Origin of the sequence: Bradyrhizobium sp. BWA-3-5, from assembly GCF_032917985.1 — a bacterium.
Taxonomy (GTDB): Bacteria; Pseudomonadota; Alphaproteobacteria; order Rhizobiales; family Xanthobacteraceae; genus Bradyrhizobium.
Genome location: NZ_CP136626.1, coordinates 4,618,223 through 4,675,714, shown reverse-complemented (window position 1 = coordinate 4,675,714; position 57,492 = coordinate 4,618,223). Strand labels below are relative to the sequence as shown.

The following is a 57,492-nucleotide window of genomic DNA, read 5'->3' as shown; positions in this document are numbered from 1 at the left end:
GCCTTCGGCGTCGGGCACGAATAGCAGATTGCCCGCGGTGGCGAGCACGCTGGCAAGCGGCGGCTGCTTGAAGTTCACCTCCCACTTCTTGTCGCCGGTCACCGGATCGCGGCCGCTGATATGGCCGCGGGCCGGGCCATCCGGCGGCGGGATGAACTTGAATGTGGCGCCGATGTTGAGCTGGGCCATCGGCTCCAGCACCGGCGTCGTCTTCTCGACCGTCAGCTCCATGCACCACTCCTGCCCGATCCGGTAGAACAGGCCGGTCTTGGGGCTATAGGCGCCGGAGTTCCAGCTGATGCCGCCGGCGATGGCGGGACACAATGGCGGGTCGACCTTGCCTTCGGAGAGGTCGCGGCGACCGATCAGTTCGCCGGTCTTCGGATCGATGCTCTTGACGAAGTTGATGTTCTTCACCAGCGGCCAGACATTCTCGATCTTCGCGTTGGAACGATCATAGACGAAGATGTGTCCGCCCTTGTTGGCATGCACGACGAGCTTCTTGCCGCCGCGGTCGATCATCACGAATTCGCCGACGGCCGAGTCGAAGTCCCAGGCATCGTGCGGCAGTTCCTGATGGTAGAATTTGAGCTTGCCGGTATCGGGATCGAGCGCGATGACCGATGTCGTGTAGAGATTTTCACCGGGCCGCGGTCCGCTCTTCTTCCAGTCCGCGCCGGCCCAGTCGTAGAGCGGGGCAGGGTTGGCAGTGCCCCACCATACCGAGTTAGTCTCCGGATCATAGGCTCCAGGCATCCAGCCGCCGCCGCCGCCGGTCCGCCAGGAGTCGCCGCCCCAGGTCTTCATGGCCTCTTCGGTGCCGGCGACCGTGAAGAACTCCCATTTCTTGGCTCCGGACTTGCCGTCCACGCCGAAGATCGGCCCGCGATGCGGCCATTCGCCGCCTTGGGCGCCGATAATCACCTTGTCCTTCACCACCAGCGGTGCGCCGGTGAAGCCGACCGTCATCTTCTTGGAATCCAGGAGCTTGGTGTCCCACACCGGCTTGCCGGTCTTCAGATCGAGCGCGATCAGCCGCCCATCGACCGTGCCGACGTAGAGATTGCGGTGTCCGAGGGCGATGCCGCGATTGTACGGCGAGTGAGTCTGCTTGCTGACCAGCTCCTCGTCGAGCTCCGGCGCGTAGGACCAGATTGTCCTGCCGGTGGCTCCGTCCAGCGCCCAGACTCGGCTGTAAGACCCCGAATAATACAGCACGCCGTCGAGCGCGAGCGGCGTTGACTGAATGCCGCGGGTGGCGCGCTCCGGGAAATGCATCCAGGCAACTTCGAGATTCTTGACGTTGCCGGCGTTGATCTGGTCAAGGCCGCTGTAGTGATAAGACTTGTAGGTGCCGTGATGGGTCGGCCAGTCGTTCTGGGCCGCCTCGGCATTCAGGGCTGCCTCCGTTGGCTGCGTTGGGACCTGAGCGCGCGTCGGTGAGACAGCCAGGGCTGCCACCGCCAGCGCGGCGCAGCCGACGAGATATCGTTCCTTGAACGTCATCTGTAGTCCTCCCCTTGTTTGTTGGTTGGGCCGAATTCTTGTCGCGACCCTTGTAAGGATGCTGTGGTGTCAAAGCCTCATAGGGTCAGGAGTTTGGAATGGATGGCACGGGCCGGCGGAGCCGCTCGGTGAGCGGCAGCCGTACGTCTTGTCATCGGAGTGAGAAATTGGTTTTCGGGAAGGCGCCATTCAATGTGCGGCGGGCATAGGCCGCCATTACCTGGGCTTATCTGCCCCGAGTTGCGCCCGGCGATGTCGGTGCGGTGCACCATGACACGTCCCTCACTGCACGCCCATTAGTTGACTGGATTGTTGTTTTTTTGTGGAGAGCCGCTCGGCAGGGCGATCTTGAGCTGCATTCGGTCCACATTCGCGATGCCGCGTGAGCGCCGGCCATCGTGCAGGTCATTGTCCCAGTCAACGGCTCTGCTATCCGCCGATCGCGGCATTGGCCTTCTCGGCGGCGCTGGTCATCGCAATCTTTGCCGGCCTCGCTCCAGACACCACTTCATTCACGCCGATCATGAACGCGTCCAGGATCGGTCTAGATTGCGGATGGAACAGGATTGCCTTGGCGCGTTCCACATCGGCATTCTGCAGGTTGGTGAGCGCGGCCTCCGCGGCTTGGACGCCAAATGCCTTCTTGAACCCCTCGCTCGACCAAGCCGACACGCGTGTCGTCGCCAGCCCGGCTGCGGCTGCCTTCAGCGAGGTCGGCTTGCTGGTGGCCCATAGCAAAAACAAGAACGCCGAGCGCTTGTTGCGCGATTTGGCATTGATGCACGCCTGCCAGTGCGACATGAACGGCACCGATGTGCGACCGTCGACATGAGGGAAGGCGGCAAACACAGCCTTGCTCGCAACCTGGCTTCTGGCCGGATTGGAGATATCGGTCGCAAAATTGCTGCTGTCGATCGCGATCGCGGTCCGGCGCTGAAGGAAGTCATCCAGCACGTGGTACCACTCGTAGCCGCTGACGCCGGCAGGCCCGCCTTGTCGGAGCAATCGACCGTACATCTCGATGGCTGCAATGGCCTCGGGGCTCGCGAATACTGCCCTGTTGTGCTTGACCATGTCGCCGCCATAGGAGAACAGGAAGCTCATCGCCGGCACGGACGAATTGCCGCTGGCCTGGGCCCGCATGGCGATCCCGGACATATCGTCGGTCTTGAGCGCATTCGCCGTGACCAGCAGCTCTTCGAATGTCTTGGGAACCGGAAGATTCTTGGCTGCCAGCGCGTCGCCGTTGATGAACAAGGTCACCGCCTCGGACGTGATCGGCATGGCGTAACGTTCGCCGCCGCGCCACAGCGGAAAAGCACGGGCGGTTTTGAGAAGGTCACTCTCGTCATACCATCCGATATCGGTCAGCGATTTGTCGGAATAGTAAGCGTTCAGCGGTTCGAGCCATCGGCCTGCGATGCCCTGGCCATAGGCCGTGAACATGAAGACATCAGGTGTGCTGTCGCCGCGGTTGAGCTGGATGGCCAGTGCGCCAAGATACGTCGTCTCCAACCGGAAGTCGGGCGCGACGTTGATACCAGTAAGCTCGGTGAAATCAGGCAAAAGGGGAGTGATCGCATTGGTCCAGGGGTGGATCGCGCCCGCGAGCGTGATCGTCTGCCCTGCAAATTGCTTCCAATCGATCGCGGCACTGGCATACGACGTGGTGACATCCTGTGCGAGAGCGCATCGCGGCAACATGGCGAGGGCGGGCAACACAACGCCCGCCGCGCCCAATCCTTTGACGAAGCTGCGTCGGCTGCTCGGCGACTTTGTTCCTGGAGCCATATGGTTGCTCCTGCCCGAACCGGCCATCACAACATGCGCAGATGCTCCGGCCGTAACGTTCTGGCCTTGCGAGAGGGCTGACGGGCTTTTAAGCCTGTATAATCTGCGCGGTCTGGTGTGCCGGTTCCGTCTCACCCGTGCGGACCCTAGCTGTATTTCGATTATACTAGCAATACCCGGCGTCGGCATCAGAAATCAGCCGCCCACGCTGACTCCAAGACTTGAGGGCAATGCCAGTGCCTCAGAGCCAGTCCTTTCGGTGGTTTGCTCGTCCCCTGGCGCTGGTGGTCGCCGCGCTTCTAATTACGGTTGCTGTGAGCGGGTTCTTCGGCTTGCAATATTGGCAGGAGCAACGCGCGGCGAATCTTGCGCAAGAGCGTAACAGCGAGGTGCTCGAGACACTGGAGCGGCTCAAAACGGTCATCGCCGACGTGGAAGCGCAACGGCGCGGGTATCTGCTAACGCTCGATCCGCACTATCTCAAGGCCTATGGCGTCTCCGACGAGAGCGTTCGACGCGACGCGCAGGCGCTCCAGACGCTGGTAGCGGGCGATCCATTGCAGAGCCATCGTGCCGGACACCTGGCGGAAACGGTTGCAGCAAAGCTGCGCGAGATTGACGAAATCGTCAAAACGGTGCGCACCTACTCCGGGCCGGCCGCCATGGCGATGATCCGCAGCCTGGACGAAATCAGATCTCAAATCGATCAGATGGTGGACCATGAGCGCTATCTACGCGTCGACCTTGAAAAGCGCTCCAAGGGGTTCGAACGACGCAAAGCCTGGCTGATCACGATCGCCGTCACCATCGTCGCGGTGCTGGCTGGAGTGGCGCTGGCGCTTGCACGGCGCGAAGCGGTTCGGCGGCGCAAAGCGATCGCGGAGAACATCGCGCTGCAGGGCGATATTCTGGCGCGGGACAAGAAGATCCGCCGTCTCGTCGATGCCAACATTGTCGGCGTCATCATTTGGGAGGTCGACGGTCGCATTCTCGAGGCCAATGATGCGTTTCTCAAGATGTTGGGTTACGATCGCGAGGATCTGGTCTCTGGGCGGTTGAACCGGACGGACCTGACGCCGCCGGAATGGCGCCTCCGCGACTTGCGGACGGTGGCGGAGTTGAGGCGGATGGGGACCGTTCAGCCATTCGAGAAAGAGTATTTTCGCAAAGACGGGAGCAGGGTGCCCGTGCTGGTCGGCGGGACCATGCTCGAACGGAATCAAAACCAGGGTGTCGGTTTTGTGCTCGATCTCACCGAACGCAAGCAGGCAGAAGAGGCGCTGCGGCAGAGCGAGGAACGGTTTCGCACCCTCGTGCAGTTTTCCTTCGATGTATATTGGGAGACCGATGCGCAGCATCGTTTTACTCTCCAGGAATTTGCGGAGAGCCTTGCCGACGCACCGGCGCCGGGTTCCGAGATCGGCAAGACACGCTGGGAAGTGCCTTACCTGGAGCCGGATGAAGAAGCCTGGCGCAAGCACCGCGAGACGCTCGACGCCCATTTGCCATTTCGCGATTTTGAGCTGGCGCGACCGGGTCCTGATGGGAGCAAGCGTTACGTGTCGGTCTCGGGGTTACCGGTCTTTGACAAGGCAGGGCACTTCGTTGGCTACCGCGGCGTCGGGCGGCACATCACCGAGCGCAGACGGGCCGAAGAGGCCTTGCGCGCCATGCAGGCAGAACTCGCGCACGCCAACCGCGTCACCGCGATGGGGCAGCTGTCGGCCTCGATCGCCCATGAGGTCAACCAGCCCATTGCTGCGACGGTAACCAATGCCCAGGCCGCGCTGCGCTGGCTGCGCGCTCAACCGCCAGATCTCAAGGAGGTCCGCGACTCTCTCGACCGCATCGTCGAGGATGGCAAGCGCGCCGGCAACGTCATCGGCGGCATCCGCGCACTCATCCACAAGGTGCCGCCGCGGAAGGACTGGTTCGACATCAAGGAAGCGATCCTCGAAATGGTCGGGCTGACCCGAAGCGAAGCGGTCAAGCACGGCATCTCGATGCAGACTCGGCTCGCCGCGGCGTTGCCCCTTTTGCAAGGCGATCGCACTCAACTGCAGCAGGTGATCCTGAACCTGATCCTGAATGCCATCGAAGCCATGGGCGAGCTCGATGACGGCAACCGCGAGCTATGGATCAGCACCGAGATGGCCGCGGAGGCCGGTGTACTCGTGACTGTTCGCGATTCTGGTCCAGGCCTGGCCCCGGCGGATATGGAGAACGTTTTCGAGGCCTTTTACACGACCAAACCCATGGGCATGGGCATGGGGCTCGCTATCTGCCGCTCGATGGTCGAGGCGCACGGCGGACGGATGTGGGCGAGCGCGAATGAGCCTCGGGGCGCCGTCTTTCAATTTATCTTGCCGCTGCAACGAGACGAGAGCGTTCCAGCCCCACAACTCGAGCCGAATTCGGCCGCATGAGCTGCGCCGAACGGCGGAAACTGCCGACGCACTGCGCCGCGTAAGAAGATTGCCGCTGTTACCTTTAGGCAGCGACAGGATCGGTCAGTAACACGACGTCTGCAGGTTCAACTCCCATTAATCCCGGTGCCCCGCTTCCCAATCTTTTGCAGCCTCCACCACCTGTTCGAAAGCTGCGCCGCTTTCGAGCAGCGCGCGCTTGAGCTCGGGTTCAAGTGGCTGTTCATTGCCCGCATCGTCGAGCGGCATTTTGTCCCCACGCACCGCCTTTAACAGCCGGGCAATCTCGCCGGCAGCGTGGGCCGGTGTGTGCAGGAGCAGCAACCGGCGCATCGGCATCGGGTTGTTCGGCACGTGGCAATTGTCGCATTGCGCATCGCGCATCCGCAGCGCCAGTGTCCTGTAACTGGAGTCGAGCTCGGTCAGATAAGGATTGTCTTTCCGGAACAAGCCGTCGAACAGCGTCACGCGCGGCTGGATGCGTCCCTCCTTGTCCATCCACATCCATTTGCCATCGAATTTGGGCCATATCGATTGTGTTGCGACAATAGGATCGTCGCCGCCCCGCTCGGTGAATTGTCCGATGATGATCTTCGCGGTCTTTGGATTGACCCAGAGTAGAACCGAATTAGCGGCCTGATATACGCCCCATTTGGCTTCCTCGTGCCAGAATGGGTAGGGATACTGTCCCGGTGGCAACAGGTTGCGGAATCCGGCCCGCAGACGGATCAGGTATAGTCGCTCGCGTTCGACATACTCGATGCTGTACTCGCCGCTGTACATGAACAGGGGGAAGTAAAGGCCGGTAATTACATCGGGCGCAAACTGCGTGAAGTTGGTGTCGTCGAGCGCTGCCTTGGCATCCTGATTCCGGCGGCCCCACAGCAGTCTCGGCGCGAGGTTGCGCCGGAGCGCAGAGTCGCCGAACAGGCTGTGCCGGCACCTGTCGAAGGCCGCCTGGTCCGAGGGTGAAGCAGGCGGACAGACCTGCTGCAACTCGAGTGCGACCTCCGATGTCATCCGTGCGATCTGCTCGTTGAGGTCAGGCAGATCATCGTCGATACCGGCCGCATCAGCAGCCAGGAAGGCGGCGAGCAGCAGCACGCCGCCACTTCCCATGCGTCTTAAAGCGGCGCCGAACATGGGCCTACCGCGCCGGCTTCATGTAATTGGCCACCAGATGTTCGGCGACTTGGCGACCCATCGCGTCGCCGACCTCCAGCGAATTGCGGAAATGAATGCCGCCCCAGATGCGCACTTCCTCGTGCTCTTGGGCCATCTCGGCAAAGCTGGTGAATTTGCGCGAAAGGCGCGCATCGGAAGTATCGGTCGCGACAATATCTTCCGTCCCGTTGCCGAAAACAGCTTCCAGAACGGTTCGTGCGGCACCTGCGTTGATACCGGCCTGCGACGGGTATTCCGGATGCATCGGCGTGGTGTTCAGCGGCTGCCAGCTTGCTACGCGTTCAGTCGCGTCGTTGCCGTCCTGGTCGCCGTTGCGGATCGCGGTGATCGGCCGCCAGAAATTGTATTGGAATTTGGCGTCCCAATCGATGATGAAGCAGTTGGCGAGAGCCATGGACATTAGTGCAAAGACTCGCGCGCTTTCTGCCAATTGCAGGTCATGGCGTGCGGAAGCCTGCCTGGCAGCCTGGAACCATGAGGGGCCGAGGTTGGCTTGGGTCCAGAAGCGCACGGCGTCGGACTGCGCGTCCGTCCGCTTGGTGCTTTTGATGCCGCCCGTTTCCTTGGTTTCGTTGTAGTCGCGCGCATAAAGGGCGCTGTCGAGAGCCGGGGGCGGGCCCGGACGAAATTGACTGGCACTCTCCAAGCCCCACGGCTTGGCCGTTGCATATTGAGGGAACAGCGGCGGCGTGGTCGGTACCCAGACGCCGGGCGTCGTGAGCGGGCGGTATGTGTCGGGCGTGCTGGTCGCATCGCTCTGCCGCTCTGTGAAAACAGCGTCGGCAACTTTTGCACCCAGATCGATGCCTGCGGCCCGCGCGGGGCCGTCCGGAATGGATTTCAGCGTTTCAGCGAAGGCAGCCTCGATCCGCTCCTTCTGGCCGGGATACTGCCGCATGAGAATTTCGCGGGCAGCGGCGGCCGCCGCGGCTTCGGCGGAGGCCTTTGGATCAACTGGAAGCTCCGGGATGTAACGTGAATACCGGTTTTGCACCGAATTGATCGCGTCCGACATCGACACATTCACCAGTGCCATGCTGCGCGTCCATGGATTACCGGCAACGTTGACCGCCTTCATGACGTCCATTGCCGTGTTGTTCCAGTCGGCAATGACATCAGCGCGGGCTAATGTGCTGGCTGAAACGAGGGCCAGACTGACGATTGCAGATTTCAGCACGTTCATCTTTGCCTCCTTCCAGAAGTTGGACTTCAGACGACTGCCAAGGTGGTTCTAATGTACCTCCGTATTCACCTTGTCGTGCACGGAGCCGCATTCGCACTCCATCACGCGAAAGCGGCCTTCAATGGATCGGGCGCGGATATTTTAGTCCTCGCTATTCCATGTTGGTGTGAACCATCTCACCTGAGGTGCGAAAAGAACGAAGAGTTGGGTCGCCGTGTGTGTTCTGGAGGGCATATGTCGGCGCATCGCACTGGCGCTCGTCAGTTGTTCGCTGGCCTCGTGGAATACACCTATCGCCCGGACGAGTCGGCCGTCGAGGCTGACATCGCGGACCAGCGGTCGTCAAAACTCGCAGCCGGGATATTCGCGTCGACCGCGGGGTCTTTCAACATGGTCGTGCCGGTGGGGGCAGCGGTGACGTCGCTCCAGTGCAGATGCGACCTCATGGTGGCGGCCGTTGCGGCGACGGCGATCAGGGCGACGGCCACGAATCCGGTAATCGTTCGATGTCTGGTCATCAGAGCCTCCGAAATACTCGACGCTCCCCTAGGTGTGCGTCACGGGAACTTCGCGGAGGTTCAACGGCTGCGTTCAAGTATGATTGATCGGCGGCGCTTCATCAGGCCTGGCGGCCGCGACTTCATGGGAAGCCTTACGCATATCGCGTCACGCAGTTCGGCCTGGCGGCAGAACGACGACGATCGTGCCCAGCTTCACGCGATTCACGAGATCGATGACGTCCTCGTTGGTCATGCGGATACAGCCGGACGAGATCGCCTGACCGATATATTCCGGCTGGTTGGTGCCGTGGATGCGGTACAGCGTGTCCTTATTGCCCTCGTAAAGGTAGAGCGCCCGCGCGCCCAGCGGATTGGCCGGACCGCCGGCGACGCGCTTCGGGTAGGGGCCGAGCCGTGCCTGGATCTCTGCGGTCGGGATCCAATCGGGCCATTCAGCCACGCGGCCGACGGTAGCGACGCCAGACCAGGCCAGCGCTTCCTCTCCCACCGTCACGCCGTAACGGATCGCCTTGCCTCCCGGCAGGACGTAATAAAGATACTTGGAGTTGGTATCGACCAGGATCGTGCCCGGCTGCTCTCTGCGCGTGTAGTCGACAATATGCCGGCGATAAGTCTCCGGAATGCTCGCCTGCGCATAAGGCGGGTGAGCCAGCAACTGCCGGTCCCTTGGGGTCAAACTGGCATTCGACGATGGCGCAAGCGTCGCTTGCATGCAGCCGCCGAGCAGCGACCCGACTAACCCCACAAACAGCAACGCGACCCCGGACCTTGACATCGCCCGTCCTCCCAAAGCGCTACATTCGTCTATTTGCTGCCCAAATAGTGCAGAAATCAAGGCGCGGCGAGCTGGAAAGCAACCCCGCGATAACGAATTCGCCCGAGCGGCTGAGCGCGGCTAGTGGACTGCGGGAAACCAGAGTTTGAGCTTGAGGCCCGGCGAGTTATCGAGCATCTCGATCCGCGCACCGTGAAGATGGGCGACGGCAGCGACCAGGCTGAGCCCCAGACCGTTTCCCGGCGTATAACGGTTGTGTTCCAGTCGGTAAAATCGCTTGAAAACCTGCTGGTATTCGCAGGCGGGAATTCCGGGCCCGTCGTCGGCGATCGAGATGACCGGCTTGCCGTCGATGTTTTCGTTCGTGACCACGACTTGTCCTCCGGCGCGGCCATGCTTGATCGCATTGTCCACGAGATTAGCGATGGCGTCGAAGATCAGGTCGCGATCGCCGGTCACCATCACCTCGTGATCGCCGACGACGGTAAGACGTGTGCCCACCTGTTCGGCTGCGGCATCGTACAGCTCCGCAACCTCGCCGGCGATTTCCACCAGGTTCACAGGGCGGAACGCGCCCTTTCGTGCCTGGGTCTCGATTTGCGCAATCCGCGTGAGCGATGAGAATATACGCAAGACAGCATCGAGGTCGTTGATCGTATCGCCGATCAACGCCTGGTCGTCCTCTCCGATGCGCTGACCGTGATAGGCTTTCTCCAGTCGTCCGCGCATGCGCGTCAGTGGCGTCCGGAGGTCGTGCGCGACATTGTCGCTCACCTGCCTGATCTCTCCCATTAATGTTTCGATGCGGTCCAGCATCAGGTTAAGGTTCTCCGCAACGCGATCCCACTCGTCATGGGTGCCGCGGAGCGGGATGCGCTGATCCAGGCCGCTTTGCATGATGGCTCGGCTGGTGGCGTTGATCAATTCGATCCGCCCCACCGTCCGGCGCGTCACGAGAATGCTCGCGACCCCGGCAACCACAAACAACAATGCGGCGACCGAGATCATGGCGGTCTTGATCTGATCGGCGAAGCTGTCGAGGTCGCTGATATCCCTTCCCACCAGCAGACGCTCGCCGCTTGGAAATGTTTGGAGCATCGCCCGCAGCAGGGGCCGGTTTGTCGCGTTGGGTAACGCCTCGCGGGCGCGAAACTCTATCCATCCGCTGGCCGCTGTGGCTGCCGGCGGCCATCCCCCGAGATTGCCGGCCAGGGCAGCCAATGAAGGACCGACCAACATATACACGTTGTTTGCAAAATTATCGTCGGCAATGCGTCGTTGAATCTGGGCGATCAGCCCATCGCGCCCCGAACGTTCGTACGCGCCCTGCAGGCTCGAATACTCCGTCTTGATGTCACGATCAGACAGGCCGCGCACATAGGAGGAAGTGGAGAGATATACATAGCCGAAAAGCGCCGACACAATGGTGCCGAACGTTGCGATCGCAATCAGCGCCTGCTTGAAGGTCGATGACGTTAGGGTCTTAGCCAGGAGCACGGAGAGAGTATCCGACACCGCGAACCGTATGGATCAACGGATAGGCCTGCTGGCCATCGACCTTGCGACGCACGCGCCCGACATAAACGTCGATGATATTTGTCGAGGGATCGAAATGAAGGTCCCAGACATGCTGCAGCAACATTGCCCGGGATACGACGCGGCCTTCGTTGCGAACCAGATACTCCAGAAGCTGAAACTCGCGGGGAAAAAGCACAATGTCCTTGCCGCGCCGACTGGCGGTTCGCGAAACCAGGTCGAGCACGAGATCGCCGACACGCAAGATCGTCTCCTTGACAATGGTGTCGCTGCGTCGGCCAAGCGCCTCGACGCGCGCCAGGAGTTCGACGAACGAAAAAGGCTTGACCAGATAGTCATCGCCGCCGGCCCGCAAGCCGCGCACCCGATCGTCGACTTCTCCGAGTGCGCTGACGATCAAGACAGGTGCGGCGATGCCGTCTTCGCGCAGTTGACGCATGACTGCGATGCCGTCGATATCCGGCAGCATGCGGTCGATTGTGATAACGGCATACTCGCCGGCGGCGCCGCGGCTCAGCGCCTCGTTTCCGCTGCTGGCCAAATCCACCTGGTAACCGCTGGTTCTCAGCGATTCCACGAGCTGACCAGCGGTTTCCGGGTCATCCTCGACGACCAGAATGCGCCGGTGACCTCCCGACATGGTCTACCGTCTCCGAACGACTGGCCCGACACGCCGGAGACTGGCTCACGCAATCTGAAGGTTACGTGAACAAGGTGACGGTCGCCACAGGCTCGAACGAGACATGCGCCAGCGGCGACCATCACGATGTCTGGATTCCTTGCGCATGGACGGTACGGGCGCGCCGGAACCCGGACTCAGGGATCAATATGGCAGTGGCATTGCCTCAATCGCGATGCGCTTCAGTAGTAGCCGTAGTAGCCGTAAGCGTTACATACGTTGACCCATCGTAGTCCGTACGGCGTCCACGTCCTGCGCCAGCAGCCGTCGTAGGCGGCGTAGGCGGCGTAGGCGTAGGGCACGCCAATGAACGCAAAGCGGCGGTGATGGAAGAACCGGCCGTGATGCGCAAACCTTGCATGCCCAAAATGCGGGCCCGCGAAGCGGCTACCTACGAAACCACGGCTACCTACGAAACCGGGGCTACCTGCGAACCCGCGGCTACCTGCGAAACCGCCGCTACCTGCGAAACCGCCGCGGCTGCCTGCGAAACCCATGCCGCCGCCGCCCATGCCGCCGGCACGCATGCCGCCACCCATGCCACCGCCCATTCCACCTCCATGCATGCCGCCACCCATGCCGCCACCACCATGACCGCCGCCACCACCACCGCGTTGCGCGAGCGCGGGTGACGCAAGCGCAAGCGTCACAGCCATTGCACCCACGGTGAGGCATTTAAGGAGCTTGTTGTTCATCCCGACCTCCGTGTCGAATTGCAGCAACCGATACGGTCGCAAGAATGAAGACAACCAGAACAGCCAAATGATCCAGCGATTTCAAATGAATAATGTGACAGTTTCTGACACCGAAGTTAGTTTCGCCCGCTTCGCTGTACCAAGCACGCCACCTTTTCAAGCGGGCAGGGCAACATCGCCCCGGCACTCTGCCGCTAGCGACGACAGCTACGCGCCGGTTCGAGTCGCGGGGTCGTTCAGCCCTTTGGGCGCGTGCGGATCATGAATGTTTCATATGAATACTCCGCGACCTGCCACCAGAGATTCTCGTCATTTCGGAAGTCCATTTGCGAATCGTGGATCTTCTTGAAATCAGGATTGGCAGCGGAGGTTTCGGCATTGACGTCGTTGGAAGCCTTTAAGCACGCTTCCAATATCGCCTGGCTGAACGGACGCAGAAGAGTCCCGTTGGCAACGAGGCGCTTGAGGGCTGGTGGATTGCGCGCATCGTAGCGCGCCTGAACGTCCATGTTGGCATAGCCGCAGGCCAGAGCGAGGAGCGACTTGTAAGACTTTGGCAAGGCGTTCCACTTGTCCAGGTTGATGAAGAAATGCAGCGCCGTGCCGCCTTCCCACCAGCCCGGATAATAGTAGTACTTGGCGACCTTGTAGAAGCCGAGCTTCTCGTCGTCATAGGGACCAACCCATTCGGTTGCGTCGATCGTGCCTTTTTCCAAGGCCGGATAGATGTCACCTCCTGCGATTTGCTGCGGGACCACGCCGAGCTTTGAAAGGGTCTTGCCCCCCACCCGCCGATCCGCATCTTCAGTCCGCTGAGATCTTCGACGCTGTTGATCTCCTTGCGAAACCAGCCGCCCATCTGAGTGCCGGTATTGCCGCCCGCAATGCCGTATACGTTGTACTTCTTGCCGAACTCGTTGAGCATGTCCTGACCGCCGTGATCTTGGAACCATGCATTCTGCTGGCGCGAGTTCAGTCCGAACGGAACGGAGCAATAGAGCGCGAACGTCGGATCCTTGCCGATGAAGTAATAGGCGGCGGTGTGGCACATTTCGACCGTCGAATTGCTCACTGCATCGACCGCCTGCAATGCAGGCACGATCTCGCCGCCTGCGAAGGGCTGAATCTGAAACTTGTTGCCGGTAGCTTCCGCAACATATTTTGCAATCGTCTCTGATGCACTGAAAGGCACATCCAGTGATTTCGGCCAACTCGTGGTGCAGCGCCATTTTAGTTCAGGCATCGATTGGGCGATGGCTGGCGCAGCAACGGCGGCAGACACGGCGAGGCCAGCGCCTGCCGTGCTTAGAAATTGACGACGTTTCATGGCGTTTCCCTATGGATGATTGCGCGTTGAATAGAACCGCCCGCCGGCGGCTATTTCGGCGGCAATGCTCCTCCGGGGTCAATTTTTCATGCGGGCATTTCTTTGATGAACCCGGCAGATATCATTATATCAGACAATGGGATGCGCTGGAGATGCCGACAGCCACCACCTGCACGTCAGATAAGCCCTGATGGGTTGGGAAGTGGCCATGCTGCGTTGCGGCAATTTGCGCCGATATCCGCTGACGGCGCGAAGCGACGCGACGAACAAACGTCACTTCCGCTGCGTCATTAGGCGAGATGGCAAGCGAGGATCGAAGATCGCTTTGGGTCAAAAATCGGCGGTCTGGCCGCTCCGTTCGGCCGCCTACGTGTATTCTGCCCCATATTTGAGAGCGATCGCGTTGATCTGCTCCCGCGTCAATTCCTTTCGCGGTTCGCCGGGTCGGCTGCAGGTTTCGCGGAAGAAACCGTCGAAGCCTGGTGGCACCATGATCCACAGTAAAACCAGTTCCTGATCTTGACTACTGAACCCATGCCACGTGCTCGTCCCTGTCGAGGTGTCGGTGAAGCGGAATGCCTGAGCCCTTGGGTAGCTGCTGAATGCCCAGGCCAAAATTATTGGACCCCGTTATGGGTCGGTTTTGATAAAGATGTTACCGCCATCACGAAAATGGATCAGGTGTTCACCGTCTCCGGCACTAAGCACATAGCCCTGCGGCGCAGCGGTGTGCGACTTCGCCTCGATCTCCTCGCTGTTTGGCATCGCGTGCTCCATTGACCGATATTCAACAATGAAAAAGCCACAATAGCAGAATGATGCATCACGAGCGACCCCGTGGCCAAAGACGGCTTTGGGTCAATCGCGTCGTCTAGCCCGGCGGCTAATACTTCCGGTCAGTCTTGCGAGCGGACCCTTCAGTACTGGTGGGAAGGTCTTAATCGGGCCCACCAACGGACATAGGTGTCCGTCCGCCAGGGGAGCTACGACGCTGGCGATCGCATGGTTCCAAGCGTAACCTGTCGAGACCGGCGTGCAGAAAGCCGGATATTCTGGGAGAACGCCATGATGTTAGCCAGACGTGTCGTCGGATTATCAGTCGCAACCACGACGCTTGTGAGTGCGAGCCTTCTCGGCTCTGCGCTTGCAAAGCCGTTCATGATCGTCGGTCTCGACGAGAAACTCCTATGGAACGATGACGGCAAGCCGATCCTGGCTGCGCCAGGCAAAGACCAGGTTCTGATCGTCGACGTCGCAGATCCTGAAAGCCCGAAGATCGTCGCTTCCCTGCCGCTGAAGAACTCGGTGGTCGGCCCACCAGTCAATGTTGCGATCGACCCGAGCGGCACGGTGGCGCTTGCGGCGGACTCCGTCGACGTACTCAAGGAGGGCGATGCGCTAAAACAGGTGCCGGACAACAAAGTATATGTGATCGACCTCAGCGCCAATCCGCCAAAGCTTGCGGCCACGCTAACGGCGGGCAAACAGCCCTCTGGATTGAGTTTCAGTCCCGACGGCAAGATGGCGCTGGTCGCCAACCGCGGCGACAATTCAATCAGCGTACTTTCGGTTAATGGCAGCGATGTCAAGATTACTGACACCGTAGCGATGCCCGACAGCGTGGCGCATGCAACATTTACGCCCGACGGCAAACGCGCATTGGTCGCCCGGTTTCCCGCTCACAAGATCTCCGTGCTGGATGTCGCTGGCGATAAGGTGACCTACAGCAAGATCGACTTGCCGACCGGCCAGTGGCCATACAACGTCGCAGTGGCAGCGGGGGGCAAGATCGCACTTACCGCGGACAATGGCGGCGCAGGCTCCTCGGATGGCAGCGTCGATACAACAAGCGTGATCGATCTCGAAGCCAATCCGCCTCGGATCATCGATCGCGTAGTCGTGGGCGACGGGCCGGAGGGACTTGCGATCAGCCCGAAAGGCGATCTCGCCGTTTCGGTTATCCTGCGCGGCTCAAATATGAAGAATGCGTTCTTCCATGAAAAGAACGGCAGCGTCGCAGTGCTGAAGATCGACGGCAAGAAGGTCACCAAAATGAGCGATATCGAGGTCGGAGGATTGCCGGAAGCCGCGATGTTCACGCCTGACGGCAAATATATCCTCATCGGCAACTACCTAAGCCAGGACTTCTCAATTCTTAAGGTCGATGGGACCAACGTGACCGATACCGGCAAGCGTTTCCAGGTGCCGGGCCACCCCGCGTCGGCGCGGATGGGTCCGTAACGGGCCGTAGGGAACTTGGACACGCAAAGACACGAAGGCCTGGCTCGTCTCGGGCCTTCCATTATTGCTGCTGCCATCAAAAGCATCCTGCAGACCGGACTTCGCTTGAGGTCACAGTGGACATTACGAAGCTGTTCGGCAGGTCGTTTAACCAGGGGCAGGTGACGATGGGTGCCGTTTACCGTCTGGCGATACGCGAGGATGCACGTCGTCTCCACGACATCAGGCGACGATCGATTCTTGCGCTTGCGCCTCCAACGATGACAGTTGCCGAGGCGCAGGCGTGGGCGGCGCAACTTACGCTCTCCGGAATGGAGCGAAAGCTGCGTGAGCTGGAAGTATGGCTGGTGGAACTGGAGGGCGTCCCAGCAGGGTGGGGGGCTACTCGCGGCGAAAGGCTGGAGGGACTTTATACCGCCCCGGAATTTGCCGGCCGTGGGGTTGGCGCGGGCGTACTGGCGATATTGGAGCGGCTGATGCGCGAGCGCGGCATCGAGGCGGTGCGGGCCGAAGCCAGTTCAAATGCGCTGGCATTCTATATCAGGCGAGGTTACCGGGCGGACGGTATTCAAACGCCAAGTGGGGCTTGGCCCATCGCAAAAGAACTTCCGTAACGGCCTCCGGCGAAGCTGAGCCCGGAGGTTCAGCCGACGCTTTAAGCCGTTTACAGTGCTTGATTTTCTTCGCGCAAGGGGCGACTTTGGCGCCCGCTTGGCCGGGGGCTCATCGGGGCCCTCGCGGGCAGCTTGTCAGGAGGATTGCGTGGCGGACCATCAGGTGCACGATTTGACCCCGGAAGACGTGGCGAAGGGCATGGCGGAGGGCCGCTATCTCCTGGTCGACGTCCGCGAGCCGAACGAGGTCGCGGTGGAAGCCTATCCGGATGGCGTGGTGGTTCCGCTACAGTCGTTCGATCCGGCGGCCATTCCCGAACCGAGGGGCAGGCAGGTGGTGTTTGCCTGCCGCTCGGGCAAGCGGTCGGTGACGGCCTCGCTGGCGGCGCAGGCAGCGGGGCTACCCTACGACAAGCATCTGGCGGGCGGCATTCTGGCCTGGAAGGCAGCAGGGCTGCAGACCAAGACCGGCGGCTGACGCGCCATGACGTCCATGAACAAGGTCTTTGCCGACCTTCCCGTCACCGTGTTCGAGGCGATGTCGCAGGCGGCCCGCGACAACAACGCCATCAATCTCGGCCAGGGCTTTCCGGATGATCCGGGGCCGGAGGATATCCGCCGCGCCGCCGCCGACGCTACCGTGAACGGCTATAACCAGTACCCATCGATGATGGGCATTCCGGAACTGCGGCAGGCGATCGCCGCCCATTACGGGCGCTGGCACAAGCTCAACCTCGATCCGATGACCGAGGTGATGGTGACCTCCGGCGGCACCGAGGCGCTGACCTCGTCCATCCTCGCCGTGGTGGAGCCCGGTGACGAGGTCATCTGCTTCCAGCCGGTCTATGACAGCTATCTGCCGATCATCCGCCAGGCCGGCGGTATTCCCCGCCTGCTTCGGCTGGAGCCGCCGGGCTGGCGGCTGACCGAGGAGATGCTGGCGAGCGTCTTCAACGAGAAGACCAAGGCGGTGCTGTTCAACAACCCGCTCAATCCGGCCGCCGTGGTCTATCCCCGCGAGGACCTCGAGCTGTTGGCGCGGTTCTGCCAGAAGTACGACACGATTGCGATCTGTGACGAGGTCTGGGAACACGTCATCTTCGACGGCCGCGAACACATCCCGCTGATCACCATCCCGGGTATGCGCGACCGCACCATCAAGGTCGGCAGCGCCGGCAAGATCTTTTCGCTGACGGGATGGAAGGTCGGCTTCGTCTGCGCCGCACCGCCGCTGCTCCGCGTGGCGGCCAAGGTGCACCAGTTCCTGACCTTCACGACTGCGCCGAACCTGCAGGCCGCCGTCGCCTACGGTCTCGGCAAGTCCGACGACTATTTCTACGACATGCGCAAGGAGCTGGCGCGGAGCCGGGACCGCCTGACCAAGGGGCTGGAGAGCATCGGCTTTCCCGTGCTGAAATCGCAGGGGACGTATTTTCTCACCGTCGACCTGTCGCCGCTTGGCCTCAACGAGACCGATGTCGAGTTCTGCAAGCGCATCGTGAACGATTACAAGGTCGCCGCGATCCCGGTGTCGGCGTTCTACGAGCAGGACGCGGTGACCTCCGTGGTGCGGTTCTGCTTCTCCAAGAAGGACGAGACGCTCGACACCGCGCTGGAGCGCCTGTCGGACGCGGTGCACGGCCGTCGCAAGAGGTAGTCATGCGCGCTTTCTTTGGAAATCCGCTGCGCCTTGCCGGCGCGCTCGCGGCGGCGCTGTCGCTCTCGCCCGCATGGGCGCAGGAGCGCACGGTCAATTTCTACAATTGGTCGAACTATATGGCGCCGGGCGTGCTGGAGGATTTCACCAAGGAGACCGGGATCAAGGTAGTCTACGACACCTTTGATGCCAATGAGACGCTGGAGACGCGCCTTCTGGCCGGCAAGTCCGGCTACGACGTCGTGGTGCCCACCGGCTATTTCCTGCAGCGCCAGATCACCGCAAAGGTCTTTCTCAAGCTCGACAAGGCGAAGCTGCCCAATCTCGCCAACGCCTGGCCTATCGTGACCAGCCAGCTTGCAACCTACGATCCCGACAATAATTATGCCGCCAATTACATGTGGGGCACCACCGGCATCGGCTACAACGTCAAGACGGCGGAGAAAATCCTCGGCCCCGACACGAAGGTCGATAGCTGGGATTTTGTCTTCAAGCCGGAGAATCTCGCGAAATTCAAAGACTGCGGCATCCACATGCTCGATTCCGCCGACGACATCCTGCCGGCAGCGCTCAGCTATCTCGGCATCGATCCGAATTCGACCAAGCAGGCCGATCTGGAAAAGGCCGCCGAGCTCGTCAGCAAGATCAGGCCGAACGTCCGCAAGTTTCACTCCTCGGAATATCTGGGCGCGCTGGCCTCGGGCGAGATCTGCTTTGTGGTGGGATGGTCGGGCGACATCATGCAGGCGCGCAGCCGCGCGGCCGAAGCGAACAATGGGGTCGAGATCGGCTACACCATCCCGAAAGAGGGCGCGCAGATGTTCTTCGACAATCTCGCGATCCCGGCCGATGCCAGGAACGTCGCGGAAGCCTATGAGCTGATCAACTATCTCTACCGCCCGGATGTTGCGGCGAAGAATTCCAATTTTCTGTCTTACGCCAACGGCAACCTGGCGAGCCAGAAGCTGGTAGATCCGAGGATCCTGGGTGACAAGAACATCTATCCGGACGAGGCGATGCAGAAGAAGCTCTTCGTCATCAAGGCGCGAGACCCCGCAACGCAGCGCGTGATCAACCGTCTCTGGACGCGGGTGAAGATGGGGAAGTGACGGCAGCGCCGTCATTCCGGGGCGATGCGAAGCATCGAACTAGGGGGCGCGCTTGCGCCCCTGAGAATCTCGAGATTCCGGGTCTGGTGCTTACGCACCATCCCGGAATGACCGTGATGCCGGCCTACGAGGTCCAACAAACTCCTGTTGCTAGAACCCGAGGCAGAATCTATAGCTCCCTTCCGGGAGCATCACATGACCACCATCCTCGCCTTCTTCTCAACCCGTACGCTGCTGCAGATCGTCTTCGTGCTGGCTGCGACGGTCGTAATGAAAGCCTGGAGCCTCGGTCTGCTGTTCGGCGGGTAGGGCAGGAGAGGAGCGGCTGGCCGCTACCGCCATCTCCGGTGCAGCCACAGCCATTGATCCGGATATTCCCGCACCCAGCCTTCGACCACCGATGTCACCGCCTGCATCGTGCCCTGGATGTCGATCTGGCCGGACGCATCGCGCACCGGCTTGACCTCTTCGGAGAGTTCGGCGCGGAAGCGGTGATTGGGCAGGCGGATGATGCGCACGCCGTGCAGGGGGCATTCGACCTGCCGCAAGAGCCGCGCCAGCGTCGGGTTGGCCTTGGTCTTGCGGCCGAAGAACGTCACCTCGACGCCGTTGCCGAGGTACTGATCGACCAGCATCGCGACGTGCTGGCCGCGCTGCAGGGCTTCGCCGAGCTTCAGGGGTGCCTCGCGCCCGGCCGGCACCAGCGTGCCCATCTTGACGGCCCGGATACGCTCGATGGCGCGGTCGGCGGACTCGATGTTCGGCCGGCGAAACAGGATCGCGCAATCGAGCCCGTGGGCGACTGCGCCGAGCGCCGGGATTTCCCAATTGCCGAGATGGCTGGCGAAAATGATCGCCGGCTTGCCGTCGTCACGCAGGGAATCGAAGATTTCCTTGGTGCGTGGCGTGAACTCGATGCGGCTCGGCTTCTCCGGATGGTCGAGGTCGTAGTCCCAGATGTGATCGAGATGGGCGAACTCGGCGCCGATGCGGCCGAGATTGTCCCACACGCCGGCCAAAATGGTCTCGATCTCCTCCGGCGATTTCTCGGGGAAGGCGGCCTTGAGGTTTTCGCGTCCGATGCGGTCCTCGCGCAGCCGCCGTCCGATGAAGCGGGTGCAGCGGCCGAAGAAGTTTGCGGTCTTGTCCGGGTCGAAATAGCGCGTGGTGCGCAAGAGCGCGACCGTCAGCACGCCGACGGCCGCTTCCGCGACTGGCTTTAAGGCGTCGCGCAGGCGCGCCTTGGTGCGTAAGAGCAGGCTGTTCATCGTGACAAGCGGGCGGCGCGGCTTACGCCGGTTCGCGCGTCAGGATCAACGAGGCGTTCTGCCCGCCGAAGCCGAACGAGTTCGACATCACGGCGGTGACCTTGGCGTCGCGGGCCTTGTTGCCAACCACGTCGAACAGGATCGCGGGATCCGGAATCTCGTAATTGATCGTGGGCGGAATCCGCTGATGCTCCAGCGTCAGCAGCGAGAACACGGCCTCGACCGCACCGGCGGCCGAGATCGTGTGGCCGACCATCGACTTGTTCGACGACACCGGGATCTTCGGCAGGTGATCGCCGAAGACGACGGCGGTCGTGTTGTATTCCATCTTGTCGTTCTCCGGCGTCGAGGTGCCGTGGGCGTTGATGTGGTCGATCTGCTCCGGCTCCAGGCCGGCATCGGCAAGCGTCTTGCGCATGCAGCCAATGATCGGCTTGCCGTCGGGGCTCGAGCGGGTGCGGTGGAACGAGTCAGTCAGCTCGCCGCAGCCGGCGACAACGCCGAGAATGTTGGCGCCGCGGGCCATGGCGGACGCATAGCTTTCCAGCACCATCGCGCCGGCGCCTTCCGCCATCACAAAGCCGTCGCGGTTCTTGGAGAACGGCTTTGACGCCGCCTGCGGCGGATCGTTCTGGGTCGACAGCGCCGACAGCAGCGAGAAGCGCACCAGCGCTTCCGGATTCACCGAGCCGTCGGTCCCGACGCATAGCGCGGCATCGGCTTCACCGCGGCGGATCGCCTCGACGCCGAGCTGGATCGCGGTGGCGCCGGAGGCGCAGGCGGTCGAGAGCGAGATCGGCGAACCCTTGGTGCCGAATGTTTCGGCGAGGTGGCTCGCCACCGACCCGAACATGAAGCGATGATGGTATTTGGCGTACCTGCCGCCGCCACTGATGCGCAGCATGTCGCCATAGTCGAACTCCGTCTTGCCGATTGCGCGCCCGAGCTCCAGCCGCTGCGGCCATTCGACTTCAACGGGCGCGACCGCCAGGAACAGTGGGCCAGGGAAATCGGCCTTGGCGCCGATCGCGGACTGTCCAAGCGCTTCCTGGATCGCCAATTCGGCCAGCCGCTCGGTCAGCCCTGTCGAGGTGACGGGATCAACGGTGACGAAATCGACCGTGCCGGCCATCGTCGATTTCAAGCTGTCGACCGGAAAGCGTGTCACGGTCTTGATGCCGGACTCGCCCGCGGTCAGGCGGCGCCAATTGTCTTCCTTGCCGGCGCCAAGCGAGGTCACTACGCCCATGCCGGTGACGACGACAATCGGCCTGCCGAATTTATCCGATGGTGCTGACATGGTTCCCCCGAAGTTGCGCCGTAACTCGCGCGTTTCGCGCGCCTCAATTGATTTCGGCCGTGCCGAAAGCGTCGCTTACTTGACGGCCTCGACCAGCGCCATGCCTTCGCCCTGCCAGTGACCGGCGCCCACCACCACAATCTGGTCCGGGGTGCCGGCCTTTTCAACCTCGAACCCGCTGGGATCATGGGGCGGGAACAGTTCGCCGCGCGACAGGGAAAGCGCCGCCAGCGCCAGGCCGAGCGGGAACTGGGTCTCCAGCGTATGGCCGAACTTCGTTCCGGTGGCGCGCACCGCAAAGCCGGGATGCTGGCGCAGGAACGCCTTTTCTTCCGAGGTCACCGGCTCCGCGCCGGTCGCGCCGGTGATCAATTGGCCGCTCTCGGCGGTGACGCCGAGCTTCGGCCACATCGCTTCCAATGATTTGGTCACCGCGCCCGGCTGCTTGCGGTGCGCCAGATCGGCGACCACCTTGGTCAGTTTTGCGTAAGGCTTGGCGCCGCGCGCCTCGGCGTGCTCGCGCGATTCCAGCACCAAAAAGCAGCCGGCGGAGCCTAGCGCAAAGCCGCTTTGGCCCTCGCGCTGCCAGACCGGCGCGAACTTTTCCTTCAGGTTAAAGTCGCCGAATTCGTAGAGCACCAGGAGATCGGAGCGCTCGCCATTGTGGGCGGCGCCGACCAGGGCAATCTCGCTCTGTCCGGAGGAGATGCGGGCCAGCGCGATCCGCGCCGCGTCGATCGAGGCGGCTTCCTCGCCCATGAAGGTGCGCGAGGTGCCGCAGACGCCGTGGACGATGGCGATGTTGCCGGCGAGCAGGTTGGAGAGCTGCGCCAGGAACAGCGTCGGCCGCAGATCGTTCATCAGCCGTTCGTTGAGAAAGGCGGGGCTCGAATTGCCCTTGGCGTCGGCCGTCATGATGGCGACGTCCACCGCGAGGTCGCGCTCGCCGCCGCCGGCCGCGACGATCATGTCCATCCGCCCAAGGATTTCCTTGTCGCCCTTCACGCCGGCCGAATCCAGCGCCAGGCCGGCGGCATAGGTGCCGATGCGCTGCCACGCTTCCATCTGGCGCTGATCGCCCCTTTTCGGGATCTGCGCATCGAAGGAGACCGGCGCCAGGGGGTGCACGATGTAGGGCGCAAACCGCTTGTCGTCGACGTTGACCTTCTTGTCCTTCAGCGCATCCCAATGCGCGTCCAACCCTTCGCCGAGCGAGGAGACGATGCCGATGCCGGTGATCCAGACTTCCTTGGGCGCCGATGTTGGCTCAGTCATGCGTGATTGCCTGCAGTGGGAAGCCGATCTTGTTGGCCATCGCGTCCATGTGAACGCGCAAGGAGGGGTCGGGGAAGGGCGTTAGCCCGAACGTGAGTTCAGCGCTGCACTTCAGATCCTTGCCGATGCGGGCCTTGACCTTGGTAACGGCGAAGCCTGAGCCTTCATGCTCGAGTTTCGCCTCGATCGTCAGCACCGAACCGGGGCTGACGAAGCCCCGCATCTTCGACTCTTTGATGATGGCCAGAAACGGCATGCGCTCGAACTTCAGGACGCCGAGGATCAGCCAGCCGGAGCTCTGCGCCATCGCTTCGGTCAAGAGCACGCCGGGCATGATCGGAAAGCCCGGAAAATGCCCCTCAAAGATGGTATGAGCAGCCGGAACCTGCGCCTCGACCACAATCTTCTTCTCGTCGAGGTTCAGCTCGACGATGCGGTCGATCAGCTTGAAGTAATCAAGGTCCATGGCGGGCGATTAGGCGCCCGGGGCTGCATTCTTGGCGGCGACCAGTTCGTCGATGCGATCGGCGAGATTCTGCAGCACGAAATACTGCTCGGTCGTGGCCTTGCCGTCGTTGACTTCCTGGGTCCATTTTTCGAGCGGCATCTTGATCCCGAACGCCTTGTCGATGGCAAAGGCGATGTCGAGGAAGTCCAGGCTATCGATTCCCAGATCGTCGATGGCGTGGCTCTCCGGCTTGATCGTGTCGCGCGGAATGTCGCAGGTCTCCGCGATTATGTTGGCGATCTGATCGAATGTGGAAGACATCATTAAGCCTTTGATATATTGGAGATATTCCGTAGCGGCTTGGAGGGGGCGAGTGAACGGCCCCGGAAGGCCTCGGATCCCCCGGCCGGAGTCGAGTGCCCGTATATCGGAGCGGGGCGTTTAGTTCAATGGAAAGGGGCCGGGTCCCACATCATTGGATTTGGCGCGAAAAATGGCGGATTCGGGGAGAGGCGAGTGTCGCAAGCGTATCGCCCGGGCGAGCAAAGCGACCCCGGGACAGTGTCTCCCGCAGATCGCTTGCGCTCAGGCGGGCTAGGATTCACCCCACCATTAGCATGAACCGGTCGAAATAGGCCGCAAGCTCGGCGTGCGCATCGAGCGGCAGCACTTGCGCGACGTATTGGTCCGGCCGCACCACGACGAGGCAGCCCTTGTCGCGGTCAATGCCGCGCATTGAAAAGATGTCGTGGCCAGCTCTGAAATCGGGGCAGAACATCTTTTCGTAGTCGATCAGCCCGTAGCGTCCTTTGCGCGGGAGCAGGAGCGGCGGCATCGCCTCGATGGCGAGTTCGGCATGCGCGTGCTGGAACACGGCGCGGACGTCGACCACGGAATCGATGTCGGCGCCTGCGGGCGTGTGCCGCCTGATCGGCGATTTTGGATTCTCGCTCAGGAAATCGCAGAGCGAGCGGAGAGGGGAGCTGTCGGCCGCCGCGTCGCCAACGCCGGCAAAGATGAAGAGGCGGAAGCGCCCATCGGCCTTCGCGACATGGCCTAGATGCACCGGCTTGGCGTCCGAGAGACGGACGACCGGGGCGGAGTGACAGCGCGTTCCGATCACAAAGCCCTTGGCGAGATGCTGGTGATCCGCTTCGGCCGTGAGGAGCGTAGGGCGATAATGCGTCGCTGTTCCAGCGGTATAGCGGCCGTGCCTGACAAAATAGTTTTGCGTGGCCGCCGCATCCGCACCCCTGTTGCCGCCCTTGGCGGAGGCGAGGATCACGGCCCATTCGCGGTCGAAGTCGATCAGCTCCTTCGCCACCGCGTGCCGTTCCGCCGAATAGCTGTGCAAGAGATGCGGCGCGCTGCGCCCGCGCAGCACGGACGCCAGCTTCCAGCCGAGATTGAAGCCGTCCTGCATCGAGACGTTCATGCCCTGGCCGGCCTTCGGGCTGTGGGTGTGGCAGGCGTCGCCCGCAATGAACACGCGGGGCAGCCGAGTCTCGATCTCCTCCTCCGGCACGTCGTCGAACTTGTCGGTCAGCCGCTGGCCGATCTCATAGACCGACCACCAGGCGATCTCCTTCACGTCGAGCGTATAGGGGTAGAGAATCCGCCGCGCCTTCGCGATCAGATCGTCGGAGGTGATGTTGCGGCTCGCGATCCGCTCGCCGGCATCGAGATTGGCAAGCTCGACATAAAGGCGGACGAGATAGCCGCCTTCGCGCGGGATCACGATGATGCTGCCGTCACGCGCCGACTGGATCAGCACCTTGAAGCGGATGTCGGGAAAGTCGGTGACGGCCAGGACGTCCATGACGCCCCACGCATGGTTGGCGGAATCGCCGCGCAGCTCGCGCCCGATCGATCTGCGCACCGTGCTGCGCGCGCCGTCGCAGCCGACGACATAGCGCGCCTTGACGGTCTCGATCTCGCCTTCGTGCCCGGCGTCGCTCCGCTCGAGGTGCACGGTCACGGCGTGGTCCTCGAACCGCGCCGCCGGTGCGATATCAAGGTCCAGCAATCGCCGTGAATAATACGGCTCGAGCTTTGCCGGTGAATTGCGCATGACATCGAGATAGCAGTCGTGCACGCGCGCCTGGTTGAGGATGAGGTGCGGCATTTCCGACAGCCCGTCCTCGACGTCCTGAACCCGGCCGCTGCGCACGATGTTTTCGGGCCTGTTTTCGTCCGGCTTCCAGAACGTCGTCTCAGAGATCCAGCATGCTTCCTTCAGCACGCGCTCGGCGAACCCAAACGCCTCGAACATCTCCATGGTGCGGCAGGCGATGCCGTCGGCCTGGCCGCGGAGGAGGCGGCTCGGTTTCTGCTCGACAATGCAGGTCTTGATATCGGCAAACGCGGCAAGCTGTGCCGCCAGCGTCAGCCCCGCGGGTCCACAGCCGACGATCAGGACGTCGACTTCCGCCGGGACAGGTCCGGGCATGCCTGATGGAGCAACCCGCCGGGCGGGGTCGGCGATCTCGGGATCGCCCGGCTCGAATCCATTCAGATGAAACTGCATGGTCGCTTTCTCCCGTCGTCCCCTGGATATTGCTCAGCATGCTGATTATCAGTATGCTTGTCAATTCCAGATCCGACGGCAACCGGCCTTGGAGGGATCGGTGAGAGATAACAAAGAAATGCCCGGCCATCTGGCGCGCCGGTTCCAGCAGATCGCGGTAGCGGTGTTCCTCGCCGAGGTCGAGGAGGCGGGTTTCGACCTTACGCCGGTGCAGTACGCCGCGCTCGCGGCCATCAAGTTCAACCCGGGCATCGATCAGGTGACGCTCGCCGGCCTGATCGCCTATGACCGCACCACCATCACCGGTGTGGTCGACCGCCTGGTGCAGAAGGGCCTGCTGGTGCGTCAGGCGAGCGCCCGCGACCGCCGCGCCCGCGAATTGCAGATCACGGATGCGGGCAAGCGAACGTTGCGCGCGATCACGCCGGCGGTCGAGGCAGCCCAGCGCACCATGCTGCGCGGCCTCACCGCCAAGGAGGGCACAGAGCTGATGCGGCTATTGCGCAAGGCGATCGCCGCCGGCAACGAACTCAGCCGCGCGCCGCTGCGGGCGGCGGAGTTGGGATGAAAGTACGGCGGATGAGCCGCACAGCCGTAATCCGTCGCGCTACATCGAAGCAATGCCAACGTCTTGAATCTACGCGCCCGTCGAGACGTCGGATTGCGCCGACGCTGATTCGCTCTTCGGGCTCAAAGCAGTAGCACTGATGAGCGAAGCGACATCCGGGTCTTTAGGCCTCGCGCCCGCATATCGCTGCGCTTATGCGGGGCTACCACGGCTCACTCTTTCTTCGCCTCATCCAGAAACGCCTGCACGGCCTCGAACAGTTTTAGCCGGTTACGCTCCATGATGATGGTGTGCGTGCCCTCGGCGAGCGCGACGTAACGCTTGCCGGGCGAGTTGACCAGCAGCGGAAACAGCGTCTGCGCCATGTAGGGTGGCGTATCGCGGTCCCATTCGGCGTGGACGAGCAATGTCGGCACGGTGATCTTGGCGGGATCGTAATAGGGCTTGCCGGCGCCGAAGAATTCCGCACCGTCCTGCACCACACCGTTCGGCGCCCGAAGCACCGGCGGGCTCATCGTTGCGCCGTCCGGGTCGGTTGCGAAGGTAGCATCCGCCCAGGCCTCGAACCAGCCGGCAGGAATGAGGCTGGCCTTCTTGTCCTCGGGCACGCCGGTGTACCAGCGCTCTTTCGCCTGATCGCGATTGACCATGCGGTAGGCGCCGAGCTTGCCGGGACCGGCCTGAACCAGGGACGGCGTCTGCCGGATCCAGGACGGCGCGTAGAGTATGAGACGCTCGACCTTCGATGCGTTCTGCGTGGTGTAGGTCGCCATCAGCGTGGTGCCCCACGACCAGCCGAGCAGGTTGAGACGCGGGATGTTGCGGTGCTTGAGGATGAAATCGACGGCGGCGCCGATGTCCTTGACCGCGGTCTGGCCGGTCACGATCGGTGGATTGGCGTCCGGCTTAGCGGCCATTTCGCGGGGCCGGCTGGATTTGCCGTAGCCGCGCAGGTCGAGCAGCCAGACGTCGTAGCCGCGCGAAGCAATGTATTCCATCCAGGACAGGCCATCCAGCTTGAGGTCGAACGCGGTCTCGGACGGATAGGTCGCGCCGTGAACATAGAGCACGGTCTGCTCCGGCCGAAACGCGGTCATCTCCGCCGGCCGCTTGTTGCGGACGTAGATATCGATGCCGGGATCTGATGTCTTGACCATCATCTCTTCGGTCACGAGGGCCCTTGTCTGCGCAAATGCCGGGACCGCAAGGAATGTCGCGAGGAGAAGACCCGTGGTCGCTATTGAAAGCTTCAATGACGCCTCCCTGAACTATTTTGCTTGTTGTCCAGCGTAGCGGGATATGTCTGCCTTTCAAGGGGCGAGAGGATCGTAGGATAGGTAGAGCGAAGCGAAACCCATCATCGGGCTGCACCTGTGGCGGGAAGTGATGGGTTTCGCTTTCGCTCTACCCATCCTACCTACGCAAGCTCGCAATGACTTGGATGGACCGAAGTGCGGCGGAAGCTCCGTGTTCGAAGGATGATGGGGCCGCTACTACCCCTGTGGCGTCACCGAAATCCGGGCGCAGTCGCGGCGGCCCATCAGGACGCAGTCCTGGGTCTTGCGGAGATCGGCGATGCTCACGGCAAGCCAGATGCCGATCGCGGTCAGCGCCACCGTAAAGGCGAAGGCAGCGAGATTGGCCAGCATGCGATGACGGAAATCATCGCCCTCGTCGCGCGGCCGCTCGTACCGGGACAGGTCGTTGGCGGCGGATTGCGCCTTGACTGGCGCGGCGCTATCGCGCTTGGCAGGCGGATGGGCGGAGGTGCGCGGCCGGAACTTGAGCACGACGTGCTCTTCGTCCGAAATAATAGGCCGCTCGGTTTTCACTGCTGCCGGTCCGCGCAAATTCCCAAGTTGTTCATAGCACGCCGGCAGCGCTTCCAACATGAAATGTTTTGGCGTGGCAGCCATCCGATCCGCGCAATGTCTGGTTGGAACCTGACGCCAGATCGCGGCCGGCGGTCCTGCGGGCATCCTGGAGATCGCTGCTCATGCAGATCGGGGGCGCGAGGTCTCGCGCGTTCACGGCAGTGTGAATCAGCAGGGCCATTTTGCCGGCTAGAGCATGAAGGCTGACGTAAGGGGGCAAGCCATGGCCAACACGCGCGACCCGATTCTCAAGCCGGTTCCGATCCTGTCATTGCGTCCGACCCAGATGACGGTCGGCATGCGAGAGGTGAAGGAAAAGCGCAAGCGTTGGCGGGAGCACAAGTCTGACAAGAAACGCGCCGAGCTGCTCGGCAAGCACATGATTCCCGTGGTGCATGGGCCGGACGAGCACCATTACATCGTCGACCATCATCATCTGGCGCGTGCGCTGCATGATGAAGGCGTCGAGCACGTGCTGGTGACCGTGATCGGCGATCTCACCATGGTCGAACGCGACGCGTTCTGGACCGTGATGGATCACAAGCGCTGGGCCTATCCCTACGACGCCAAGGGCGAGCGCCGGCACTACAAGGATCTTCCGAAATCGGTGTCCGGACTCAAGGATGATCCGTTCCGCAGCCTCGCCGGGGAATTGCGCCGCGTCGGCGGCTTTGCCAAGGACGTCACCCCGTTCAGCGAATTCCTGTGGGCGGATTTCTTGCGCCGGAAAATCCCGCGCAGGAGCGTCGAGGAGGATTTCTCCAGAGCCATGGAAAAAGCGCTCGACCTTGCGAAGGGCAAGGAAGCGGTCTATCTGCCGGGCTGGTGCGGGCCAGACTAGATAACGGCGCTACGTCGGTAGTTTGTCCGACGGAGCGGCGGCAGGAGATTTCTGCGCGGTCTCGTCCTCGCCGCCAAGCTTTTTGTGCAGCCAGCGCTCCATTCGCGCGCCAATGATCAGAATTACGAAGGTGATGACCAATGCGACTGTGACCAGTCGCCATTGTCCGAGGCCGCAGACAATGCCGATGCAGGCCGCGAGCCAAGTGCAGGCGGCGCTGGTGAGCCCGCGAACCCTGAAATGCCTTCCCGCGTGGACAATGACGCCGGCACCAAGAAAACCGATCCCGGTCAGGATTCCCTGTATCACGCGGCTGCCGGCGTCCGACACGAGCCAGGCTTGGTCCGAATGAACTGGCACCAGCATCGTGGCCGTCGCAAGGCTGACCAGCCCCAGCGTTTTCAACCCGATCGGCTTGCCGTGCAGATCGCGGTTGAGACCGATTAGGCAGCCGGCGAGCGTGGCGACACCGAGACGCAATATGATTTCGGTCCAATCGAGCAACGCGGCGCCTCCCGGCCGTCTCAGCCTTGCTTGGGCAGTCGTCCCATCATGTAGAATTCGTCGTTCGGGCGCATCGCGGTGACGTTGGCCAGCCTGTTCGACAGCGCGAAGAACGCCGCGATTGCGGTGATGTCCCAGATGTCGTCATCGGAAAAGCCGTGGCTGGCGATCTCAGCCAGGTCGGCTTCCGAGACCTCGTTCGCCTCGCGGCTTACTTTCATGGCGAAATCGAGCATGGCGCGCTGCCGCGGCGTGATGTCGGCCTTGCGGTAGTTGACGGCGATCTGATCGGCGATCTCTGGGTTCTTGGCCCGGATGCGCAGGATCGCGCCATGGGCGATCACGCAATAATGGCACTGGTTGGCGGCCGACGTCGCCACCACGATCATCTCGCGCTCGGCCTTGGTTAGCCCGCCATCTTTCTCCATCAGCGCGTCGTGATAGGCAAAGAAAGCGCGAAACTCGTCGGGCCGGTAGGCTAGCGTCAGGAAGACGTTCGGCACGAAGCCCGACTTCTCCTGCACCGCGAGGATGCGACTGCGGATGTCCTCCGGCAGCTTGTCGATGGCGGGCGGTTGAAATCGGATGGGCGCAGCAGGCTTGGTCATGAGGGGTTCCGGCTAAAGGCCGCGTGGCGGCGTTGCCGAAACCATATATCCAATTGCGCCAACGTGGATACCCGGCCTGCGCGTAGAATTTGCGCGAGGCCGTGCAGCCTCAGCGCAGCGGCTTTTTCAGCAGCGAGAAGCGGTCGGGATCGAGCCCCATCGATGGCTGCAGCATCGGCGCTTCCACCGGCGTCATGACGCGGACGCTCGGCCGCTCGCCGCCCACGGGATCGTTCGGCACGTCGCGGTTGGAGGTGGCGCCGCGCCAGCGGTCGAGCACGGCGGAGACGAAGTGCATGTCATGGCCGGCGGCGACCGACGGCACCGAGGCGATGGTGGCTTCGCTGCGCGGCAGCTGGTGGACCGGGACCTCCTTGAAGCGCAGCCGCGTCGGCAGCGCGACGCCTTCGCCGAACGCCAGCACTTCCCGGGTACCGAGCGAAGGCACGAACGACAGCAGGTTCGCAGCCGCATCCGAGACCGCCGAGCGCAGCAGCGCCTGGTCGCGGTCGTTGGCAAGACGCATCGCAAACAGCGTGTTGCATTGGGAGATGATGGTGGCGTCGAGCTCGGCCGGACGCTGGGTGACGAGGCCGAGGAACACGCCGTATTTGCGGCCTTCCTTGGCGATGCGCGAAACCGCCTTGCGGGTCGGACCGAACCCGATGTTGCGGTCGGCCGACGCGTAGCGGTGCGCCTCTTCGCAGACGAACAGCAATGGCGAGACGCCGTCGCTCCACAGGCCGAAATCGAAGGCCATGCGACATAGCACCGACACCACGGAATCGACGACTTCGGCGGGGAAGCCGGCGAGCTGCATGATGGTCATCGGCCGGCCGTTGGCCGGCAGTCGGAACAGGTGGCTGACGACTTCCGCCATGGTATCGCCGCCGACATTGGCATTGTCGAACATGAAGGCGTAGCGCGGGTCGTTGCGCACGGTCTCGATGCGCGAGATCAGCTTGTGATAGATGATGCGCGAGGAGCGGTTCTCGAGCTTGCCCATCCGCTCGTCGATCAGCGAGATCAGGTCGACCAGCCGGTACGGTACCGGTGTATCCACCGTGTAGCCGCCCGATTTGGGATCGACGCGCTTCAGGCCGAGCCGGTCGGAGTTCTGGTACTGGGTGTAGATGCCCTTCGCCTGCGGAATGATTTCGGCGAGGATGTCGAGTTCTTCGGGCACGCCGGGCCGGCCGCCGAACAGCACGTCGACGATCTCTTCGAAATTGAACAGCCAGAACGGCAGTTTCAAGTTGCGCGGGTTGAGCACCAGCGCGCGGTCGCCGAAGCAGCGGCCATATTCATTGTGCACGTCGAGCAGGAAAACCCGCAGGTTCGGCCGCGCTTGCAGGATCTCGTTGAGCAGCAGCGACACGCTGGTCGATTTACCGACGCCGGTCGAGCCGAGGACCGCGAAGTGCTTGGACAGCATTTCCTCGACGTCGACATAGGCGATGACGGAGCGGTCCTGCTGCAGGTTGCCGACATTGATCTGATCCGAGCCGCTCGGTGCGTAGACGGTGCGCAGATCCTGGGCGGTGATCATGTCGACGGCGTCGCCGATGGTTGGATAATTGGTCACGCCGCGCTGAAACTTGGGGCGGTCTCCACCGGAAATCTCGCCGAGCAGGTCGACCGAGGCGGTCGCGATGTATTCGTCCGAGCCCAACTGGTGCTCGCACGTTACCTCGGTGATCATGGCAACGTTGGTGGTGGACGTCGCGCAGCGGATACTGACGAAACGGCCGACGGTGGCGCGCAGTTCGGAGACGGGCATCTGGCCCGACGCCAGCAGTCCGACCCGGGCGAGGGAGCCGCGCACGGAAATCACACGTCCGAGGGATGTCACGCTATTGAACCTGGATCTCTTGAATTGGGGTCTGACCTCCATTATGGGCAGCCGCGGCTAGCGAAACGGTTAAACAGACGCAGTTCTGCATCGGCTAAATCTGCGGCATCTCGGTCAGGATTCGTTTTGCCGCGGCGCTCCGCCACCGCCGCCGAGCGCTATTCACGCTGGAAAAATAAGGACTTTCTTGTATTTCCGGCCGCGCACTCCGCGGCTTTGAAATTAAGCATTCATTTACCACTTCGGACGAGAGGCGCCTTCCGTGAACTATGTCCCGGCAACCTCTTGATTCGGGATTGCGGATCGGGGTCGGCGCGTGAGCGAGGTAACCGATCGCTAACCGCAAGTTGTAACGCCCCCTCCATCACTATTGCGCAACAATGCCGCGGGTCACGTGACTTGCGATCTGGGTTCCGTTGCACGGCTCCTGTCGCATTCCGAGGGCATGTCAGTGAGCAACGAGGTTGGTCATCAAACGTCTGGCGGTTTGGCCGGGTTTGCGCCGGGAGGCGGCACGGTCAAGCTCCTCGGGCTGTGCGGGATCGTGCTCGCGGCGGTGATTGCAGCCGATCCGGCGGCATGGAGCCTGCGCGAAGGCGTATTGCTGGCGCTCGTTACCGTTCTTTCTGTCATCGCCGGTCTTCTAGTGAGGCGCGATCGCTTGACCGATCAACGGCTGGCGGCGGAGCGGCGCCAGCTCTCGATCGCCGTGAACAACATTCCGCAAGGCCTTGTCCTCTATGATGCATCCGCGCGGATCATCATCTGCAACCAGCCCTATCTCGACATGTTCGGGCTGTCGCCCGAGGTGGCCAAGCCTGGTTGCACGATGCACCGGCTGATCGCGCATCGGAAGGAAACCGGCTCCTTTGACGGCGATGTCGATGAATTCTGCAACGCGATCATCCGGACCGTATCGCTGGGTAAAGCCACGCGTCAGCTCACGCAGGCGCCGGGTGGCCGCGCGATCGAGATCATCAACCGCCCGCTGAAGGGTGGCGGCTGGGTCGCCACCATCGAGGACATCACCGAGCGCACGCGCGCCGAAGAGCGGATCGCGCATCTGGCGCATTTCGACGGCCTGACGGATTTGCCGAACCGGCTGCTATTCCGGGCGCGGCTCGAACAAGCCCTCAAGGCGACCCGGCCGGACGAACAGCTCGCGGTTCTCTATATCGACATCGACGAGTTCAAGAGCGTCAACGATGCGCTCGGCCATCCGATCGGCGATGAGCTGCTCAAGGGCGTCGCCGACCGCCTGCGCGGCTGCCTCAAGGACACCGACGTGGCGGCGCGGCTCGGCGGCGACGAGTTTGCCGTCATTCAAACGGCTATCAAGGATCGCTCGGAAACCATGCGGCTGGTTGATGAAATCCATCTGGCGATCCGGCAGCCGTTTGAATGTGCGGGGCATCTGATCACCACCGACGCCTCGGTCGGAATAGCGCTGGCACCCGGCGACGGGATCGACCTCGACCAGTTGCTCAGGAATGCGGACCTTGCGCTCTACGGCGCCAAGGGCGACGGGCGGCGGACCTATCGTTTCTTCGAGGCCGGTATGGATCAGCGCGCCAAGGCGCGGCGGAGCCTCGAGCTCGAGCTGCGCCAGGCGATCAGCGACGGCGGTCTCGAGATCCACTATCAGCCCGTGGTCAATATCGAGAGCGGCAAGATCAGTTCCTGCGAGGCGCTGCTGCGCTGGCGGCATCCCGAACGCGGCATGATCTCGCCGGCGGAGTTCATCCCGATCGCGGAAGACAGCGGCCTGATCAACCAGCTCGGACTATGGGTGCTCAATGCCGCCTGCGCCGAGGCGGCCAGCTGGCCGGATCACGTCCGTATCGCGGTCAACGTCTCGCCGGTGCAGTTCAGGAGCCAATCGCTGGGGCTGAACGTCGCGGCGGCGCTGGCGGCATGCGGCCTTCCCGCGAGCCGGCTGGAGCTCGAAATCACCGAGGCGGTCTTGATTCGCGACGATGAGGCGGCGCTCGAGACGCTGCATCAATTGCGCAAGCTGGGTGTGCGGATCGCGCTCGACGATTTCGGCACCGGCTATTCCTCGCTCAGCTACCTGCAGCGATTCCCGTTCGACAAGATCAAGATCGACCGCGCCTTCATCCGCGATATCGCCGGTCCCGGCGCGTCCTCCTCGATCGTCCAGGCCGTGGTGAACATCGCCGCTGCCAGCGACATGATGACGACGGCGGAGGGCGTCGAAACCGAGCAGCAGCGGAATCTTCTGTACATCCTCGGCTGCAACGAGATGCAGGGCTATCTGTTCAGCCCGGCGATCCCGGCCGCCGAAGTGCGACGGCTGTTGCAGACGCATACCGGCAGAGCGATGTCGGCTGCTTGAAACGCCGTCCACGGCTTGCTATCGACAAAGGAGGAAAAACAAGAAACAAGGCAGGGTGGATCGCGATGAATCGCGAGAACGCATCTTGAGCGAGCCCGCGCGATCTTCCGCGCTGGCGCCATTTCAGGTCAGGAATTACCGTTTTCAGTGGCCGGCCGACCTGCTGACCTCCTGGGCGTTCGAGATGGAGACGCTGATTCTCGGCTGGTACGTGCTGGTCGAGACCGGCTCGGTCCTGCTGCTCACGCTGTTCGCTTCGCTCGGCTATGTCGGTACGTTGGTAGCCCCGATGTTCGGCGTCGCCGGCGACCGGATCGGGCACCGCGATCTGCTCGCGATGATGCGTGCGACCTATGCGGTGTTGGCGGCGGTACTGATGACGCTGGCGCTGTCAGGCAATCTTGCGCCGGTCTACGTCTTCATGGTGGCGGCCGTGATGGGTATCGTCCGCCCGTCGGACCTCGGTGTGCGCGGCGCGCTGGTCGCGACCATCATGCCGCATGGCCAGCTGGTCGGGGCGATCAGCATCTCGCGCACCACGATGGACACCGCCCGCATCGCCGGCGCGCTGAGCGGCGCCGGCCTGTTCGCTTCGCTCGGCATGGGTCCGGCCTATGTCGCCATCGTCTGCCTCTATTTGACCGCGACCGCGTTGACGCTGTGCATCGTCGCACCGAAAAAGATGACGGCAGCGGGTGAGGCGGCCGGAGAGGCGCTGCAACGCTCGCCGCTGCGCGACCTCAAGGAGGGGGTGGCCTATTGCTGGACCACGCCGCGGATGCAGGCCGCATTGTGGGTGGCGTTCCTCGCCAACCTGACCGCGTACCCGCTGACCAACGGCCTGTTGCCTTATATCGCCAAGACGATCTACGGCACCAACCAGACCGGGCTCGGCTATCTGTCGGCGAGTTTTGCCATCGGCTCGCTGGCCGGCTCGATCGTGCTGAGCCTGATCCGCGACATCCGCGTGGCGCGGCTATTGATCGCGTCGACCGTCGTCTGGTACGCGACGTTGCTGGTGTTTGTGCAGATGCAGACGGTGCCGACCGCCATCGTGTGTCTGGTGGTGGCGGGTTTTTCGCAAAGCCTGGCCATGATCTCGATCGCCGTCATCCTGATGCGCACCGCCAGCGAGAGTTTCCGCGGCCGGGTGATGGGTGTGCGCATGATGGTGATCTACGGCCTGCCGATCGGCTTGCTGGCCGCCGGCAGCCTGATCGACGAGATCGGCTTTGCCGCGACCGGCACGATCTATGCCGCGGCCGGCCTCGCGCTGATGCTGGCCATCGTGCTGCACTGGCGCGCCGATCTCTGGCACGTGCACGCGCCGGCGAATGCGCGGTGACCTGACGGTGCTGCCGGCCCGCCATCTCATTGCACCTTGATATTGGCCTCCTTAAGCACCGGCTCCCACTTCGCCGCTTCCGCGCGCATGAAGGCGTCGAAATCTTTTGGCGAGCTTGCGACCGGCGTGGCGCCCATCTTGTCCAGCGCGGTCACAACCACCGGATCTTTCAGCACGGTGGCAAGATCGGCGTGGATTTTTGCGACGAGATCGGGCGCCATGCCCGCAGGCCCGAGAAAGCCCCACCACACCGAGGCGTCATAGCCGGGGATGCCGGCTTCGGCGACAGTTGGAACGTCGGGCAACGCCTTTGAACGCTGCGCAGTCGTCACCGCAAGGGCGCGCACCGCATTGCCTTCGAGCCGGCCGACCACCTCGGGCAGCGGATTGACGCTCATGGGAATCTCGCCGGCGATGACGGCCGTGAGGGCAGGGGCGCCGCCCTTGTAAGGGATCGCCTGGATCTTGACCTTGCCCATGTAGTTGAGCAGTTCGCCGGCGAGATGGGCCGAGGTGCCGTTGCCGGACATGCCGTAGGATAAAGACTCCGGCTTCTCACGTGCGGTCGCCAACAGCTCCTGCAGATTCTTCACCTGACTGTTCTTGGACACCACGATCGCCAGCGGCGAATAGGCGATCTCGCTGATGGCGGTAAAATCCTTGAAGGTGTCATAGGGCAGCTTTAGATAGAAAAACTGGTTCAGTGGATGGCCGCTGGCGACGAGGATCAGCGTGTAGCCGTCCGGTGGCGATTGCGTCAGCGCCTGCGAGGCGATGATGCCGCCGGCGCCCGGACGATTTTCGATGACCGGCTGCTGTCCCCAGGTCTTCGACAGCGATTGCCCGAGCGTGCGCGCCAGCACGTCGACCGCGCCGCCGGCGGCGTAGGGCACCAGGATGCGGACGGGCTTGCTCGGGAATTGATCTGCATGAGCGCTCGTAACTGCGAATGAAAACGCGGCAGCCAGCGTGCAGCGGATGAAGGCTCTGCGAGCGGTCATGAGAAGACGTCCTCCTGTTGTTGCCGGGATCATTTGAAAAATCCGCGCGTCCGGCGGCTCTCCCTGTCATCGCAGCCCAGCTATCACGGCAACCCACCCCGCGGCAGATGTTTGTTGACTAGACCTGATATTTTGTACAAACGTACAAAGGTCGGGAACGGAAAGCAAATGCCATGACGCGAAACCCCAACATGCGGGAAGCCATTTTGAGCGCGGCCGAATTGCTGTTCTCGACGCGCGGCTTCAACGCCGTGTCGATCCGCGACATCGCGCTGGAAGCCGGCGCCAATCCGGGCAGCATCACCTATCACTTCAAGAGCAAGGACGGGCTGCTGCTCGAAATCTACAAGCGTCACTGCGGGCCGATGAACAAGCGCCGCATCGAGCTGTTGGTGGCGGCAAGGCGCGTGCGCGACGTCCAGGATCGGCTGGAGGCGATCGTGCGCGCCTATGTGCAGCCGGCCTTTTCGTCCAGCAGCGATCTTGCCGGCGGCGGGGCGCGGTTCACGCGGCTGCGCGCTGTGATGTCAGCCGAGGGCAATGCCGTGGTCGGCCGCATCATCGCGGAAATCTTCGACGACACCACCAATGCGTTTATCGACGCGATCGTGGAGAGCCTGCCGCATATCCCGCGAACGACCATCGTGTGGCGATCGCAGTTCCTGCTCGGCGCACTCTATTATACGCTGGTCAATCCGGAGCGGGTGACTCGGCTCTCGCGCGGCGAGGCCGACGGCGCCGACATGGCGGAGGCGATCGAGCAGATCGTCTCGGCGACAGTCGCCTCGTTGCAGGCGTCCGATATCGATCACATCGACGATGCGTCGCGTCGCCGCAAGCCAGTTCAACCACGCATGTCGCCAACCGCTGGCCGAAAGCGAAAAGAAGATACGGCCGACTAGTCATCGCCGAAATTATCAGGGCGAGCCAAGTACTGCAGAAAGCACCATGAACAAGCCGACGATTCCCGGACCTGATCCCGATACGCGCACGCCGAAGTTCAAGCTGCCGCCGCTGGCGTGTGACGCGCATACCCACATCTTCGGGCCCGGCGACAAATATCCCTATGCGCCGGGGCGGCCTTATACGCCGCCGGACGCGCCGCTCGAGGATTTTCGGGCGCTGCACAGGAAGCTCGGGATCGGCCGCGCCGTCATCGTCAATGCATCCGTGCACGGCACTGACAACCGCGTGGCGCTGGATGCCATCACGGTAAGCGACAATACCTTTCGCGCTGTGGCCAATATCGACGACGGTATCACCGAGCGGGGCCTACGCGAACTGCACGACGGCGGCTTTCGCGGCTGCCGCTTCAACTTCGTGCGCCACCTCGGCGGCGTGCCCGACATGAGGGTGTTCCACCGCATCGTCGCGATGGTGGCGCCACTCGGCTGGCATATCGATCTGCATTTCGATGCGATCGATCTGCCTGAGTATGCCGAGCTGCTGGCAAAACTGCCGGTGCGCTACACCATCGACCATATGGGTCGCGTCAAGGCGGCCGACGGTCTCGAGCAGCTTCCGTTCCGGACGCTGATCGACCTAATGCAGCGGGACGAGAAATGCTGGGTCAAGGTGTGCGGCTGTGAGCGGGTATCCTCCAGCGGACCGCCGTTCCACGATGCGGTGCCCTTTGCGCGCCGCATCATCGAGACGGCGCCGGACCGCGTGATCTGGGGAACCGACTGGCCGCACCCCAATGTTAAGGTAATGCCGAACGACGGCGACCTGGTCGACCTCATTCCGCTGTTTGCACCGGAAGCGGAGTTGCAGCAGAAGATTCTGGTCGACAATCCGGCGCGGCTGTTCGAGTTCTGAGGGAGCGCGTGCGATGGACAAACGCCAGCGATACGGCCTGAGTCGGCGCCGCGCGTCGTTCGCGGCGGCGGCGCTGCTTGCGGCATTGTTCCTGCCGCAAATCGCCCACGCGCAAAACTATCCGAACAAGCCGGTGCGGCTGATCCTTCCCTTTGGTGCCGGCGGCGTGGCCGACGTCACCGCGCGGCTCGTGACCGAAAGGCTCGGCGAAAAGCTCGGCCAGCGCTTCGTCATCGAGAACATGCCAGGCGCGGGCGGCATCAACGCTGCGCGCGCCGTGCTGTCCTCGCCGGCGGACGGCTATACGCTGGCGCTGTTCAGCAACGGCACCGCGATTTCCGTTTCGCTGTTCAAGAACCTGACGTTCAATCCGGTAACCGATTTTGTGCCGGTCTCGAGCATGGGCTATTTCGACTTCATCTTCGTCACGCAAGCCAGTGCGCCATATCCGACGCTGGCCGAGTTCATCAAGGCGGCGAAGCAGAAACCCGGCGCGCTCAATGTCGGCACTATCAATGTCGGATCGACCCAGAACCTTGCGGCGCAACTGTTCAAATCGACCGCCGGCGTCGACGTCACCATTGTGCCGTTCCGCAGTTCGCCCGAAGTGCTGATCGCGCTGCTGCGCGGCGACATTCAGCTGGCCATCGAGAATTACAGCGCGGTACAGTCGCATATCGCCGACAAGGCGGCGATTGCCGTTTCCTCGTCAGGCCCGGTGCGCACCACCTTCCTGCCTGACCTGCCGACGGTGAAAGAGGCGGGCGGCGGCGATTTCGAGGCGCGGTCCTGGAACGCGATCTTTGCGCCCAAAGGCACGCCGCCGGATGTCATCAAGACGCTGAACGCAGCGTTGCGCGAGGTGCTCGAGTCGCCAGAGATGAAAAAGCGCGCGCTCGATCTCGGCATCGAGGCCAAGGCGAGTTCGCCCGAGGAAATCCTCGACCGTCTGAAGAGCGATATCGACAAATGGGCTGAGGTGATCGAGCACGCAGGAATTGCCAAACAATAGCCACGCGGCCGGTGCGGCCGACCCGTGCGGCTTAAGCGAAGGAGGAAATTCCGATCATGAGCAATGCTGGCAAAACGGGCCTTGTGGTCACGGCGCATCCCGGCGATTTCGTCTGGCGTGCGGGCGGCGCAATCGCGCTGCACGCCAGGAAGGGATATCGCATCAAGATCGCCTGCCTGTCATTCGGCGAGCGCGGCGAAAGCCAGTTCGCCTGGAAGGAGGCGGGCGCCACGATGGAGAAAGTCAAGGCCGGCCGGCGCGACGAGGCGCAGCGCGCCGCTGAGATGCTCGGTGCGGAAATCGAGTTCTTCGACGCCGGCGATTATCCGCTACGGCTCACCGAGGCGCATTTCGACCGCATGGTCGATATCTACCGCGAACTCAATCCGTCCTTCGTGCTGACCCATGCACTGGAGGACCCCTATAATTTCGATCATCCGAACGCCGCACATTTCGCCCAAGAAACCCGCGTGGTCGCGCAGGCGATGGGCCACAAGCCCGGAGCAAAATACACCTACTCGGCGCCGCCAGTGTTCCTGTTCGAGCCGCACCAGCCGGAGATGTGCAATTTCAAGCCGCAGGTGATCCTCAACATCGACGAGGTCTGGGACATCAAGCGCAAGACCTTCGAGATCCTCGCGGCGCAGAAACATCTGTGGGCCTATTATGAACGCGTCGCGCTGCAGCGGGGCGTGCAAGGCGGTCGCAACACGGGCAAGCCGATGACCTATGGCGAGGCCTATCAGCGGCTGTTCCCGATGGCGCTGGAGGAACTGGCATGAAGACAGTCGTCGTCCGCAACATCAAACGATCAGATGCTGATCTCGTGAAACGGCTCGGCGCGCTCGGCGTCGCCACCGCACATGAGGCCTATGGCCGCTTTGGGTTGATGAAGCCGTATCTGCGCCCGGTGTGGAGCGGGGCGGAGGCATCAGGCACCGCCGTGACCGTACTGGCGCAACCCGGCGACAACTGGATGATCCACGTCGCGGTCGAGCAATGCCGGGCGGGCGATATCCTGGTGGTCGGCTGCACAACCGATAATACCGATGGCATGTTCGGCGATCTCCTGGCGACCTCGCTGATGGCGCGCGGCGTCAAGGGCCTCGTAATCGATGCCGGCGTCCGCGATGCGAAATCGCTTCGCGAGATGGGCTTTCCGGTGTGGTCGAAGGCGATTTCGGCCAAGGGCACGGTGAAGGCGACGTTAGGGGCGGTCAACGTGCCCGTGGTCTGCGCCGGCATCAACGTCAAGCCGGGCGATGCCGTGGTGGCTGACGACGATGGCGTGGTGGTCATCGCGCGCAAGGACACGGCCGATGTCGTCGCCAAGGGCGAGAAGCGCCGCGCCGACGAGGATGGCAAGCGTCAGAAACTCGCCGCCGGCGTGCTCGGCCTTGACATGTACAATATGCGCGAGCCGCTGGCGAAGGCCGGCCTCGTCTATGTCGACGAGCTCTGGGAGGACTGAGGTGACGATGCGCCTGCGCACCTTGCTCGGCGACCATCCCGGCACATCCGCGCTCAAGAATGGATCGATCAGGTCAGATCTGGTCGAGTTGGAGTTCGCGCAGTATTCGCCGACCAACAAAGGCTTCAAACCGATGGTCCGGGAAGGGGCATTCGACGTCTCGGAGATGGCGATCGTCACCTATCTGATGGCGAAGTCCTTCGGCAAGCCGATGGTGCTGCTGCCCGATGTCGTGCTGGCGCGGTTTCAGCACGGCCATGCGCTCTACAATGTAAGAGCGGGGAAGCTGACCCCGCGCGATCTCAACGGCAAGCGCGTCGGCATCCGCTCCTTCACCACCACGACCGGCGCCTGGCTGCGCGGCATTCTGGCCAATGATTATGACGTCGATCTCGACTCGATCGATTGGGTCACATTCGAGGATGCCCATGTCGCCGAATTCGCCGATACGACCAAGCGGGCGGGCGCCGGCAAGCACATCATGCAGATGCTGATCGACGGCGAACTCGATGCGGTGCTCGGCGAGAAATCCGATCATCCGGATTTGCAGCCGCTGTTTGCCGATGTTGCGGCGGAGGAGAAGGCCTGGTTCGAAAAGCACGGGGTGGTGCCGATCAACCATATGGTGGTGGTGAGCCAGACCATGTCCGATCAGCATCCCGACGCCGTGCGGGAGGTTCATCGGCTGCTGAGGGAGGCGGCCACCACTTCGCTCGCCGCGCCGCGCTTTACCCGCGACGAAATGCAGCGTTCGGTGCAACTGATCATCGATTATTCCGCGCAGCAAAAGCTCATTCCACGCGCGTTTGCGGTCGACGAACTATTCGACGATGTGACTCGAGCACTCTGGTGATCCGCTCACCGGTGTCATCATCCGCCTTGTGCGCAATTGCGCACTGGGGCGGATGATCCAGTACTCCGAGGCGTCTCGGTAGCTCTCGATGGCGCGGTGTACTGGATACCCGCCTTTCGCGGGGTATGACAGCCCGGAATTGTATTAGTCAGGAGAACCACAATGACCCCTGAGCCGATCTTCGATCTCGCCCATCTCGGCCACATGGAGTTGCTGACGCCCAAACCCGACGAGAGCCTGAAGTTCTTTGTCGATGTCATGGGCATGACGATCAGCGGGCAGAAAGGCGAGTCGGTGTACTTACGCGGCTGGGACGATTACGAGCGCTATTCGCTCAAGCTAACAGCTTCAAAAACCTCCGGCATGGAGCACATGGCGCTGCGCGCCCGCAGCCCGCAGGCGCTGGAGCGCCGCGTCGCTGCGCTGAAGGGCTCGGGCTTCGATATCGGCTGGGTCGACGGCGATATGGGGCAGGGGCCGGCGTTCCGTTGCCGCGATCCCGACGGTCATATCGTCGAGCTCTATTACGAGACCGAATGGTATCAGGCGCCGCCCGAGCTCAAGCCCGCCTTGAAGAACCAGGCGCAGCGGTTTCCGGCGCGCGGCGTCAATGTCCGCCGGCTCGACCACCTCAATTGCCTCGCCGTCGACATCAAGGCGAACCGGCTGTTCTTCGAGAATTATCTCGGCCTGCGCACCACCGAGCAGATCGTGCTCAACGACGGCACGGAAGCGGCGATGTGGATGACGATGTCGAACAAAAGCTACGACTTCGCTTATACCCGCGATCATTACGGCAAGGCCGGCCGCTTCCACCACGTCACCTACGCGCTCGACAGCCGCGAGGAGATTTTGCGCGCTGCCGACATCTTTCTCGAGAACGGCGTCTATATCGAGACCGGCCCGCACAAGCACGCGATTCAGCAGACTTTCTTCCTCTACGTCTGGGAGCCCGGCGGCAACCGCGTCGAGGTCGCCAATGCCGGTGCGCGCCTGATCCTCGCGCCTGACTGGAAGCCGATCGTCTGGACCGAGGAGGAGCGCAAGAAGGGCCAGGCGTGGGGGCTCAGGACGATCGAGTCATTTCACACCCACGGCACGCCGCCGGTCACGGCCGATTGAGCCCGCCGCGGCCGGCCTGGCAGGATCACATGCTGCTGGTGGTGCGCCTGGACATAGCGCGCAGCCGGCCGAGGCCCGTCTCAATCGACCCCCGTGCCCAGCGGGGAAATAGCCGTGCGCTCGATCGCGATATCCGGCCGGCGAATGCGGCTGCTAGAATGCCGGGCGACGTTGCCGATTTGACGAGGACCGTCTGCGTCGAGCGGAGCGGTGAGAGCAGGTCCCTTGCGGCGTCTATCGCCGGCTTCTCGATCCAGCGATAGGTCAGCGCGGCGGCGGGGACGATGAGGACGGTCAGGATGAGCGCCGGCAACACCGCCTGTTCCGGCGTTCCCAGCAGCATGAGCTTCTCCTCATTATGCCAGCCGACCAGATTGAGATGCGCCTTCTGCCCAACGAAGGAGATCCCCATCTTCGTTACTTGAAACAGCAAGGTGTGGATCATGTAGATCGAGTAGGACCACAGGCCGAGCTTTTGCAGAATGGACGAATGCAAGGCCTTGGAAATGGCGCCCTGATCATAGGAGAAAACGTAGAGAACGATGATGGCGAGCAGCGGAAACGCGTAGTGCGACGGACCCCACGGTCTGGTCGCGGCGAACGCGATGACCAGCACCACGCAGCAGGCCTCCCACACACTCGGCGCGGTCAGTTTCGCATGCGAATGCGCGCGCAGCTGATACGCCAGGCAGCCCGCGAAGAAGCCGAACATGGCGCGCAGGATGCCCCAATCGGACGAGACAAACAGCTTGTCTGGCGAAACCTGATAGAGCAGCACGCCGGCCGCCAGAAAGAGCGCGAGGAAGATCGCGTAGCGCTGGCGCGGGAAGACCAGAACGACGGCGGCGAACAGGATCGATACGTAGAATTCGACGGCCGCACTCCAGGCGGGGCCATTCCATGACATCCCGGGATGCAGGTTGAAGGATTGCAGAAACAGGATGTTGGTGACGATTTCCCAGAGCGAGCGCCCTGAGGCAAAAGCCTGGGAGTCCAGCGCCAATGCGGTATCGGCGCGGCTGAAGACGAACTTGCCGGTCTCGAGCCCGACGAACAGGGCCAGTATCACGATGTGCAACGGCCACAGGCGGGCAAACCGCAACACCACGAAACGAGTGCCCTCGGCGCCGTCGTTAAGGCGCTGGCCATAGGCATGACACAGCACGAAGCCGGACAGGGCAAAGAACATGTCCACGCAAAACTGCAGGTTTGCGAAGGAGCCGATGTCCTTGAGCGCATGGTAAACGGGAACATGGAAGAGCACCACGAGCAGCGCGCAGACGCCCCGCAGTGCGTCAAGTGCCTCAAAGCGGGCCGCAATCGGTGATTTCGTTCCCAACATGATACATCTCTTCCATGGATCTTTCAGGTTGCATTTCCGTCAGCAAGAGCGGGGCCACAACCGGCGCGGGACTGGGATCGAAGGACCATGTTGCGTGCCCGTCGCGCACCCATGACGGGCAGGGGCGTGAGACTCAGGCTCTGCTGCGCTTGTCCCGAACGCGCCGACGGCAGGTTGTCGAGCCGCGTGCAGGCTCGCCGGCATTGACACAGCCGATGGGGCGATACATCCTGCAGTAGTATTGATATTGACCTGAAGAATTGCCCGCCAATTTTCGGCGGTGGACTATTTCATTGCATGGGGGTGTCGCGATGGACGACAAGATCATCGTTAGCAACCGTGATGCGCTAAAAGCCAAATACGGCACGGCCGGCGTTGCGAAAATCAAGCAGGGGATCACCGATCTGATCGCGGCCGATGCCAAGCGCGGCATCAAGAGCCGCCTGGTCTATCTGGACGACGCGGTCGCCATGAAGAGTTTCAAGGGCAAGGCCGTCACCGATCCGACCGATGCGCGCCAGAACAAGGAAGCGATCGATGCGATCTTCAAGGCCGCCGATCCCGACTACCTTTTGATCCTGGGGGCGCCCGATATTGTTCCGCATCAGGACATGAACAATCCGGCTCACACTCAGTCCGACGACGACCCGGACAAATTTGCCTATGGCGATTTGCCTTATGCGTGCGATACGCCGTATTCGCGGGACATCGCGACTTTCAAGGGGCCGACCCGGGTGGTGGGGCGATTGCCCGACCTGACGCGAAAGGTGGGAGCGAACGGCAAGGCCACGTCGCCCGACTATCTGGTTTCACTGCTCGGGTTTGCTGAGAAATTCAAATCCTACAATGCGGCCGACTACGGCAGGTATTTCGGCCTGTCGACGTATTCGTGGCGCAAGTCGTCCGAGCTCAGTCTCACCAACATATTCGGCAATTCGACCGAGATTTCGATCGCGCCGCCAAAGGGGCCGACGCATCTGGCTTCCGTTCTGGCGCCGCTCGCTCATTTCATCAACTGCCATGGCGGCCCAGCGGATCCAAATTTCTACGGCGAGAAGGGCGCTTCCCAGCCGGTATCGCTCAACAGCGACGGCATCAAGAAGAGGATCAAGCCCGGAACGGTGGCGTCCGTCGAATGCTGTTACGGCGCCGAGCTCTACGACTCGATCACGCTGGGGCTGCCGCTGCCGATCTGCCAGCAATATCTCATCCAGGGCGCTTACGGCTATTTCGGCAGCAGCACGATCGCCTACGGCCCGGCGGACGGCAATAGCGCGGCCGATCTCATCACCCAATACTTCCTGCTCGCGGTGCTCGGCGGAGCATCGCTCGGGCGCGCAGCGCTGACGGCGCGTCAGCAGTTCGTCGAGCAGACCGGAGAGCTTGACCCGGTCGATCTCAAGACACTCGGGCAGTTCAGCCTGCTCGGCGATCCGTCCGTGGTGCCGGCGTTGGTTCCGAGCCCGACCGGCGTTCCGAAGGGCGTCGATGCCGAGCAGGGGGAACGCCAGGCTAGGCAACAGCGCCGCGCCAAGCTGCGCGCCGTCGGCCAGATGCTGCAGGAGAGCAAGCCGACCGCCTCCAAGAAGGCGCGTAGCGTGCGGAAGTCCGAAACGGTACGCAAGGCGCTCAGCAACATCGCGAGGGAAGCCGGGATCGGAACCAAGCGGGAATTCATGGCGTTCGACGTCAAGACGCCGCGAGGGGCGCGCCCGCGCGGCAGCAAGGCGGTTCCGGTGGCGTCACGTTATTACGTTGCCGTGTACCTGCCGAAAAAAGATAATCTGAGGGTTGCGGCCGTGGCCAAGGAGGTCAGTGGCCGGATCGTCGGATATCGGATCTACACGGAAAAATAGTGGGAAGCAGCAGCGATAGTCCCGAGAGAGTTGATGGGTTGACCGGCACCGTGGTCCGCGGCGTGTTCGGCAAGGGCAGCAAGAGCGAGCGAGAGGCCGTCTGGCTGGAGGCGGACGGCCGGCGCCTGGTGTTGCGGCGCAAGGCCGGCCCGAGCTTCGCCGATGACGCGCTCGACAAATATGTCGGCAAGCGCGTGAAGTGCGACGGCTTTGTCGTCGGCTACACGCTGCTCGCCGAACGGATCGAAACGCTGCGGTAGACGGGCCGCGTTGCTGGATCGGTTCTGACGTACCCGGGGAGGGGCAGATGGCGCGCGCAGGAAAACGCAAGACCACCGGAAAAGCTTCGCCAGCCAAGCGCCGCGCCAAAAAGGCGAAGGCCGCTGTTCGCGCGAAGGCCGCGCCGGCCGCCGGACCTGTTACGCTCGACGAGGCGCGGGCGCTGGCTGCGGCAAAGCAGCCAAAGCTGGCCGCGCGGGCCGTGCGCAAGACGGCGGCGCCCCCGGCGTCACCTGCCGCCGTCGGCGCCGAGCGCGAGAAGCTGCGCGAGGAGCAGCGCGACGAACGGGCGCGACGTATCAGCGAATACAAGGCGACGATGGAGATCATGAAGCGCCGCGGCGCGCGGCGCCCCCGCTCCAAAGCCGCCAAGGCAGCGGATAAGGCCGCGGGTGGCGAGCCGACGGCGAAAGGCGGTGAATCATTCGACCCGCTGCAGATCTTCGCCGAGGGCGATTCCTGGTTCGACTATCCCGTGCCGTTTTTCGGCGGCGGCATCATCCCGCGCCTGGAAGACCGGCTCGGCGTGCCGATCCTGAATCTCGCGAAGGCCGGCGATGAGGTCCGCTACATGCTCGGCGTCGAGGAGCGCATGGTACTGGCCGAGCACCTGACCAATGGCAGCCCGGCCGGCGGTCCCTGGGACGTGCTGCTGTTTTCGGGCGGCGGCAACGATATCGTCGATAATCCGATGGCGCTGTGGGTCAGGGACTTCGACCCGGCGATCCCCCCGGCCGCGCATATCCACAAGGCACGCTTTGAAGCGGCGCTGGCGCTTGTGCGCGCCGGCTATGAAGACCTGATCGGCCTGCGCGACAGCATCAGCCCCGCCACGCACCTCGTCTTTCACGGCTATGACTTTGCCATTCCCGACGGCCGCGGGATCTGCGGATTTGGTCCGTGGCTCAAGCCGACCTTCGACCTGCGGAAGTTTCCGACGCGCGCGGCGATGGAGGCGGTGGTCAAGGCCATGCTGGAGCAGTTTGCCGTCATGCTGACCTCGCTCGCCGGTCCGACGGTCACGTTCATCAACACGCAGAGCACGTTGGTGCCGCAACCGAGCTCTTGGCACAACGAGCTTCACCCCGCACGCGCCGGGTTTGGAAAATTTGCCGACCTGTTCCAGCTCAAGCTGAAGGCGCTGTTTCCGGATCGCGTTGCATAGCGGCGCGATCCTCTTGCCAATCTTGCGACCGTCCGGCATTCATTTCTACCTCGGCCATCAGCTCGCGCGCATCGAAGCGACCTGCGCCCTGCAGGCGCTGTTCACGCGCTAGCCCGGATTGAAGCTCGGGGTCGAGCCGTCGCGCATTCATTGGCGGAAGCGGCCCGGCATTCACATGATCGCGGCGCTGCCGTTGCTGCGGGTGGTTGATACGGCTCAGCTGCGGGAGGTCTGCACCCTCAGCGCCAGCCGAGGGCAGGCGCGACATGGGTAAGAATGGCCTCGATCACATGCGCGTTGTAATCGACACCCAACTGGTTGGGGACGGTCAGGAGCAACGTGTCAGCCTCGGCGATGGCTTGGTCCGCCTTGAGCTGCTCGATCAGGACATCAGGCTCGGCGGCGTAGCTTTTCCCGAAGATCGCCCGGGTCCTCGGGTCGATGAAGCCAATCTGGTCCTCGCCGTCACGTTCATGTCCGAAATAGGCGCGGTCCCGGTCATCGACCAACGCGAAAATGCTGCGGCTCACCGAGACGCGCGGCGTGCGCTCGTGGCCGGCTTCCTTCCAGGCCGCGCGGTAGGCCTGGATCTGCGCGGCCTGCTGGATGTGAAAGGCCTCGCCGGTCTCGTCGCTCTTGAGCGTGGAGCTTTGCAAATTCATGCCGAGCTTTGCCGCCCAGACCGCCGTTGCGTTGGAGCCGGCGCCCCACCAGATGCGTTCGCGCAAGGTTTCCGAGACGGGCTCGAGCCGAAGCAGGCCGGGCGGGTTCGGAAACATCGGGCGCGGATTTGGCTGGGCAAAACCCTGGCCGCGCAGCAGGTCGAGGAACACTTCGGCGTGACGCCGCCCCATGTCCGCGTCGCTCTCGCCTTCCGCCGGCTGAAAGCCGAAATAGCGCCAGCCATCGATCACCTGCTCGGGTGAACCCCGGCTGATGCCGAGCTGAAGCCGCTCGCCCGAGATCAGATCGGCCGCGCCGGCGTCCTCGATCATGTAGAGCGGGTTCTCGTAACGCATGTCGATGACCGCGGTCCCGATCTCGATGCGGCTCGTCCTGGCGCCGACCGCCGCCAGCAGAGGGAAGGGCGACGCCAGTTGGCGCGCAAAATGATGGACCCGAAAATAGGCGCCGTCCGCGCCCAGTTGCTCGGCCGCCACCGCAAGCTCGATGGATTGGAGGAGCGTGTCGGCGGCCGAACGCGTCTGCGATTGCGGCGACGGAGACCAATGACCGAAGGAGAGAAATCCAATCTTCTTCATGAGGTGTCCATCTCCGGTGCATTTCAGGCGGCGTCGCAGTGGTGCCGTCGCCGAGCTACCGCGCAACGGGCCAAGGCTCAATTATGGACGGATTGCATGGTCCGACAGGGTCCTGATCATCGCCTGCGGCTGAAGCCCGTTCGGATCAACTTTGTTGGCTGAAGCGCCTGATCTGGCTGGGGAACCTGGATTCGAACCAAGACAAACAGAGTCAGAGTCTGTTGTGCTACCGTTACACCATTCCCCACCTAAGCTACTGAGATATCAGAGCTATTTCGGCGGACTTTCAGTATCGGCCAGGAGCTTTGCAACCCCGGCGATTTGCAGGGGTCATATAGCCGGGTCGACCTTCGTGGTCCAGCCCTTCTTGTTGCGGGCGTCTAGGAGGCGGCGGTCGGACCTTTGCAAGTGATCGCTCGTTGGCTTTCCGACGAATCAAACACAATGTCGTTGGCCGATCCGCTGATAGCCGTTTTGTAGACCAGGCGATGCAGGGTATTTGCGCCCGATGCACGCGTGATCAAAGCCGGAGCTGCGATGCTCAACGCAGGACGCAGGCAAGCCCAGCAGTAAACGCCGCAGCTGACTCCTGATCAGCGGTCCCGCCGTCCAGTTCTTCGCGCAGACCTTAGCCACACCCCGCGTGAGGTGCACAGATCAGAATTTCAGTTGCGTACCTCAAAAGTTGAAGGCAGGATTGCTTCCAAAGAATAGAAAACGGTCGGGAGGTTGTGATGAGACTGAAGCTCGCCGTCGCCGCATGTCTGCTTTGGGCCAGCGCCGCCGCCGCCGACACGACCGTGAAATGGCTCCACATCGAGGCTAATCCAGCCCAGGTGAAGATCTGGGAGGAGGTCGCGCGTGCCTATGAGACGTCGCATCCGGGCGTCAAGGTCGAGATGCAGTTCCTGGAGAACGAGGCCTACAAGGCCAAGCTGCCGACCATCCTGCAGTCCAAGGACTGGCCGAACATCATCTACAGCTGGGCCGGCGGCGTCCTGAAGACGCAGATCGAGGCCGGCGTGCTCGACGACATCACCGATCAGGTGAAGGGGTACAGCGACAGTCTGACGCCGGCGGCGCTCGCCGCATTCACCAGCAATGGCCGCGTCTACGGCCTGCCCACCGCGCTCTCGCAGGTCGGCTTCCTCTGCAACACGGAGTTGATGGCCAAGGCGAAGGTCGATCCGGCAGGGATCAAGACCTGGGACGATCTGCTTGCTGCAGTGAAGACCTTGAAAGGCGCGGGCGTGACGCCGATCGTGGTCGGCGGCGCCGACAAATGGCCGCTGCACTTCTATTGGACGCACCTGGCGGTGCGCATCGGCGGCAAGCCCGCGTTCGATGCGGCGCTGCGCGGCGAAAATGGCGGCTTCAACGGAGAGACCTTCCAGAAATCCGGCGAGCTATTCAAGCAACTCGTCGATCTTCAGCCGTTCCAGAACGGTTTTCTCGGCTTCAAGAACCCTCAGGCCGTCGGCTACTTCGGTGACGGCAAGGCGGCGATGACGCTCGCGATCAGCACGGTCTATCATTTGCAGCGCGCGCTCGCCGCGGACAAGACGGGCCTCAGCGAAGACAAAATCTGCTGGTTCGATTTTCCGGTCGTGGCCGGCGGAAAGGGCGCGCCGACGGATACGCTCGGCGGCATCACCGGCTGGCTGATCACCAAGGGCTCGCCGAAGGAGGCGGTCGATTTCCTGAAATACTTCGTCTCGAAGGATGTGCAGACGCGGCTTGCCGCGGCGAACTTCATCGTCCCGGTGGTGCAGGGCGCGGACGCCGGCCTCAACAACGCCTTCATGAAGCTGATCGCGGCCAATCTGTCGAAGTCCAACTACCACCAGAACTTCTATGACCAGAGTCTTGGGCCCTCGGTCGGTCGTGTCGTCAATGACGTCACGGCGGAGATTGCCGGCGGCAGCATGAGCCCGCAGGACGCCGCCAAGGCGATCGAAGCCGCATGGAAGCAGGGTAACTGAGGGTGGCGCGGCAGGTTGCGAGCGCGCCGGCCATCGGCGCGACCGAGACATCGTTCTCGCCGCTCGCGGTCCGTGGACCGAGCTGGGATGGCCGCTTCACGGTGCTGATCCTGTTCTTGCCGCCGGCGCTGCTGTTGTTCACGCTGTTCGTGGTGCTGCCGATCGGCGAGGCGGCGTGGTACTCGGCCTTCAACTGGAACGGTTTTGGCAAGCCGACCAACTGGATCGGCTTCGACAATTACCGCTTCGTGCTGGAGACGCGCGCGTTCTGGCTCGCGCTGCGCAACAACGGGCTCATCATCGCGGTCTCGCTCGCGATCCAGCTGCCGCTTGCGCTCACACTGGCCTTGATGCTGGCGGAGCGCTTCCGTGGCGCGGTGGCGCTGCGCATGCTGTTCTTCATGCCCTATATCCTGGCCGAGATCGCGACCGGACTGATCTTCAGCTTCGTCTATGACGGCGATTACGGCCTTGTCGCATCGATCTGGCGCGCCTTCGGCGCCGAGCCGCCGCATCTCTTGGCCTCGCCCGACACGTCGATGCTGGCCGTCCTGATCGTAATCGTCTGGAAGTACTTCGGCTTCCACATGATGCTGTTCATCGCCGCGCTCCAGGGCCTCGACAGGAGCCTGATCGAAGCGGCCCGCATCGATGGCGCGACACGGTCGCAAACCCTGCGCCATGTCGTCATCCCCTTGCTCTATCCGACGATCCGCCTCTCGGTGTTTTTCGCCATCATCGGCTCGCTGCAGCTATTCGACCTCGTCATGCCGCTGACGCGCGGGGGGCCTGCCGATTCCTCGAACACGATGGTGAGCTTCCTCTACAACAACGGAATCTCGCGCATGCGGGTCGGCTATGGCAGCGCCGTCGGCGTCATCCTGTTCGTGATCTGCGTGACCTTTGCCTTCACCTACAAGCGATGGTTCATGCGCGATGAGTAACGCCCAGACCGCCCGCACGCCGTTCGATCCCGCCATGCTGTTCAAGGCGTTGTTCCTCGCCGTGGTGGCGGTACTCGTGCTCGTACCGCTGCTCGCAACCCTGCTCGGCGGCTTCAAGTCGCTCGGCGAGTTGCGCGTCAACCCGTTCGGCCTGCCGCGGCATTGGGAGTGGCAGAACTATGCCGACATCCTGTTCTCGGCGCGCTACTGGCAGCTCCTGCGCAACTCGCTCATCATCTCGGCGCTCGCAGTGACGCTGACCCTGATCGTCGCCTCGATGGCGGCGTTCACCTTCGCCCATGTCAAATTCTACGGCAGCTCGATGCTGCTCAGTTACCTGACGCTGGGCCTGCTGTTTCCCGCCGCGACTGCGGTATTGCCGCTGTTCATCAAGGTGCGCGATCTCGGGTTGCTTGATACCTATTTTGGCGTTGCGCTGCCGCAGGTGGCCTTCAGCCTCGCGATGAGCGTGTTGCTGCTGCGCCGCTTCTTCAAGGACATTCCCTATGAACTGCTCGAGGCGGCGCTGGTCGACGGCTGCAGCTATATCAAATTCTTCCGCTACGTGACGCTGCCGCTGTCGCGACCGATCCTCGCGACCGTCGGCACCATCACCTTTGTCAACAGCTGGAACGCCTATCTGTTGCCGCTTGTGATGCTCAACACCGATGCGCTGTACCCGTGGCCGCTCGGCATCATGGTTTATCAGGGCGAGTATTCGTCCGAGTGGCATCTGATCCTGGCCTTCATCACCCTGACCATCCTGCCGACGATCATTCTCTTCCTTCTGGCGCAGAAGCACATCGTCGCCGGGCTCACCGCAGGTGCGGTCAAGGGATGAACGGCAGCTCACGGAGATTGCAATGAGAAGCGTAGGCATCGGAATCATCGGCTGCGGCAATATCAGCTCCGCCTATCTGACAGCGGCGCAGCGCTTTCCGGTCATGGAAGTCAAGGCGCTCGCCGACATGCGCAGCGATGTCGCCGAACGCCAGGGCGCCGCCTTCGGGCTGCCGGCGATGCGGGTCGATCAATTGCTGAAGCGCGACGACGTCGAGATCGTCGTCAACCTGACAGTGCCGCTCGCCCACACCGACGTCAGCCTGGCGGTGCTGAGCGCCGGCAAGCACGTCCATTCCGAGAAGCCGCTCGGTATCAACGTCACGGAGGCGCGCAAGGTGATAGAGCTCGCCGCGCAAAAGAACCTGCGCGTCGGCTGCGCGCCCGACACGTTCCTTGGCGGCGGTCACCAGACCGCGCGCAAGCTGATCGACGACGGCGCGATCGGTACGCCGGTCGCGGGCAGCGCCTTCTTCGGCTGTCCCGGTCATGAGCGCTGGCACCCGGCGCCGGGCTTCTACTATCTGCGCGGCGGTGGGCCGATGCTCGACATGGGGCCCTATTACATCACCGACCTCGTGCAACTGCTTGGTCCGGTCGCCAGCGTGATGGGCTCGACGGCGCGGCCGAAAATTGAGCGGCTGGTCACCAGTCAGCCGATGAATGGCACGCTGATTCCGGTTGAGGTTTCGACGCATGTCGCGGGCATGCTCGAATTCGAAAGCGGCGCGGTCGTCTCGATCGGGATGAGTTTTGACGTGCCCAAGCATCGGCATGCCCCGATCGAGATCTGGGGCGACAAGGGCAGCATGCTGGTGCCGGACCCGAATCGCTTCGGCGGCGAGGTGCTGGTGGCCAGAACCGGCGGCGAATGGGAAGCGGTGCCGCTGACGCACGGCCATGTCGAGGGCGAGTTCCGTTCGATCGGTGTCGCCGACATGGCGTCCGCGATCTTGAACAACCGGCCGCATCGTGCCAGCGGCGCGCTCGCTTTCCATGTGCTGGAGGTGATGGAGGCGTTCCAGACCTCCGCCGATGAGGGGCGGCGCGTCAAGATCGAGAGCCGCGTCGAGCGGCCGGCGATGCTGCCGGCCGGACGTGAAACCGGACAGGTCGACTGAGGACAAGAACATGCGCAAGGCAATGATTGTGTGGGGCGGTTGGCCGGGACATGATCCCGATCTCTGTGCCTCGATGATCCGCAGCTGGTTGAAGGCGGAAGGCTTTGAGGTGCGGATCGAGACCACGACGGCGGCATTCGCCGATCCCGCGATCCACGATCTGTCGCTGATCATCCCGATCTATACCATGTCGAAGATCGAGAAGGCCGAAGCGCTCAATCTCTGCGCTGCGGTGCGCGGTGGTGTCGGTCTTGCCGGCCATCACGGCGGCATGTGCGATGCATTCCGAGATTCCGTCGACTACCAGTTCCTGTGTGGGGGACAATGGGTCGCGCATCCCGGCAACATCATCGACTATAAGGTCGACTTGACGAAGCCGGATGACCCCATCATGAAGGGCCTAAAGAGCTTTGAGCATCGTTCCGAGCAGTACTATATGCATGTCGACCCGGCCAACGAGGTGTTGGCGACGACCACCTTTACCGGCGAGCACGCGCCCTGGATCGACGGCGTCGTGATGCCTGTGGTCTGGAAGAAGCGTTACGGCGAGGGCAGGGTGTTCTATTCCTCGCTCGGCCACCGTGCCTACGAGCTTGACGTGCCCGAGATCCGGACGTTGATGACCCGCGGCATGCTGTGGGCGGCGCGCGAATGACGGGCGCTGCGCCGCAACCGCCGGTCCGTGCCACGCTCGAGGACGTCGCGCGGGCGGCGGGCGTTTCGCTCGCGACCGTCGATCGCGTCGTGAACCGGCGCGAGGGCGTACGCGCCAAGACCGTCGCGCGCGTCGAGGCCGCGGTGGCAAAACTCGGCTATCGCGCCGATGTCGCGGCCGCGCGGCTGGCGCGCGGGCAGACGTTCCGTCTCGCCTTCGTGCTGCCGACCGGCAGCAACAGCTTCATGACCGACCTGACCGAGCAGGTGCAGCGCACCGCGGACTGGCTGGCAGGCCAGCGCGGCTTCATCGATATCCTGCATGTCGACGTGTTCGATCCGGACGTGCTCGCCGGCGTGCTGGAAAATTTGTCGCCGGCCTATCAGGGCGTTGCCGTCATCGCACTCGATCATCCCAGGGTGCGCGCCGCGATCGACGAACTCGCCGCGCGCCGGGTCGCCGTGGTGACGCTGGTGTCGGACGCGCCGAGTTCGCGCCGCCTGCATTATGTCGGTATCGATAACCCTGCCGCAGGGCGGACTGCGGCAACGCTGATGGGACGTTTTCTTGCCGGCCGCAACGGAACGGTCGCCGTGATCGCGGGATCTTTATCGCTGCGCGATCATACCGAGCGTCATTTCGGTTTCCGCCAGATCCTGTCCAGCGAATACCCGAACCTGCTCGCGCTGCCGGTCATCGAGGGCCGCGACGACAGCGAGCGCACGCGGAAGCTCACCACCGAGCTGCTCGCGCGCCATGCCGATCTGCGCGGCATATACTGCTGCGGCGCCGGTAACCGCGGCATCGCCGATGCGCTTGAGGCCTCCGGACGCGCGCGCGAGGTGGTCTGGATCACCCACGAGCTGACGCAGTACACGCGGCGTTTCCTGGTCCGCGGCACGCTCGATGCCATCATCAACCAGGATCCAGGCCACGAGGCACGATCGGCGGCGCGTGTCCTGCTCGCGCATTGTTCGGGCGAGCCGATCAGCCCAGACCAGGAGCGCATCCGCATCGACATCTTTCTGCGGGACAATCTGCCGTAACTTCGGGCTCGAAGCTGATGCGCATCGTGCCCGCGAATGTTCGTCATTCATTTCCCGCGTCTGCGCATCTTGCGCGCTGACGCAGCGGCCCGCCCGGCCGTCATCTCAGCCTGCAGCAGCAGCAACAGGCAGCCGGCCAGCCGTTCCTCCATCTCGTGGTCGTGGACCGACAGCGGGCCGGGGTCGTTGAGGATGGCGTTGACCAGCGTGCCCAGCACGACCTGAAAGCCGAAAGCGATGGCGCGGGTCTTGGCGGCCTTGTTGCCGGGGCCCATGGCGGCGAGCAGGATCGGGGTGGCATCAGCTACATTGGCGCGCGCCAATGCCTTAAAGGTGGACCAGCGGTCCGGCCGTGTGTCGTCGTGCTGAAGGGCGGCGCGCAGCACGCCTTCATGGTTGCGGATCCAATGGGTGGTGCCGCGGACGAGGAGGCGGCTGCGCGCGGCGAGATCGGCGTCGGCCAACCGGCCGTCGTCTTTCATCCGCGACAGTCGGCCGGCGCCGTCGCGCGCGGCAAGTTCGATCAGCGCATTGAAATAGGCGTCCTTGCTTTCAAAGCGGCTGTAGAAGGCGCCGACCGTGGCGCCGACCTTCCGGCACAGCATCTCGATCGACAATTCCGCAAGGCTGTGCGTGCGCAGCATCTCCGCGCCGGCCTGGAGAAGGGCGGCGGTGGTCTCGCGGCTGCGCTGCTGCCGTGACGGGGTCACGCCGGGAAAGTCTGATATGGCCGCCGCGGATTGCATCGAGGGCTGCATCACGGAACTTGCGTCTCCTTCGGAAACAATCATAATTATAATTCGGATTATGGTTTTTGGCAACGCGCTTCCGGGCGTTTGGCCTGGAGCCCGCGAACCCCTGATCAACCGCGGGGCGCATCCCTCGACAACGGGAGGAAAGCATGACGACAGGCAGTGCAAAACCGTTCGGAGGCACCATCGGCAAGACCGTGGCGGGCTCAATGCCCTGGTGGCCGGAGGCCAAGCGGCCGCCGCGCGGCGCGCCGAACATCCTTCTCGTGCTGTTCGACGATGTCGGCTTTTCCGACTTCGGCTGCTACGGCTCGGCGATCAAAACACCGACCATCGACAAACTTGCCGCCGAGGGCCTGCGCTATTCCGGCTTCCATACCACCGCGATGTGCTCGACGACACGTGCGGCGCTGCTCACCGGGCGCAACCATCATTCGGTCGGCGTCGGCTGCCTCGCCAATTTCGATAGTGGCTATCCCGGCTATCGCGGCAAGATCGCGCGCGAGGCGGGGACGCTGGCTGAAATGTTGCGGCCGCACGGCTATCGCAACTACATGGTCGGCAAATGGCACGTCACGCCGCTGACCGAAAGCGGCGCGACCGGGCCGTTTGACGGCTGGCCGCTCGGCCGCGGCTTCGACCGCTTCTACGGTTTCCTTGATGCCGAGACCGATCAGTTCGCGCCGGAACTGGTTTCCGACAACGCCCATATCGATGTCCCCGGGACCTATGCGGAGGGCTATCACCTCACATCCGACCTAGTCGACCAGTCAATCCGCTTCATCGCCGATCACGTCGCCGACCGGCCTGATATTCCCTGGCTGACCTGGGTGGCGCTCGGCGCCTGCCACGCGCCGCACCAGGCGCCGATCGGCATCATCAAGAGCTATGATTCCATGTTCGCCCATGGCTGGGACGTCGAGCGCGAGCAGCGGATAACGCGGCAGAAGGCGATGGGCA

At 62.8% G+C, this 57,492-nt stretch carries 51 protein-coding genes, 1 tRNA gene and 2 pseudogenes (2 of these 54 only partly in view); 28 read left to right on the top strand and 26 right to left on the bottom strand.

The genetic code is table 11. The features are described 5' to 3' along the window. Nucleotides 1–1,506, bottom strand: the 5' portion of a protein-coding gene (locus tag RX331_RS22735) for a pyrroloquinoline quinone-dependent dehydrogenase (protein WP_317252139.1). 231 nt of this gene lie to the left of the window's left edge; the window shows 1,506 of its 1,737 coding nt (coding positions 1–1,506); it begins with the start codon at nt 1,504–1,506; its stop codon lies off the left edge, out of view. Between the two features lie 429 nt (nt 1,507–1,935). Next, complete coding sequence (locus RX331_RS22730) at nt 1,936–3,324, bottom strand: ABC transporter substrate-binding protein (protein ID WP_317252138.1); 1,389 nt, start codon at nt 3,322–3,324, stop codon at nt 1,936–1,938. Nucleotides 3,325–3,527: 203 nt separating this feature from the next. Between RX331_RS22730 and RX331_RS22725 the strand changes: the two genes are divergently transcribed. After that, entirely contained in the window at nt 3,528–5,723 is a 2,196-nt protein-coding gene (locus RX331_RS22725; RefSeq protein ID WP_317252137.1) for a PAS domain S-box protein, read from the top strand. 117 nt (nt 5,724–5,840) lie between these two features. Here the strand turns inward: RX331_RS22725 and RX331_RS22720 are convergent, their stop codons facing one another. The 6 genes from RX331_RS22720 to RX331_RS22695 all read right to left on the bottom strand — a co-directional run bounded on the left by RX331_RS22720 (nt 5,841) and on the right by RX331_RS22695 (nt 11,563). After that, on the bottom strand, nt 5,841–6,827 hold the full coding sequence (locus RX331_RS22720) for a hypothetical protein (RefSeq protein WP_317252136.1): 987 nt from the start codon (nt 6,825–6,827) through the stop codon (nt 5,841–5,843). A 43-nt stretch (nt 6,828–6,870) separates the two neighbouring features. After that, nucleotides 6,871–8,091: a vanadium-dependent haloperoxidase gene (locus RX331_RS22715; RefSeq protein WP_317252135.1), complete on the bottom strand. Its 1,221-nt coding sequence runs from the start codon at nt 8,089–8,091 to the stop codon at nt 6,871–6,873. Between the two features lie 290 nt (nt 8,092–8,381). Continuing rightward, nucleotides 8,382–8,609: a hypothetical protein gene (locus RX331_RS22710; RefSeq protein WP_317252134.1), complete on the bottom strand. Its 228-nt coding sequence runs from the start codon at nt 8,607–8,609 to the stop codon at nt 8,382–8,384. Nucleotides 8,610–8,757: 148 nt separating this feature from the next. Next, nucleotides 8,758–9,387 carry a L,D-transpeptidase gene (locus RX331_RS22705; RefSeq protein WP_317252133.1) on the bottom strand — a complete coding sequence of 210 codons (630 nt, stop codon included), beginning with the start codon at nt 9,385–9,387 and terminating at the stop codon, nt 8,758–8,760. A 120-nt stretch (nt 9,388–9,507) separates the two neighbouring features. Further along, the gene (locus RX331_RS22700) at nt 9,508–10,884 is read right to left on the bottom strand and encodes an ATP-binding protein (protein ID WP_317252132.1); all 1,377 of its coding nucleotides are present in this window, start codon (nt 10,882–10,884) and stop codon (nt 9,508–9,510) included. Beyond that, a complete protein-coding gene (locus RX331_RS22695) occupies nt 10,871–11,563 on the bottom strand; it encodes a response regulator transcription factor (RefSeq protein ID WP_317252131.1) in 693 nt (230 codons plus the stop codon). Before RX331_RS22695 ends, RX331_RS22700 begins: the two co-directional genes overlap by 14 nt. A 398-nt stretch (nt 11,564–11,961) precedes the next feature. On the opposite strand from RX331_RS22695, the gene RX331_RS22690 reads away from it, so the two are divergent. Next, nucleotides 11,962–12,234: a hypothetical protein gene (locus RX331_RS22690; RefSeq protein WP_317252130.1), complete on the top strand. Its 273-nt coding sequence runs from the start codon at nt 11,962–11,964 to the stop codon at nt 12,232–12,234. A 299-nt stretch (nt 12,235–12,533) separates the two neighbouring features. Here RX331_RS22690 and RX331_RS22685 read toward each other — a convergent pair. Together RX331_RS22685 and RX331_RS22680 are read right to left on the bottom strand one after the other, a co-directional pair. Further along, nucleotides 12,534–13,624 (bottom strand): annotated as a pseudogene (locus tag RX331_RS22685) (TRAP transporter substrate-binding protein). Nucleotides 13,625–14,254: 630 nt separating this feature from the next. Beyond that, a complete protein-coding gene (locus RX331_RS22680; protein WP_317252129.1) occupies nt 14,255–14,389 on the bottom strand; it encodes a hypothetical protein in 135 nt (44 codons plus the stop codon). A 300-nt stretch (nt 14,390–14,689) separates the two neighbouring features. Here RX331_RS22680 and RX331_RS22675 point away from each other — a divergent pair, with 300 nt between their 5' ends. The 5 genes from RX331_RS22675 to RX331_RS22655 all read left to right on the top strand — a co-directional run bounded on the left by RX331_RS22675 (nt 14,690) and on the right by RX331_RS22655 (nt 19,245). After that, the gene (locus tag RX331_RS22675; protein ID WP_317252128.1) at nt 14,690–15,865 is read left to right on the top strand and encodes a YncE family protein; all 1,176 of its coding nucleotides are present in this window, start codon (nt 14,690–14,692) and stop codon (nt 15,863–15,865) included. A gap of 116 nt (nt 15,866–15,981) precedes the next feature. Beyond that, nucleotides 15,982–16,479, top strand: a complete 498-nt coding sequence (locus tag RX331_RS22670; RefSeq protein ID WP_317252127.1) for a GNAT family N-acetyltransferase — start codon at nt 15,982–15,984, stop codon at nt 16,477–16,479. Nucleotides 16,480–16,678: 199 nt separating this feature from the next. Next, entirely contained in the window at nt 16,679–16,957 is a 279-nt protein-coding gene (locus RX331_RS22665) for a rhodanese-like domain-containing protein (RefSeq protein WP_283034908.1), read from the top strand. A gap of 6 nt (nt 16,958–16,963) precedes the next feature. Continuing rightward, entirely contained in the window at nt 16,964–18,136 is a 1,173-nt protein-coding gene (locus RX331_RS22660) for an aminotransferase (RefSeq protein WP_317252126.1), read from the top strand. 2 nt (nt 18,137–18,138) lie between these two features. Next, the gene (locus RX331_RS22655) at nt 18,139–19,245 is read left to right on the top strand and encodes a polyamine ABC transporter substrate-binding protein (protein ID WP_317252125.1); all 1,107 of its coding nucleotides are present in this window, start codon (nt 18,139–18,141) and stop codon (nt 19,243–19,245) included. A 332-nt stretch (nt 19,246–19,577) separates the two neighbouring features. On the opposite strand, the gene RX331_RS22650 is transcribed toward RX331_RS22655, so the two are convergent. From RX331_RS22650 to RX331_RS22625, 6 genes are all read right to left on the bottom strand, one after another. Next, a complete protein-coding gene (locus RX331_RS22650) occupies nt 19,578–20,513 on the bottom strand; it encodes a lipid A biosynthesis lauroyl acyltransferase (protein ID WP_317252124.1) in 936 nt (311 codons plus the stop codon). 22 nt (nt 20,514–20,535) lie between these two features. Continuing rightward, complete coding sequence (locus RX331_RS22645; protein WP_317252123.1) at nt 20,536–21,813, bottom strand: beta-ketoacyl-ACP synthase; 1,278 nt, start codon at nt 21,811–21,813, stop codon at nt 20,536–20,538. A 75-nt stretch (nt 21,814–21,888) separates the two neighbouring features. Continuing rightward, a complete protein-coding gene (locus RX331_RS22640; RefSeq protein WP_317252122.1) occupies nt 21,889–23,088 on the bottom strand; it encodes a beta-ketoacyl-ACP synthase in 1,200 nt (399 codons plus the stop codon). Beyond that, nucleotides 23,081–23,554: a 3-hydroxyacyl-ACP dehydratase FabZ family protein gene (locus RX331_RS22635; RefSeq protein WP_317252121.1), complete on the bottom strand. Its 474-nt coding sequence runs from the start codon at nt 23,552–23,554 to the stop codon at nt 23,081–23,083. The genes RX331_RS22640 and RX331_RS22635 overlap by 8 nt, the downstream gene beginning before the upstream one ends. 9 nt (nt 23,555–23,563) lie before the next feature. Continuing rightward, on the bottom strand, nt 23,564–23,857 hold the full coding sequence (locus RX331_RS22630) for an acyl carrier protein (RefSeq protein WP_028346689.1): 294 nt from the start codon (nt 23,855–23,857) through the stop codon (nt 23,564–23,566). A 280-nt stretch (nt 23,858–24,137) separates the two neighbouring features. Further along, complete coding sequence (locus RX331_RS22625; RefSeq protein ID WP_317252120.1) at nt 24,138–26,063, bottom strand: FAD-binding monooxygenase; 1,926 nt, start codon at nt 26,061–26,063, stop codon at nt 24,138–24,140. Nucleotides 26,064–26,163: 100 nt separating this feature from the next. On the opposite strand from RX331_RS22625, the gene RX331_RS22620 reads away from it, so the two are divergent. After that, complete coding sequence (locus RX331_RS22620) at nt 26,164–26,631, top strand: MarR family transcriptional regulator (RefSeq protein ID WP_317252119.1); 468 nt, start codon at nt 26,164–26,166, stop codon at nt 26,629–26,631. 212 nt (nt 26,632–26,843) lie between these two features. Here RX331_RS22620 and RX331_RS22615 read toward each other — a convergent pair whose 3' ends face one another. Both RX331_RS22615 and RX331_RS22610 read right to left on the bottom strand, forming a co-directional pair. Then, complete coding sequence (locus RX331_RS22615; RefSeq protein ID WP_317252118.1) at nt 26,844–27,884, bottom strand: alpha/beta hydrolase; 1,041 nt, start codon at nt 27,882–27,884, stop codon at nt 26,844–26,846. A 240-nt stretch (nt 27,885–28,124) separates the two neighbouring features. Then, nucleotides 28,125–28,463 carry a hypothetical protein gene (locus tag RX331_RS22610; RefSeq protein WP_317258213.1) on the bottom strand — a complete coding sequence of 113 codons (339 nt, stop codon included), beginning with the start codon at nt 28,461–28,463 and terminating at the stop codon, nt 28,125–28,127. Nucleotides 28,464–28,728: 265 nt separating this feature from the next. Here RX331_RS22610 and RX331_RS22605 point away from each other — a divergent pair, with 265 nt between their 5' ends. Next, a complete protein-coding gene (locus RX331_RS22605) occupies nt 28,729–29,346 on the top strand; it encodes a ParB-like protein (RefSeq protein WP_317252117.1) in 618 nt (205 codons plus the stop codon). A gap of 9 nt (nt 29,347–29,355) precedes the next feature. Here RX331_RS22605 and RX331_RS22600 read toward each other — a convergent pair whose 3' ends face one another. From RX331_RS22600 to RX331_RS22590, 3 genes are all read right to left on the bottom strand, one after another. Then, nucleotides 29,356–29,850 (bottom strand): MgtC/SapB family protein, encoded by a 495-nt coding sequence (locus RX331_RS22600; RefSeq protein ID WP_317252116.1) that lies wholly within the window; start codon nt 29,848–29,850, stop codon nt 29,356–29,358. A 20-nt stretch (nt 29,851–29,870) separates the two neighbouring features. Continuing rightward, nucleotides 29,871–30,458, bottom strand: a complete 588-nt coding sequence (locus RX331_RS22595) for a peroxidase-related enzyme (protein ID WP_317252115.1) — start codon at nt 30,456–30,458, stop codon at nt 29,871–29,873. 109 nt (nt 30,459–30,567) lie between these two features. Then, a complete protein-coding gene (locus tag RX331_RS22590) occupies nt 30,568–32,352 on the bottom strand; it encodes an ATP-binding protein (protein ID WP_317252114.1) in 1,785 nt (594 codons plus the stop codon). Between the two features lie 562 nt (nt 32,353–32,914). On the opposite strand from RX331_RS22590, the pseudogene RX331_RS22585 reads away from it, so the two are divergent. Both RX331_RS22585 and RX331_RS22580 read left to right on the top strand, forming a co-directional pair. Further along, nucleotides 32,915–34,666, top strand: a pseudogene (locus RX331_RS22585) (putative bifunctional diguanylate cyclase/phosphodiesterase); the annotation flags it as partial. Nucleotides 34,667–34,751: 85 nt separating this feature from the next. Beyond that, on the top strand, nt 34,752–36,011 hold the full coding sequence (locus RX331_RS22580; protein WP_317252113.1) for an MFS transporter: 1,260 nt from the start codon (nt 34,752–34,754) through the stop codon (nt 36,009–36,011). Between the two features lie 26 nt (nt 36,012–36,037). Here RX331_RS22580 and RX331_RS22575 read toward each other — a convergent pair whose 3' ends face one another. Beyond that, a complete protein-coding gene (locus tag RX331_RS22575) occupies nt 36,038–37,012 on the bottom strand; it encodes a tripartite tricarboxylate transporter substrate binding protein (RefSeq protein ID WP_317252112.1) in 975 nt (324 codons plus the stop codon). A gap of 173 nt (nt 37,013–37,185) precedes the next feature. On the opposite strand from RX331_RS22575, the gene RX331_RS22570 reads away from it, so the two are divergent. The 7 genes from RX331_RS22570 to RX331_RS22540 all read left to right on the top strand — a co-directional run bounded on the left by RX331_RS22570 (nt 37,186) and on the right by RX331_RS22540 (nt 43,288). Then, nucleotides 37,186–37,914 carry a TetR/AcrR family transcriptional regulator gene (locus RX331_RS22570; protein ID WP_317252111.1) on the top strand — a complete coding sequence of 243 codons (729 nt, stop codon included), beginning with the start codon at nt 37,186–37,188 and terminating at the stop codon, nt 37,912–37,914. Nucleotides 37,915–37,960: 46 nt separating this feature from the next. Continuing rightward, nucleotides 37,961–38,830: an amidohydrolase family protein gene (locus RX331_RS22565; RefSeq protein WP_317252110.1), complete on the top strand. Its 870-nt coding sequence runs from the start codon at nt 37,961–37,963 to the stop codon at nt 38,828–38,830. Between the two features lie 13 nt (nt 38,831–38,843). After that, entirely contained in the window at nt 38,844–39,842 is a 999-nt protein-coding gene (locus RX331_RS22560) for a tripartite tricarboxylate transporter substrate binding protein (RefSeq protein WP_317252109.1), read from the top strand. 56 nt (nt 39,843–39,898) lie between these two features. After that, entirely contained in the window at nt 39,899–40,624 is a 726-nt protein-coding gene (locus RX331_RS22555; protein ID WP_317252108.1) for a PIG-L deacetylase family protein, read from the top strand. Next, nucleotides 40,621–41,313, top strand: coding sequence for a 4-carboxy-4-hydroxy-2-oxoadipate aldolase/oxaloacetate decarboxylase (locus RX331_RS22550; protein WP_317252107.1), 693 nt, complete (start codon nt 40,621–40,623; stop codon nt 41,311–41,313). Before RX331_RS22555 ends, RX331_RS22550 begins: the two co-directional genes overlap by 4 nt. 7 nt (nt 41,314–41,320) lie before the next feature. Then, the gene (locus RX331_RS22545) at nt 41,321–42,166 is read left to right on the top strand and encodes a hypothetical protein (protein WP_317258212.1); all 846 of its coding nucleotides are present in this window, start codon (nt 41,321–41,323) and stop codon (nt 42,164–42,166) included. Nucleotides 42,167–42,328: 162 nt separating this feature from the next. Then, complete coding sequence (locus tag RX331_RS22540; RefSeq protein WP_317252106.1) at nt 42,329–43,288, top strand: catechol 2,3-dioxygenase; 960 nt, start codon at nt 42,329–42,331, stop codon at nt 43,286–43,288. Between the two features lie 25 nt (nt 43,289–43,313). Here the strand turns inward: RX331_RS22540 and RX331_RS22535 are convergent, their stop codons facing one another. Next, a complete protein-coding gene (locus tag RX331_RS22535) occupies nt 43,314–44,630 on the bottom strand; it encodes an acyltransferase (protein WP_317252105.1) in 1,317 nt (438 codons plus the stop codon). 311 nt (nt 44,631–44,941) lie between these two features. Between RX331_RS22535 and RX331_RS22530 the strand changes: the two genes are divergently transcribed. The 3 genes from RX331_RS22530 to RX331_RS22520 are packed head-to-tail and all read left to right on the top strand — an operon-like array spanning nt 44,942 to nt 47,930. Continuing rightward, on the top strand, nt 44,942–46,486 hold the full coding sequence (locus RX331_RS22530; protein ID WP_317252104.1) for a hypothetical protein: 1,545 nt from the start codon (nt 44,942–44,944) through the stop codon (nt 46,484–46,486). Next, the gene (locus RX331_RS22525) at nt 46,486–46,746 is read left to right on the top strand and encodes a hypothetical protein (protein ID WP_317252103.1); all 261 of its coding nucleotides are present in this window, start codon (nt 46,486–46,488) and stop codon (nt 46,744–46,746) included. The genes RX331_RS22530 and RX331_RS22525 overlap by 1 nt, the downstream gene beginning before the upstream one ends. A 47-nt stretch (nt 46,747–46,793) precedes the next feature. Then, the gene (locus RX331_RS22520; RefSeq protein WP_317252102.1) at nt 46,794–47,930 is read left to right on the top strand and encodes a hypothetical protein; all 1,137 of its coding nucleotides are present in this window, start codon (nt 46,794–46,796) and stop codon (nt 47,928–47,930) included. A gap of 239 nt (nt 47,931–48,169) precedes the next feature. On the opposite strand, the gene RX331_RS22510 is transcribed toward RX331_RS22520, so the two are convergent. Continuing rightward, nucleotides 48,170–49,192 carry an LLM class flavin-dependent oxidoreductase gene (locus RX331_RS22510; protein WP_317252101.1) on the bottom strand — a complete coding sequence of 341 codons (1,023 nt, stop codon included), beginning with the start codon at nt 49,190–49,192 and terminating at the stop codon, nt 48,170–48,172. Nucleotides 49,193–49,365: 173 nt separating this feature from the next. Continuing rightward, nucleotides 49,366–49,439, bottom strand: a tRNA-Gln gene (locus RX331_RS22505). 487 nt (nt 49,440–49,926) lie between these two features. Between RX331_RS22505 and RX331_RS22500 the strand changes: the two genes are divergently transcribed. From RX331_RS22500 to RX331_RS22475, 6 genes are read left to right on the top strand one after another with little or no spacing between them, the layout of a single operon-like run. Beyond that, on the top strand, nt 49,927–51,174 hold the full coding sequence (locus RX331_RS22500) for an extracellular solute-binding protein (protein WP_317252100.1): 1,248 nt from the start codon (nt 49,927–49,929) through the stop codon (nt 51,172–51,174). Between the two features lie 2 nt (nt 51,175–51,176). Continuing rightward, nucleotides 51,177–52,118 carry a sugar ABC transporter permease gene (locus RX331_RS22495; RefSeq protein ID WP_317252099.1) on the top strand — a complete coding sequence of 314 codons (942 nt, stop codon included), beginning with the start codon at nt 51,177–51,179 and terminating at the stop codon, nt 52,116–52,118. After that, a complete protein-coding gene (locus RX331_RS22490; protein WP_317252098.1) occupies nt 52,111–52,959 on the top strand; it encodes a carbohydrate ABC transporter permease in 849 nt (282 codons plus the stop codon). Before RX331_RS22495 ends, RX331_RS22490 begins: the two co-directional genes overlap by 8 nt. Nucleotides 52,960–52,981: 22 nt before the next feature. Then, nucleotides 52,982–54,079 carry a Gfo/Idh/MocA family oxidoreductase gene (locus RX331_RS22485; RefSeq protein ID WP_317252097.1) on the top strand — a complete coding sequence of 366 codons (1,098 nt, stop codon included), beginning with the start codon at nt 52,982–52,984 and terminating at the stop codon, nt 54,077–54,079. A gap of 10 nt (nt 54,080–54,089) precedes the next feature. Continuing rightward, on the top strand, nt 54,090–54,734 hold the full coding sequence (locus RX331_RS22480) for a ThuA domain-containing protein (RefSeq protein ID WP_317252096.1): 645 nt from the start codon (nt 54,090–54,092) through the stop codon (nt 54,732–54,734). Continuing rightward, nucleotides 54,731–55,780 carry a LacI family DNA-binding transcriptional regulator gene (locus tag RX331_RS22475; RefSeq protein WP_317252095.1) on the top strand — a complete coding sequence of 350 codons (1,050 nt, stop codon included), beginning with the start codon at nt 54,731–54,733 and terminating at the stop codon, nt 55,778–55,780. Before RX331_RS22480 ends, RX331_RS22475 begins: the two co-directional genes overlap by 4 nt. Before the next feature lie 47 nt (nt 55,781–55,827). Here RX331_RS22475 and RX331_RS22470 read toward each other — a convergent pair whose 3' ends face one another. After that, complete coding sequence (locus RX331_RS22470; protein ID WP_317258211.1) at nt 55,828–56,538, bottom strand: TetR/AcrR family transcriptional regulator; 711 nt, start codon at nt 56,536–56,538, stop codon at nt 55,828–55,830. A 143-nt stretch (nt 56,539–56,681) separates the two neighbouring features. On the opposite strand from RX331_RS22470, the gene RX331_RS22465 reads away from it, so the two are divergent. Further along, on the top strand, nt 56,682–57,492 hold the beginning of the coding sequence (locus tag RX331_RS22465) for an arylsulfatase (RefSeq protein ID WP_317252094.1). It continues 1,478 nt past the right edge of the window; 811 of the gene's 2,289 nt are visible here — the first part of the coding sequence; it begins with the start codon at nt 56,682–56,684; its stop codon lies off the right edge, out of view.

Bases quoted from the DNA above. Each gene is read 5' to 3' on its own strand.
- RX331_RS22730 (WP_317252138.1), bottom strand. From the start codon at position 3,324: ATGGCCGGTTCGGGCAGGAGCAACCATATGGCTCCAGGAACAAAGTCG.
- RX331_RS22725 (WP_317252137.1), top strand. From the start codon at position 3,528: ATGCCAGTGCCTCAGAGCCAGTCCTTTCGGTGGTTTGCTCGTCCCCTG.
- RX331_RS22715 (WP_317252135.1), bottom strand. From the start codon at position 8,091: ATGAACGTGCTGAAATCTGCAATCGTCAGTCTGGCCCTCGTTTCAGCC.
- RX331_RS22710 (WP_317252134.1), bottom strand. From the start codon at position 8,609: ATGACCAGACATCGAACGATTACCGGATTCGTGGCCGTCGCCCTGATC.
- RX331_RS22705 (WP_317252133.1), bottom strand. From the start codon at position 9,387: ATGTCAAGGTCCGGGGTCGCGTTGCTGTTTGTGGGGTTAGTCGGGTCG.
- RX331_RS22695 (WP_317252131.1), bottom strand. From the start codon at position 11,563: ATGTCGGGAGGTCACCGGCGCATTCTGGTCGTCGAGGATGACCCGGAA.
- RX331_RS22690 (WP_317252130.1), top strand. From the start codon at position 11,962: ATGCCCAAAATGCGGGCCCGCGAAGCGGCTACCTACGAAACCACGGCT.
- RX331_RS22680 (WP_317252129.1), bottom strand. From the start codon at position 14,389: ATGCCAAACAGCGAGGAGATCGAGGCGAAGTCGCACACCGCTGCGCCG.
- RX331_RS22675 (WP_317252128.1), top strand. From the start codon at position 14,690: ATGATGTTAGCCAGACGTGTCGTCGGATTATCAGTCGCAACCACGACG.
- RX331_RS22665 (WP_283034908.1), top strand. From the start codon at position 16,679: ATGGCGGAGGGCCGCTATCTCCTGGTCGACGTCCGCGAGCCGAACGAG.
- RX331_RS22660 (WP_317252126.1), top strand. From the start codon at position 16,964: ATGACGTCCATGAACAAGGTCTTTGCCGACCTTCCCGTCACCGTGTTC.
- RX331_RS22655 (WP_317252125.1), top strand. From the start codon at position 18,139: ATGCGCGCTTTCTTTGGAAATCCGCTGCGCCTTGCCGGCGCGCTCGCG.
- RX331_RS22650 (WP_317252124.1), bottom strand. From the start codon at position 20,513: ATGAACAGCCTGCTCTTACGCACCAAGGCGCGCCTGCGCGACGCCTTA.
- RX331_RS22645 (WP_317252123.1), bottom strand. From the start codon at position 21,813: ATGTCAGCACCATCGGATAAATTCGGCAGGCCGATTGTCGTCGTCACC.
- RX331_RS22640 (WP_317252122.1), bottom strand. From the start codon at position 23,088: ATGACTGAGCCAACATCGGCGCCCAAGGAAGTCTGGATCACCGGCATC.
- RX331_RS22635 (WP_317252121.1), bottom strand. From the start codon at position 23,554: ATGGACCTTGATTACTTCAAGCTGATCGACCGCATCGTCGAGCTGAAC.
- RX331_RS22630 (WP_028346689.1), bottom strand. From the start codon at position 23,857: ATGTCTTCCACATTCGATCAGATCGCCAACATAATCGCGGAGACCTGC.
- RX331_RS22625 (WP_317252120.1), bottom strand. From the start codon at position 26,063: ATGCAGTTTCATCTGAATGGATTCGAGCCGGGCGATCCCGAGATCGCC.
- RX331_RS22605 (WP_317252117.1), top strand. From the start codon at position 28,729: ATGGCCAACACGCGCGACCCGATTCTCAAGCCGGTTCCGATCCTGTCA.
- RX331_RS22595 (WP_317252115.1), bottom strand. From the start codon at position 30,458: ATGACCAAGCCTGCTGCGCCCATCCGATTTCAACCGCCCGCCATCGAC.
- RX331_RS22590 (WP_317252114.1), bottom strand. From the start codon at position 32,352: ATGGAGGTCAGACCCCAATTCAAGAGATCCAGGTTCAATAGCGTGACA.
- RX331_RS22575 (WP_317252112.1), bottom strand. From the start codon at position 37,012: ATGACCGCTCGCAGAGCCTTCATCCGCTGCACGCTGGCTGCCGCGTTT.
- RX331_RS22570 (WP_317252111.1), top strand. From the start codon at position 37,186: ATGACGCGAAACCCCAACATGCGGGAAGCCATTTTGAGCGCGGCCGAA.
- RX331_RS22565 (WP_317252110.1), top strand. From the start codon at position 37,961: ATGAACAAGCCGACGATTCCCGGACCTGATCCCGATACGCGCACGCCG.
- RX331_RS22560 (WP_317252109.1), top strand. From the start codon at position 38,844: ATGGACAAACGCCAGCGATACGGCCTGAGTCGGCGCCGCGCGTCGTTC.
- RX331_RS22555 (WP_317252108.1), top strand. From the start codon at position 39,899: ATGAGCAATGCTGGCAAAACGGGCCTTGTGGTCACGGCGCATCCCGGC.
- RX331_RS22550 (WP_317252107.1), top strand. From the start codon at position 40,621: ATGAAGACAGTCGTCGTCCGCAACATCAAACGATCAGATGCTGATCTC.
- RX331_RS22545 (WP_317258212.1), top strand. From the start codon at position 41,321: ATGCGCCTGCGCACCTTGCTCGGCGACCATCCCGGCACATCCGCGCTC.
- RX331_RS22540 (WP_317252106.1), top strand. From the start codon at position 42,329: ATGACCCCTGAGCCGATCTTCGATCTCGCCCATCTCGGCCACATGGAG.
- RX331_RS22535 (WP_317252105.1), bottom strand. From the start codon at position 44,630: ATGTTGGGAACGAAATCACCGATTGCGGCCCGCTTTGAGGCACTTGAC.
- RX331_RS22530 (WP_317252104.1), top strand. From the start codon at position 44,942: ATGGACGACAAGATCATCGTTAGCAACCGTGATGCGCTAAAAGCCAAA.
- RX331_RS22520 (WP_317252102.1), top strand. From the start codon at position 46,794: ATGGCGCGCGCAGGAAAACGCAAGACCACCGGAAAAGCTTCGCCAGCC.
- RX331_RS22510 (WP_317252101.1), bottom strand. From the start codon at position 49,192: ATGAAGAAGATTGGATTTCTCTCCTTCGGTCATTGGTCTCCGTCGCCG.
- RX331_RS22500 (WP_317252100.1), top strand. From the start codon at position 49,927: ATGAGACTGAAGCTCGCCGTCGCCGCATGTCTGCTTTGGGCCAGCGCC.
- RX331_RS22490 (WP_317252098.1), top strand. From the start codon at position 52,111: ATGAGTAACGCCCAGACCGCCCGCACGCCGTTCGATCCCGCCATGCTG.
- RX331_RS22485 (WP_317252097.1), top strand. From the start codon at position 52,982: ATGAGAAGCGTAGGCATCGGAATCATCGGCTGCGGCAATATCAGCTCC.
- RX331_RS22480 (WP_317252096.1), top strand. From the start codon at position 54,090: ATGCGCAAGGCAATGATTGTGTGGGGCGGTTGGCCGGGACATGATCCC.
- RX331_RS22475 (WP_317252095.1), top strand. From the start codon at position 54,731: ATGACGGGCGCTGCGCCGCAACCGCCGGTCCGTGCCACGCTCGAGGAC.
- RX331_RS22470 (WP_317258211.1), bottom strand. From the start codon at position 56,538: ATGCAGCCCTCGATGCAATCCGCGGCGGCCATATCAGACTTTCCCGGC.